Origin of the sequence: Rhodococcus sp. KB6 (assembly GCF_001445685.1) — a bacterium.
Lineage (GTDB): Bacteria > Actinomycetota > Actinomycetes > Mycobacteriales > Mycobacteriaceae > Rhodococcus_F > Rhodococcus_F qingshengii.
This window is the reverse complement of sequence record NZ_LNAK01000102.1, coordinates 115,344-173,014: the sequence shown is the minus strand read 5'-3', so window position 1 is coordinate 173,014 and position 57,671 is coordinate 115,344. Positions and strand designations below refer to the sequence as shown.

Here is a 57,671-nt window from a genome sequence, read left to right as displayed (position 1 = left end):
GCCTGTACGAACTGAGTTCCCAGCACTGCAATCAGTCCGAAGAAGATGAACACGGCGATCTCGCCGAACCCGCTGTATCCGTAAGGCTTCTTGCCGCCGGTGTAGAACCAGGCACCGATGATGCAGAACACGCCGACCGCAACCAGCCACCAGGCTGTGGTCGCCGCCAGAACGAACCCGGCTACCGCGGCAACGGTGAAGCAGCTGATCGCCGCGGCCTTCACAGCTCCGGGACTGACCAACTTCGATCCGACCAAGCGCAGTGGCCCGACGCGGTCGTCGTCCGTTCCGCGGATTCCGTCGGAGTAGTCGTTCGCGAAATTCACCCCGACGATCAAGGCCAAGGAGACGATCAGTGCCAGGAGCGCCTTCCACCACACTGCGAGGTCCAGGGACGCCGCGGCTCCGGTGCCGACCAGCACGGGCGCAATCGCGTTCGGGAGTGTGCGCGGCCTCGCGCCTTCGATCCATTGAGCAGCTGTTGCCATACAACGATCTTTGCACTGTGCAATACGATCGAACGCGGTGGATCAGCACATGACTCGAGACGTGAGTGAGCGCGCCAGGTACGCGCAGTCGGGCGAAGACCTGGCAGACATTGCCTTGCTCGGACCCGTTTCGACCAAAGTGGGCGATCGTCTGGTTCCGTTGCCGGGTCCGCGAGCTCGAACTCTGCTGGTTGCGCTGGCTCGCAATCCGGGTGAGCCACGTACCGCGCAGAGCCTGATCGACGACGTCTGGGGGCTGGAGCCGCCGCGCTCACCGATGAACGCCCTCCACACTCAGGTCTCGCGCCTGCGATCTGCACTCCCGGACGGGGCCCTCGAAGTCACGGCGGCCGGATACCGGCTCACTCTCGCTCGGGAGCGTGTCGACCTGGCCAGGGCTGCGGACGCCGCCCGTGGTCTGCGCACCGTCGGCGCCGACGCGTCCGAAGCGCTCGCCGTCACGACCGCGTCATTGCGCCTGTGGCGCGGTACCCCCGGGAGTGACGTCGTCGGCGACGTTGCAGATCGTCTGGCGCTCGACGCAGGCCGGGTGTACGACGAACTGGAGACGGCGCAGATCGACGCGTTGCTCACATTGGGGGAGTACGCGGCAGCCATTCCCCTGGTGCGCGGACGCCATCTGGCGAGCCCATTCGACGACACAGCGGCCGAGGCGTTGATGCGTGCGCTCGCCGGAGCAGGCCGAGTCAACGAGGCACTCGAAGTGTTCGCGGAGTTCCGCAACCACCTCGCCAATCGCCTGGGCGCTGATCCGTCACCCGCACTGGTGACCCTCAATGCTGAACTTCTCGGGGCACCTGCGGCTACACCGCGGGCCGCGCGTGCGATCGGTCTCCGCGCTGCCCCCAACACCTTGCTCGGTCGCGACAACGACATCGACCAGATCGAATCCTTGCTCGCCCGCTCGCGCGTCGTCACCATTCTCGGACCTGGTGGCGCCGGAAAGACCCGTCTCGCACACGAATTGGGCTTGCGCGGATCCGTGAACCAGCCGGGCGTCTCGGTGGTCCTCGTGGAGTTGGCGTCGTTGCGCAGCAGCGAAGATGTCATCGCGGCCATCGGAGGCACCCTCGGAATCAGCGAATCCGATCTGGCGCCAGGCAAATTGACCGTCGGCCGAACGCATTCGGCGAGAGAGCGACTCAAAGAGGCGCTGTCCGCCGGTCCGATGTTGCTCATCCTCGACAATTGTGAGCACGTGATCGGCGCGTGTTCGGAGATCGTGGCCGAGATGATCGCGGCCGGTCGTCAGCTGACGGTACTGACCACCAGTCGTTCTCCGCTCATGATCAGTGCCGAGGCGGTGTACCCGTTGCCGCCGTTGGCGATCGAAGACGGAACCGGCTCGGCAGTCGAACTCTTCTCGGCGAGAGCCCGTGCGGTGCGGCCGTCTGTTCATCTGGACGTCGACGCGGTCGTCAAGCTGTGTACGACGCTCGACGGACTCCCGCTGGCGATCGAGCTCGCTGCCGCGCGGGTCCGCACCATGAGCGTCGACGAAATCGGTTCGAGACTGCGAGACAGGTTCGCGTTGTTGCGCTCCGATGATCCGACGTCTCCGGATCGGCATCGCACCCTGCACGCGGTGATCGACTGGAGCTGGAATCTGTTGGGCAGCGGGGATCAGATTGCGTTGCGTCGATTGTGCCGATTCCCGGCCGGCTTCACCCTTTCTTCGGCGCAGGCCGTTGCCGGGTGGGGCGAGTTGACCGATGTGGCAAGTGCCGTCGAAGCGCTGGTGAATCAGTCACTTCTTTCCGTCAGCGACGGGCAGGGAGATCTTCGGTACTACATGCTCGAGACTGTCCGTGAATACGGCGAGGAGCAACTCGCCGCGTCCGGGGAGGGACCGGAAGTGATTCGGCGCCTCGACGACTGGGCGATTGCGATCGCCGAGGATGCCGTCGTGCGTGCACGGACGGATCAGCTCCGTCTGATTGCCGACCTCGACGCCGAGCACGACAACCTTCTGGCTGTACTTCGCTGGGCCGTGGAACGCGGCGACGCGGTGACCGTAGCCAACGTCTTCCCCGTCCTTGCGATTCTGTGGGCCGTACGAGGATCGAACTCGGAAATTTCGAACTGGGCGTCGAAGATCGTCGGGGCGACCGCGGACAACGATCTGCGCGACGTGAATGCAGAACTGGTGGGCGCTACGTTCATCCTGGTGGCGATGCATCTCTTCTTCGGAGAGGCCGATCGAAACCATGCCCGTGCGCGGATCCGACTTCGAAAGCTGTTGCGTGAGCGCGATGATCTCGGTCCGTTGTTCGCATTTCTGATCAAGCTGACCACGAGTGGGATCGCCAACCACAAACTTGCGCGGTTGGTGGCCGAAGGCGTTCGCAGTTCCGATCCCGAGACCCGAATGGCGGCGCTGTCCGCGCGTTCGAACATGCGGGAGAACATCGGAGATCTGCGCGGTGCGTTGCTGGACGGGGAGACTCTGTTCGACTACGCCACCAGCATCGGTGACGAGTGGGGTCTGGCGATGGCGGCCCAACATGTCGGGTCGGTTCACAGCCAATCCGCCCGCTATGGCGAGGCCATCGAGTTCTACGCGATCGCGGCGGCGTCGATGGAACGCCTCGGTGCGCGTGACGAGGCGATGCAGCTCATCTGCTTTCAAGCCGGAGCAATGATCGCGGCCGGTGACACCGCTGGTGGTCGGGTGCTTCTCGATCGTGCACGTCCGGCATTGGCGCATTCGGGTGGGACCGGGGCCATCGAAACCGATCAACGGCGCGCGGCGCTCACAGCGAGTATCGCCGAGGCGGATCTCGCGGACGGCCGTATCGACGAGGGCTTGGCTCGGTATCGAGAAGCGCTGGAGCTGTTGGGTTCTGCGATCGAGAACATCTTCGGTGATCCCTTCGTCGTTCTGCTCGGTGCCGCGGCTGTGTGCGCTCACGCAGTTCACGGCCGGCACGAACTGGTGGCGGGCCGCGTTCTGCAGATGAAGGAGTCGAGTGCTCTCAAGCTCGATCCCAACGGTTACGCGGACCTGCCGCTCGCGGGTTCGTTGGCGTCGGCGATCGGGTCGTTCGATCTTGTCACGGGCAACATCGAACGCGGAGTCGAACTGATGGCTTTGTCGTTGAAAATGCCGGGGAGACAAGACTTCGTCTCGCTCCATCACGCGCGCCTCTCCGACTTCGCGGTTGGTCTGGTCGGAGCCGACAGGTGGTCTGTGGAAACCGAGAAGGTATCGGGTTACTCACGCAGAGCGGTCCGCGAAGCAGTGTTGGCTGCGCTTCGCGGACCGGTGCTGGACTAGGTCTGGACGATGGTGCGGGACTTATGTCTTGCGCATGTACATCCGCACGGTCAAAGGTGCCATGACGGCAACGATCACCGCGGCGCCCACCAGCGACCACACGACGTGGATACCGAAGTGGCCGTCGTTGGCCAGCTCGCGAACCGCGGTCACCAGGTGTGAGACCGGATTGACGTTCACGAACTTCTGAAGCCAACTCGGCATGGTGGCAGGATCGACGAACGCATTCGACAGGAACGTCAGCGGGAACAGCACGAGCATCGAAACACCCTGCACCGTGGACGCTTTGTTCATCAGCACGCCCATGAGAGCGAAGATCCAGCTGATGGAGAACGCGCACACCATGACCAGGATCGCGGCAGACAGAATGCCGACCACGCCGCCTGCGGGGCGGTAACCCATCGCGAAACCGACGATGAACGTGATGGTCGTGGCGATGCCGTAGCGCACGACGTCGGCGAGCAATGCACCGGACAGCGGGGCGATACGAGCGATGGGAAGGGACTTGAAGCGGTCGAACACGCCCTTGTCCATGTCCTCACGAAGCTGAGTGCCCGTGACGATGGAACCGGTGATGACGGTCTGGACGAGGATGCCGGGGATGATCGTCGGCAGATATGCCGTCACGTCACCGGCGATCGCGCCGCCGAAGATGTAGGTGAACATCAACGTGAAGATGATCGGCTGGATGACGACGTCGAACAGTTGCTCGGGGTTGTGCTTGATCTTGAGAATTCCGCGGTACGCCATCGTGAACGTGTTCGCGAAGCTCTGCTGCAGGCTGATGCGGCGGGGTGCGGCATCCGGCTGGGCTATCGGCGACCGGGGTTTGGTGAGAGTGGTTGTCATGCGACGCTCCGATCGGAGTCGTTGTCGGACTGGGCGTCGTTGCGACCACCGTCTTCGGGCTGGTGCCCGGTGATGGTCAGGAACACTTCGTCCAGGCTGGGTTTCTGTACGTTGATTTCGTCGACGGCGATACCTTGCTCACGCAGACGGATCAACAGGTCCGCCGTGATCGACGGGTCGCTCAGCGGGGCGGTGATCCGCCCGACCTCGGGAGTGACACCCACCTCGACGCTCAGCGCAGCGGCGATGAGCGAGCGAGCCTCCTCGGTGCGATCACGATCGACCAGCTTGAGTTGGAGCGAGGAGATCCCGACCGAAGCCTTGAGTTCGTCGGCGGTGCCGTTGGCGATCACGCGGCCGCGGTCGATCACCGCGATGCGATCGGCCAGTTGATCGGCTTCGTCGAGGTACTGCGTGGTGAGCAACACCGTCGAACCCTCGGCGACGAGTCGCCGGATGGTCACCCACATCTGGGCGCGGGTGCGCGGATCGAGGCCGGTGGTGGGCTCGTCGAGAAACAGCAGCGGCGGGCGCGCGATCAGGCTTGCCGCCAGATCCAGGCGTCGACGCATGCCACCGGAGAAGTTCTTCAGCGGTTTGGTCGCGGCCTCGACCAGATCGAACTCCTCGAGGAGTTCGAGGGACTTGGTGCGCGCATCGCGGCGGCTCAGGCCGAGCAGCCGCGAGAAGATCACGAGGTTCTCGGTCGCCGTCAGATCCTCGTCGACGGAGGCGTACTGACCGGTGACGCCGATCAGGGATCGGACCGCGGTGGGTTCACGGCTGACGTCGTGGCCGAAGATGCGCGCCTCACCGCCGTCGGGGCGAAGGAGAGTGGCGAGCATGCGGACGGTGGTGGTCTTGCCGGCGCCGTTCGGCCCGAGGACGCCGAACACCGAGCCGGTGGGGACGGTGAGGCTGACGCCGTCGACCGCGCGGTGCTCGCCGAACTTCTTGACGAGTCCGTCGGCCTCGATGGCAAGAGGCGAAGCTGTGTGGTTCATGGGATGAAGCTTGGCAGACCGATCTTGCATGGACCTTGCGTGGAACTTGCGGTTACTTGCACAGTGCGCGAGGTCGGTGCTCCACAACCGGCAAACAATCCCCAGACGGATCTTGCTTGTCGGTGTGCGGGCGCGGCGGCATCACGCTCGCTGCATGGAGATTCTTACGCGGGCACAGGCTCACCGGGACGGCACCAGCGACGCGCAGTTGCAGCGAGCGGTCAGGCGCGGCGAGCTGCACCGAATCGCAGCGGGGATCTACATGCGCGCCGATCACTTCCGCGAACTCGATGCGAGAGCACGCCACCGCTGCGCTGTCATGGTAGCCACCGAAAGCTGTGGACCAGGCGCAATCGTGAGCCACGCTTCGGCAGCGGTCATGCACGGATTGGATTGCGGCGGATTGCGATTGGACACCGTGCACATGACGCGTAACCGGTGCTCGGGTGGGCGGAAGAGTCAAACCTTGCATCTTCATCCGGCAGTGGTCCCGGCCGAGGAGGTCGTGCTGATCGACGGCGTCGCAACCACGTCGCTTGCGCGAACGTTCGTCGACCTCGCACGGACGACGCCGTTCGAGACCGCCGTGGTGATCGGTGATTGCGCCCTGCGACGTGGGATGAGGCGTGAGAACGTCGACGCTTCGCTCGATCATGCGCGCGGACGGCTGGGAATGAGTCGCGCTCGAGTGGCGGCGACGTTCATCGAACCAGGTGCCGAGAGTCCGGGGGAGTCCATCAGCCGGGTACGCATGCGCGACGACGGTTGGCCGATGCCGACCCTGCAGCACGAGATCCGTCACGGTGGCCGGTTCATCGGGAGAGTCGATTTCTTCTGGAAAGAGCACGGTGTGGTGGGCGAGTTCGACGGGATGGTCAAGTATCGCGGCGACAATCCAGGGAGGGCGGTAGAGCGCGAGAAACTGCGGGAGGACGCGATCCGGGACGCGGGGTTCGAGGTGTTCCGGTGGGTATGGGCGGATCTTCGCGACTTCGAACGTGTCCGCGAAAGGTTCGAGCGGGCTTGCCTCCGCGGAGCCGCGCGCTGATTGTGCAGCCGCGGCGCTGATCAGGCCTGCGGCTGAACAATCGGGCTGCGGCTGCTAGCTGAACCGAGCCACCAGGGCGGCGCGGTCGAGCTTGCCCGGTCCGCGCAGGGGGAGCGCGTCCAGGACGAAGAGTTCCCGCGGCGCTGCGGTGACGTCGAGTGTCCGCTGAGCATGTGCGCGTAGTTCGTCGAGCGTCGGAGCTTCGCCCTCGGGTACGACGACGGCCACCACCCGCTGCCCCAGCCGCGGGTCCTCGATGCCGATCACCGCGCACTCGCGAACGGCGGGGTGATCGGCCAGCGCGGCCTCGACCACCTGCGGTACGACGGTCAGCCCGCCGGTGGAGATTGCCTCGTCCAACCGGCCGCTGATGCGAAGGACCCCGTCGACCACAGCTCCGGCGTCGTCGGTCCGGAACCACCCGGGCTCGGCGAAAGCGGGGTGGTCGGGAAGCCCGCGGTACCCGGACGCGAGCATCGGTCCGCCCAGCAGTACTCGCCCGTCGTCGATACGAATCTGTGCTCCGGACAACGGGATTCCGTCGTAGACGCAACCGCCGGACGTTTCGCTCATCCCGTAGGTGCGGACGACGGTGATGCCCGCTTCGGTGGCCTGCGCGAGTACCGGTGCGGGAGTAGCAGCGCCGCCGAGCAGAACCGCGTCGAGCGAAGCCAGAGCCTCGACCGCGGCGCGATCACCGAGTGCCTTGACCAACTGCGTCGGCACCAACGAGGTGTAGCGGCGCGGTCCGCTCATCGCGGCGACAGCGCCCGGCAATGCGGCAGGGTCGAAACCCGCACTGACGTCGACGATCACCGGTTGTGTTCCGGCGAGGACACTGCGCAACAGAACTTGCATCCCGGCGATGTGGTGCGGGGGGAGAACCAGCAACCAGGATCCGGTGCCGCCGAGGCGTTCATTGGTCGCGTCGCCGCTGGCTCGCAGTGCGCTCGCGGCGAGCATCGCGCCCTTCGGGGTTCCGGTGGTCCCCGACGTGGCGACCACCAGCGAGATGCCGTCGTCGATTGGCTGATCGGGGTGCAGAGCGTCGCTCAGTCGGGCCGTCTCGCGTGCGTCGGCCGCCGGGACGGGAAGCACGGCGTCGTGCACGCCGTCCAGGATCTGCGCGATGGCAGGCAGTACCTCGAAGACCGCCTCACCCTGTGGAACGGCCAGTGTGCGAAGAACGTTCACCGGACGTCCGGCCCGGCCAGCGGCCAACCACCGGCAGCCAGATGGCTTCGTACGCGGTCGACGTCGGTTTCGAGTGGCATCTCGTTGGTGATCTTCGTGATGAGGACCTGGATGTCGGTCTTCTCGATGGGCAGATCGCCGTCCTCGATCAACGCGTCGGCGACGGCGTCGACCTCGGTTTCGGAGAGTCTGCGAGTGAGGAGCGCGAAAAGTGGGATGTAGTCCTGCTCGGGGACGCCATTGGGATAGCCGGCCCGCAACCAGCCGACTATCGACGTGAGGAAGGGCGGAAGGGCCATGACGTCAGCTCACGTCTCGAACTTCGTTGTCGGTGTCCACGTCTTCGATGACCGGCCACCCACCTGCGCGCAGCCTTTCGGTGACACGATCGACGTCGTCCTCGGACGGCTCCTCGTTGAGGATTCCCTCGATGATGGCGCGGATGGTGTCGTAGTCGACGTGGCGGTCCGGCACTTCGTGTGCCGACTCGATGGACATCGAAACGACCTGCTCGATCTCCTCGTCGGTCAGACGACGACGGAGAACGGCGAGCAGCGCAAAATGATCCTTGTCCGGGATGCCCTCGGGATACCCGGCACGCAGCCAGTCGAGCACGCTGCGCAATGAATACTTGCTCAAATCCTCGGCCTCATTTTCGTTTCGGTGGTTTCAGTGGTGCGCCGCGACGACCACTCAGAAGACGTGGATTCCGAACGTGCTGGCCAAGAAGTTCTTCATCAACAACAGAATTCCGGCGAAGATCGTGACGAGCACGACCGCAAAACAGAGGTACGCACCCATTTTACCCAGGGTGGACGGTCCTTCGGTGCCGTCGGCGTTCGGCAGACTCAGCGACTTGAGGCCGAAGGCGAAGATCGCCGGCAGTCCGGCTCCGAAGAGCAGTCCGACTGCCACTACCTGCCAGAGCGAATCGAGGGTATCGGTGAGTAGATGCATTCTCTTGCGCCCCTTTCAGGAGTTGCGAGTGGGTTCGGTGGACGGAGTGGGATCAGCAGTCGGAATCTCGCGAGCCGTCGCATCCGGATTCTCGTCCCATTCGGCGGTCACGTTGGCGGCGTCTACGGGTTCCTTACGCGAACGCAGGTACATGAAGATCGCGAACGCGATGAGGGCAGCGAAGACGACGAGCACGCCGGCCAGGCCGCCGATCAGATGCGCGAGTGCCCAGCAGATGGCGCCGACCACTGCGGCCGACGGCAAGGTGATCAACCAGGCGGCGGCCATCCGGCCTGCGACGCCCCAGCGGACCTCGGCGCCCTTGCGCCCGATGCCGGTACCGAGGATCGATCCGGTGGCGACGTGGGTGGTCGAGAGGGGGAGTCCGAGGTGGCTCGACGTGAGAATGATGGCGGCGGACGACGCTTCGGCTGCCAGACCCTGCGGCGCGGCGATCTCGACAAGGCCCTTGCCCAGGGTGCGGATGATGCGCCAACCGCCCAGGTAGGTGCCGAGAGCGATCGCGACGGCACAGGTGAACTTCACCCAGAACGGCATCTCGGTCTCGGCGGTGATGGTGCCGTGAGCGACCAGGGCCAAAAAGATGACGCCCATAGTCTTCTGGGCGTCATTGGTGCCGTGCGCAAGTGAGATCAGCGAGGCGGTGCCGATCTGGCCGAAACGGAAACCGCGCTCACGCTCGTCTTCCTTGACGGATGCGGTGATTCGGTACACGAGCTTGGTACCGACGCCTGCGACCAGGGCCGCGACGACCGGCGCGAGGATCGCGGGGACGACGACCTTGGTCAGAACTCCACCCCACTCGACGCCGCCCATACCGATGGAGGCGATTGCGGCGCCGATCAATCCGCCGAACAGTGCGTGTGAGGAGCTCGACGGCAATCCGAGCAGCCAGGTCGCCAGATTCCAGATGATTCCGCCGACGAGACCGGCGAAGACGATCAGCAGCAGATCCTGCCCACTGACCGCACCGAGGTTGACGACGCCTTTGGCCACGGTCGCAGCGACCTCGACGGACAGGAACGCACCGACCAGGTTCAGGATCGCGGAAAGGGTGACCGCAACTTTGGGCTTGAGTGCTCCGGTCGCGATGGAGGTGGCCATTGCGTTACCGGTGTCGTGAAAACCATTCGTGAAATCGAACGCGAGGGCGGTGACAACTACCACCAGGAGGATTACGAGCTCTGCGGTCACAACGTGAATTGTGCGTATCGAACGCGTAAAAGTACAGCGAACGGGATGCGAACAGGGGCTCCGCGGAGTACGTCCCCGCGCGTGGGCTGCGGCGCTGCCGTTCGCGATGTGTTCAGCGCCACGAAATCGGAACCCTGTGTGGGACCTCACTTTTTGGTCTCACTCACCGGGAAGGCACATTCGGACCGTTTTAAACGCTGATTACCTACGGGCACCGAGCGCACCGGAACAGGGGTTTCACCCCTGTTTCTCGGTGTCTGTCAGTGAGAAGGAGAGCTCCGACCGTGAAGCCCAACAAGTCCACGAAGCTGATCGTGGCACTCGCCGCGACCGCCGTTCTGGCGTCAGCCTGCGCATCGAATCGTGGTGACGATCCCTACGCCGTCGCTGTCGGCGGACCCGGCGTCAGCGCAGACCTTGCGTCGAGCACATCCGACGCGAAGTTCGGCACCCTCGATTCGCCCTGTGGTGAAGGCGACGCCACCGGCGCAACCGATCAAGGCGTCAGCGACACCGAGATCAAGATCGGGTTCGGTGACGACCGCGGTTATGTGAAGTCTCCTGGGCTGAACAAGGAAATGAGCGATGCGGTGAACGCGCTCATCTCTTGGTGCAACGATCAGGGTGGCATCAACGGCCGCAAGGTTGTCGGTACCGACTACGACGCCGCGATGACGCAGGCCAACTCGGTCATGCAGGAAGCGTGCGCGAGCCAGTTCATGATGGTCGGCTACGGCTTCGCGATGGATCAGACCGCCGAGCAGACGCGTGTCGCGTGCAACCTGGTGTCCGTGCCAGGCTTCACCGTGTCACCCGACGCAGCCAACGGACCGATGACATTCCAGGGTGTCCCGTTCCCGGTCGACTACGCGAACGGTTCGCAGTGGTTCCAGATGGCCGAGATGCACCCCGATCTGGTAAACGACTTCGACGTCGTCAACAGCACGATGCCCACGATCATCAGCTCCACCACGAAGATTCGCTCGATCGCCGAGGCTGCGGGTTTCAAGCTCAAGGATTGCGGCGTCACCCTCAACTACGAGGGGGAATCGAGCTATGTGCCGTTCGCCGAGAAGTACAAGGAGTGCGGCGCGAAGGGGATCTGGACGTCACGATCGGCGAGCCCGTCGGAGCTGAACTTCGTGAAGGCGCTCGATCAGGTCGGGATCGATCCCATCTTCTTCGGTGAAGCCACCTGGTACGGCGCGACCGTCTCCGATTGGAACAAGGACACCGGACTGCTCGACAACCTCAACGCGGGCATGACCTTCCAGATGCTCGAGAACGCGGACAAGGTCCCCGCAGTGAAGAAGTACGTCGATCTTGTCTCCGAGCAAGGTGGCAAGACCGCGCTCCTCGGTATGCAGGCGGCGTCGTCGTTCCTGCTGTGGGCGGCCGCCGCGGACGAGTGCGGTAGCGATCTGACGCGTCAGTGCATGGTGAACGAACTCTCGAACATTCACGAGTGGGACGGCGGCGGATTGCACGCCGTCACCGATCCCGGCAAGAACATGCCGGCCACCTGCGGACTCATGACCTCTCTGAAGGGCAGTACCTACGCGCAGGCGTTCCCGTCCACCGCGGGCGAATTCAAGTGCGACCCCAAGTACCTCGTCGCGACCGACAAGAGCACCTGGGGAACCGAACTCGGCGCTGACCGCGTGTCGACGAAGTACCAGAACGCCAACGTCATCAAGCCGCAGTCCTGATTCTTCCGACTCGGGCGGCGAGCGCCAACCGCCGCCCGAGTCCCTAACGAGGGTTCAGCCATGAACACTTTTGTCACTTTCACGATCCTGGGCCTGGTCCTGGGGTCCGTGTACGCGATCGCCGCCTCCGGGCTGGTACTCACGTACAACACGTCAGGCATCTTCAACTTCGCGCACGGTGCACAGGCAATGCTCGGTGCGTTCATCTACTGGCAGTTGCGCTACGGCTGGGAACTTCCCACCGTCGTCGCCTTGCTGATTTCACTCGTCCTGGTCGGGCCACTGATGGGCCTCGGCCTCTACGTCCTGATCATGAAGGGTCTGCGCGATACCGCCGAGGTCACCAAAATCGTTGTGACGGTCTCGATCCTGCTCGGAATGCTCTCGATCTCGCACTGGTTCTGGCACCCCGAGACCGCTCGGACGATGCAGATGTTCTTCGGCGACCAGTCCAAGATCACGGTGTTCGGCGCGAGCATCCGCTACCACGAGTTGATCTGCATCCTCGTTGCGATCGCCATCGCCGTGGGCCTGCGCATCCTGTTCACGCGCACCCGCGCCGGTGTCGCGATGCGCGGCGTCGTCGACGATCCGGAACTGTTGCGCCTCAACGGCCACAATCCGGAGCGTCTTGCGGCCCTGTCCTGGGCGATGGGTTCGACGCTCGCAGTCCTGGCCGGCATCCTGATCACCCCGATCAGTGGCGGCACACTCGAGGCGAACATGTTGACACTCTTGGTGATCGACGCGTTTGCCGCGGCCATGTTCGGCCGGTTGCGCAGCATTCCGCGCACGTTCGTCGGCGCCGTGGTCCTCGGGCTTGCCGGTACGTACGTATTGGCGTACTTCCCGACGAGTTGGAGTTGGACGTCGAATTTCCGTGTCTCCCTGCCGATGATCGCGCTGTTCGTGGTGCTGATCGTGCTCCCACAGGACCGGTTGCGTGGAGCGGTCACCCGTACTCGCGAGCGTTACCACGTGCCGAGCGTGCGCAAGGCCGTCGTCTGGGGCTTGGCACTGATCGTCATCGTCTACCTGATCCGTCTGCTGATGGTGACGTCCGCCGTCACCACACTGACCATCGGAATGACTTTCGCGATCATCGCGCTCTCGCTCACACTCCTCACCGGTTACGCGGGTGAATTGAACTTGGCGCCGGTGTCTTTCGGCGCTATCGCTACCATCGTGGCCTTCCACTTCGGGATCTCCGGTTCCGGGTTGGCTGCGCACCTCAACCTGTGGGGCATCGTCGTCGGAGTCCTCGTCACCGCCGTGATCGGTGGCCTCGTCGCCCTACCGGCGCTGCGGCTGAGAGGGCTGTATCTCGCGCTGGCAACCATGGCCTTCGGAGTGTTCCTCTCCAACATGGTTCTTCGTGACACCACCGAACACGAGATGTTCGGCATGAAGTACTCGCTGTTCAAGGACGGGAACATCGCCCTCCCGCCGCTGAAGATCGGTCCGCTCGATCTGAGCAACGAGACGGTGTTCCTGATGACCGTGACCGCGCTGTTCTCGATACTCGGCGTCGGCGTCATCGCGTTGCGTAACAGCGGCTACGGGCGCCGACTCGCGGCGATGAAGGACAGCCCGGCCGGTTCGGCCATGCTCGGACAGAGCCTGGTTCGGCTCAAGCTGAGCGTCTTCATGATCTCTTCGGGGATCGCCGGTCTCGGCGGCATTCTGATGTCGAGCGCCATGGGGTCCGTCTCGGGCGAGAGCTTTGCCATCATGGTCAGCCTCTCGCTGCTCATGCTGACCGTCGTCGCGGGTATCGGATACGTCACCGGCGCCCTGTTCGGTGGACTGATGGCCGGAATCGGGTTTGCGGTCATCATGGTCTCGTTCACCAATCTGGCTTCGGCGCAACCGGAGTTGGAGGGAATGTGGCTGCTCTTCGGCAACATCGCGGCAGTCAGCCCGGCACTGATCGGCATCGGCGTCGGCGCGAACCCCAGCGGAACGGTCCACAGCGTGATCGAGGGCTACCGACGGCTCGCCGGTGCCAAGCCTGTTCTGATCGGCGGCGCCGCAGTCGTTCTGCTGACCTACGTCCTTGCTCTGACCGGTGTACTCGGCAACTGGTGGTTCGCGTCCATCACGATCGCGGTGGTGTTCATGCTGCCGGTGATCGGTGAGATGGTCATGCCCAGCGCGGTTCTCACTCCGGAGGAACTGGCCGCCAAAGCGACAGTCGTTCCCGAGGACATCGGGATCGATGTCCCTTACAGCCCCGAGATCCGTGACGAGATCGACCGCGAACTGGGGATTCCTCAGGACCAGGGTGGCTCGCCGAAGGAGTTGACCGTCCATGTCTGATACACCACTTCTCGAAACGCGCGGTGTGAGCGTTCGTTTCGGTGGACACGTCGCGGTCAAGGACGTTTCGCTCACCGTGCAACCCGGAACGGTGACGGGACTCATCGGACCGAATGGTGCGGGCAAGACGACGCTCTTCAACACCATCACCGGGCTGCAGAAACCCACGTCCGGTCAGGTGTTCCTCGGCGGCGTCGACGTGACGAAGCTACCGCCGCACAAGCGGGCAGGTCGCGGGCTTGCACGTACCTTCCAGCGGCTCGAACTGTTCGTCTCGCTGTCGGTGCGTGACAACCTGCGCGTCGCCGGAGACATCCACAAGGCGAACGGCCGCAACAAGATCGACGTGGACAGCGAGACGGATCGTCTGCTGGAGCTGACCGGGCTGACGGATGTCGCGGACAAGGACGTCGCGGACATCCCCACCGGACGCGCCCGCGTCGTCGAAGTTGCACGGGCGCTCATGACCGATCCGCGAGTGCTGCTGCTCGACGAACCGGCCTCGGGTCAGACGGAGCAGGAAACCGAGGTCTTTGCCGAGATGCTCACCGAACTTGCTGCGGGTGGACTCGGAATCTGTCTGGTGGAGCACGACATTCCGCTGGTGATGAAAGTGTGCTCGACCATCCACGTGCTCGACTACGGCGCAGTCCTCGCCTCGGGTGATCCGGAGAAGATCCGGACGGATCCGGAAGTGATCGCGGCCTACATCGGGACCGAGGAGGAGGCGGTATGACGTCAGCGAAAATTGGCGAGGCGAAAATCGACGAGGGTATACGCAGCCCCGACCGCGCCGAACCGTTGCTCGAACTGTCCGGTGTCCGCGCCGGTTACGGATCCATCGAAGTTCTGCACGGGGTGGATCTGGTACTCGAACCGGGCGCCGTGGTGGCGCTACTCGGACCCAACGGCGGCGGCAAGACGTCGACGCTCAAGATCTGCTCGGGCGTCCTTCCGGTCACCCGCGGCGAGTTCCGGCTCGCGGGCCAGGTCGTGAACGGAGTCGAGCCTTCGGAGTTGGCTCGGCTGGGGGTCTGCTCCATCCCCGAAGGACGCGGGATCTTCGCCAACCTCACTGTGCGGGAAAACCTGTGGATCGCCACCGGAACGGGCGTCGGGCTGGCCGAACTCGAAGAGGTTGCGTACGGCAGGTTCCCGATCCTGGGGGAGCGGCGCGGACAGTTGGCCGGATCGATGTCCGGTGGTGAGCAGCAGATGCTGGCGCTGTCACGGGCACTCGGCACTCACCCGACGGTGCTCCTGCTCGACGAGCTGTCGATGGGTCTCGCACCTCGAATCGTCTCGCAGATGTACGACGTCGTCGGCTCGCTTGCAGCCGAAGGCATTTCCATTCTCGTCGCCGAGCAGTTCGCACGAGCGGTGCTGCCCATCGCGACCTCGGCCGCACTGATGTTGCAGGGACGCGTCGTCAAGACCGGCGATCCACACGACATCGAAAACGAACTTTCTACCAGTTATCTAGGAGGATGACGATGACTACTCTCGCCGAAGATCGCCGTGAGGAATTCAAGAAGAACATCGCAGAGTTGAAGCTGGACAAGAAGCAGGCAGGCGGCGACGCGGCGACGCGCATCGCGGGCCTGGTGCTCATGGTCGTCGGAGTGGTCGGCGCCTTCGTCGTCTACATCTCTTCGCTGACGCTCTCGGACCTGCGGGATCTGGTGTCGTACCAGATCCTCACCGTGGTTTTCCTCGCCCTGACAGTGGTCGGTGCCGCACTCTTCCTGGCCGCATCGGTGGCAAAGGTGCTGCGGCTGTGGTTGGTTCGCCAACTGCTCGAGGGCCAGGCACAGACAGATCAGATCTCTCAGGCGCTGAGCACGCGCAACTGATCTCTGCGAAGAACCGACAGATGCCCGCCACGAAAGTCGTGGCGGGCATCTGTCACTGCTCGGCTACAGCTGTGTCTCGACTACGCGGACGGTGGCCGGGAATCGCGTCGGATGGGATGGTCCTCCGGGATCTGCACCATCACGATCGGTGTCCCGTCCGGGTCGGCGATCCACATCTCGTGTAGACCCCACGGTTCCTGTCTTGCCTCGCGCGCGATCTTGACCCCGGCGAGAACCAGTTCGGTCTGAACGGCAGTGAGGTCCCGGACCTGCAGCCAGATCGCGCCGCGAAAGCCGCCCTCGCCGGTGCCGCCGTGCGCAGCGACTTCGATCAGCCCTTGGCCGGCGAAGAAGACTGTGCCGCCGGGATATTCACGAGCGATCGCCAGACCGAGGGTGTCTCGGTAGAAGCTCAGCGTTCGTTCGTACTCGCTCGGGCGCAATATCGTCCGACTGCTCAGAATCTCCACGTCCGACCTCCCTCTCGCACCTACTGTGTCAGAAATACCAGGGATATGGTGACCAGTCGGGATCACGCTTTTCGAGGAACGAGTCACGACCCTCGACGGCCTCGTCGGTCATGTACGCCAAACGTGTTGCCTCACCGGCGAACAGCTGCTGGCCGACCAACCCGTCGTCCTGCAGGTTGAACGCGTACTTGAGCATCCGCTGTGCCTGCGGCGACTTGCCGTTGATCTTGCCGGCCCAGTCGATCGCGACGTTTTCGAGTTCCGCGTGGTCGACAACCTTGTTGACCGCGCCCATCTGATGCATTTCCTCGGCGGTGTACGTCTCACCCAGGAAGAAGATCTCGCGAGCGAACTTCTGGCCCACCATCTTTGCCAGATAGGCGCTGCCGTAGCCGCCGTCGAAGCTTCCGACGTCGGCGTCGGTCTGCTTGAACCGTGCGTGCTCGCGGCTGGCGAGCGTCAGGTCGCACACCACGTGCAGGCTGTGGCCGCCGCCCGCAGCCCAGCCGTTGACCAGGCAGATCACGACCTTCGGCATGAAGCGGATCAAGCGCTGGACCTCGAGGATGTGCAGGCGCCCGGCGCGTGCTTTGTCGACGGTGTCCGCCGTTTCACCTTCGGCGTACTGGTAGCCGCTGCGGCCACGGATGCGCTGGTCTCCGCCCGAGCAGAACGCCCAACCGCCGTCCTTCTCGCTCGGTCCGTTGCCGGTCAGGAGCACCGCTCCCACGTCGGAGGTCATCCGGGCGTGATCGAGTGCGCGGTACAACTCGTCGACGGTGTGCGGGCGGAACGCATTACGTACTTCCGGTCGGTCGAAGGCGACGCGAACGGTGCCTTGGCTGACATGCCGGTGGTAGGTGATGTCGGTGAGGTTCTCGAATCCGGGGACAGGGCGCCAGAGCTGCGGGTTGAAGGTCACCTGAGCCACGATAGAGGCACGGCTCGCGCGTCTAACGGATACCTGAGGTAGAACACGTTCCCGGGCGCGCTAACGTGCAGGTCATGAGCGAACAAACCGCAGACGGCACGGAGATCGTCACAGACGGTGAGAAGCGGGGCGGATTTCCACGGTTCCGGCACACTCCCGCAGGTCCGGACTTCGGCCGCTTCGTCGAAGCGATGCGCAGTTTGCAGGACCTTGCCGTCTCGACCAATGTTCCCGACGACGTACTCGCAGACATCGCTACGCAAGCCGAGGAGCTTGCCGATCGGTTGACTCCGTACGAGGTCCCGGAAGGCAAGTCGCCCGCAGGCTCGAACATCCAACTGCCCGGACGCGGCAGCCTCCTCATGCTCCCGTGGATGGTCGAGAAGTTCGACACCGAAGGAGTCCGCAGTACCGGCGTCTTCCGTCGCTACCACCTGGGCGGCAACGGCGCCGCTCACGGCGGTGTCCTGCCCTTGCTGTTCGACGACGTCTTCGGGATGACGGTCCACGCGGGTGGCCGTCCGATCTCCCGCACCGGCTACCTCCACATCAATTACCGCGCGATCACTCCGCTCAATCAACAACTGGTGATCGAGGGGCAGGTGGATCGGGTCGAGGGTCGCAAGACTTTTGTCAGCGCGCGCCTGACCGATCTCGACGGCAAGCTCCTCGCCGACGGTGAGGCGCTCATGATCGAACTGCTTCCGGGACAGCCCTGACATGTTCCCCTCGTTCGACGATCTGATCGCGGACGCCGTGGTTCTCGCGCTGCCGATGCGAGTTCGCTTTCGCGGCATCACGACTCGTGAGGCCCTGCTCGTTCGCGGCCCGGCCGGGTGGGGAGAATTCGCCCCGTTCGTCGAGTACGACGACGAAGAGGCGTCGCAGTGGCTGCTCGCGGGTATCGAAGCGGCGTGGCTGGGTCCGCCGCCTGCGCTTCGTGACGCAGTTCCCGTCAACGCGACCGTGCCGTCGATCGACGCGTCTGCCGTTCCGGAATTGCTGGAGCGCTTCCCCGGGGCCCGGACCGCCAAGGTCAAGGTCGCCGAGAAGGGACAGTCGCTGGCGCAGGACGTCGCCCGGGTGAACGAGGTGCGTCGGCACATCCCGAACGTGCGCGTCGACGCCAACGGCGGGTGGAGCGTGGACGAGGCGATCACGGCCTTGCGAGCGATCACCGATGACGGTGAACTCGAATACGCCGAGCAGCCTTGTGCAAGCGTCGAGGAACTGGTCAGGGTCCGCGCCGCGGGGACCGGTGTGCGGATCGCTGCCGACGAGAGCATTCGCCGTGCCGAGGACCCGCTGCGCGTCGTACGAGCGGGGGGAGCGGACGTCGCCGTCGTGAAGGTGCCGCCGCTGGGCGGAATGCGTGCTGTGGTGGCGCTGTCGGCGCAGCTGGCGGACTACGGGGTGCCGGTGGTGGTCTCGAGCGCTCTGGACACGGCTGTGGGGATGTCCGCGGGACTGGCGGCCGCGGCAGCCTTGCCCACCCTTCCGTTTGCCTGCGGACTCGGTACCGGCGGCCTGTTCGTCCGGGATGTCGCGGTCACCGGGGCAGCTGTCGACGGTGCTTTGTCGGTGGGTGCCGTCGAGCCTGATCCGGTTCTGCTCGAGACGCTGGCCGCGCCCGCGGACCGGCGCGACTGGTGGTTGGAGAGGGCTCGGCGCTGCCATCGGATACTCGGCAGTAGGGACCAGCCGAATTTCGTATAGTCTCGGGCGCGACCTGATGAACATCAGTGAAGAATGAAGGGATCGAAAGTGGTTGCAGCTCTGAACGAAACCCTGCTCGAGGAATCACGGGTTCCCGCGGTCGTCGCGGACGTGCAGACCTTGATCGACGCAGAGGTTTCGGATAAGTCGGGGGCCTCAGGGCTGGCTCTCAAGGGTGGCTACGGCGCGGTCAAGAAGGTGAGCCCGTCCATCGTGCCGGACGCCGTCACCGCGCTTCTGCCGGCTTTCGTGGCAAAGCTCGAGCCGTACTGGCAGGAATTCTCGGCTTCCGGCGAAGGCAGCTTCGCCGATTTCATCAGCGCCCGCGGTGACGCGGTTGCCGATTCCCTCCTCGAGGTGACGGACGAGCGTATCGAGGGCAGCGACAAGGCCGTCGTCAAGTCGATGTACTCGAAGCTGCGCGGTTCGGCGAAGAAGCATGTGACTGCAGCTCTGCCGCGTCTGGGCGATGTGATCCAGAAGCACGCTGCATAAGCGAACGTAAAACGACGAGTGGCCCGGGAGTTTCTCTCGGGCCACTCGTCGTTTTCGGTGCGTTTGTCAGTGAGCCGAATGTCCGTGGCGCCAGAAGCCGGTGAAGGTGATGTCGGTTTTGGCGAACTTCCGGTCGTTCACGAGGTGCCGACGCAGCCCGGTGGTGAGTGCCTGTTCGCCGGCGACAAAGGTGTACGACGGCCCCTCGGGCAGTTCGGCGGCGCGGACGGTCTCGAGGGTCAGAACACCCGGCGTCGCGTGTTCGTCCTCGCGAACGAGCCAATGCACGTTGACGTTCGCCAACTCCGGAATGTCTTGCTTGTCTTCGATGTTCGGAATCTCGACGAAGACCTCGGCACGCAGGTCTGCGGGCGCGGATTCCAGAATGCCGATGATCGCGGGAAGTGCACTCTCGTCGCCGACGAGCAGTTGCCACTTGGCCTCGGGTGTGGGGTTGTAGATGCAGCCTTCGTCCAAGAGAGCGACCTCGTCGCCGGCCGACGCGGTGTCCGCCCACGCGGATGCCGGGCCGATGTCGCCGTGATAAGCGAAGTCGATGTCGATCTCCGTGGTCTCGCCGAAGAGACCGGATCCGGCGGCACGGTAGGCGCGAATCGTGTAGTTGCGCACGACGGGTCGCGTGTCCTTGGACATCAACAGGTACTGCGCATACCAGAGATTGCTGGCCGCGCTCGGCAACCGGAGTTCACTCTGGCCGACCTGCGGGATGAACATGCGGAACCACTGATCGGCACCCATCGGAGCGATGGTGGACAGCTCTTCGCCGGCAATGGTCACCCGGATGAAGCTGGGGCTGATTCGTTTGTTCGCCACGACCTGCGCCGACACGATGCTGCGTGAGGCCGGTTTCACGAACTTGGCGCGCTTGGCCATGACTGGTTGCTCCCTGATTATCTGTTACTCGTACCTAATCAGGTAACCCTAACCTGATTTACGGTCGCTGTGGAGTGGTGGGTCTGTCCTTTTCGACGACTTCGGGAGGAAGACCCCACTGCGCTCGGCCAAGTCGGCTCATCGGTGCGATTGCCGCGAAGTCCGGTAGGCCGTCGTCGGCGACAGCCTCGGGACGTACTGCGACCGCCACCACATTTCCCATCACGACAAATGAATTGCCGACCTCGATGACCTGGTGGAGCGTGCATTCGATGGCGATCGGGGAGTCGGCGACCCGGACGGGGCGAACCCGCTCGCTCGGCTCGCTACGGATGTTCAACTCGAGAAACTCGTCGGCCTCGGCGTCGTAGAAGGCGGAACTCTGGTTCACCACGTCGGCAAGCCTGGCAGTCGCCAGGTTGATCACGAATTCGCCGGTCGCTTCGATGTTGCGCAGACTGTCCTTGCGTCCGACCGACGTGAACTGCACGATCGGCGGCGCCGAACTTGCCACGGTGAAAAAGCTGTACGGAGCCAGATTGCCGACGCCGTCCGCCGACAGGGTGGACACCCAGGCAATCGGCCGGGGGACCACCGAAGCGGTGAGTAAGTGATAGAACCGGCGGGGTTCGAGCTCGGCTGGATCGAAGAGTGTGCGCACCCACACATAATGCCGCTGTCCCCGCCCCTGGGCATGCTTGCGCCCGAACATCTGACACTCTTGAAGGCGTGAATCCGTCCACTGCACAAGCCACAGCCGTCGTCGACGAACTGGTTCGTGGTGGCGTGCGTGAAGTCGTGCTGTGTCCAGGCTCTCGCAACGCGCCCCTCGCATTCGCCCTCCAGGCCGCCGACCTCGACGGCCGGTTGCGTCTGCACATGCGGATCGACGAGCGGACAGCAGGCTTTCTGGCACTCGGACTGGCAATCGCCGGGAAACGACCGGTCCCCATCGTGATGACTTCCGGGACCGCCGTCGCGAATCTCGGACCTGCTGTCCTCGAGGCCAACTACGCGCGAGTGCCGCTGGTGGTCCTGAGCGCCAACCGGCCGTACGAGATGCTCGGCACCGGCGCCAACCAGACCGTCGAGCAACTCGGGCTCTTCGGCAGTCAAGTCCGCGCAACCATCAGCCTGGGCCTGGCGGAGGACGATTCGACGCAGAACAGCCAGTGGCGCTCGGCGGTATGCCGGGTCCTCGCCGCTGCCCGCGGAACCCGATCCGGAAATGCGGGTCCGGTGCATTTCGACATTCCACTTCGTGAGCCGCTGGTGCCGGACGTGCACGTGCAGGGACCGGTCCCGGAGGGCCGTCCCGGCGGTGCGGCCTGGACCACCACCCAGAATGCGACGCTCGACGTTCCCGTCGATCTGGATCTCACCGCAGATACGGTGGTCATTTCCGGACACGGCAGCGCACTTCGGCCTGAGCTGGCCGGCCTGCCGACCGTGGCCGAGCCGACGGCTCCGATGCACGGGATCGCACTGCATCCACTCGCGCTATCGCAACTCAAGCCCAAGCAGGCGATCATCACCGGCCGCCCGACGTTGCATCGTCAGGTCTCGAAGGTGCTGGCCGACCCGGGCGTCGACGTCTACGCGCTGACTACCGGGCCGCGCTGGCCGGACGTATCCGGCAACGTACTCGCCACCGGAACCAGAGCAGTGGTCACCGGGACTCCCGATCCCGCCTGGATCGCTCGATGCGCCGCGCTGACCGAACACGCCGAAACTGCCGTCCGCAAGCAACTCGACGCCCACCCCAAGGCCACCGGCCTGCACGTGGCCGCTGCTGTGATGGATGCTCTCGCGGACGGCGACCAGCTTCTGCTCGGCGCATCCAACCCTGTTCGCGACGCGGCACTCGTGAGCTACCCCAAGCCCGCCGTGCGGGTGCTGTCGAATCGTGGCGTCGCAGGTATCGACGGCACCGTCTCGGCGGCGGTCGGTGCTGCGTTGGCGTACGACGGTGGCCGGACCGTCGCTCTCATGGGCGACCTGACCTTCCTGCACGACGCTTCCGGGCTGCTGATCGGGACCGGTGAGCCGAGGCCGAGCGACCTCACCATCGTCGTCGCCAACGACGACGGCGGCGGTATCTTCGAGCTCCTCGAACAAGGCGACCCGCAGTACGCCGGCGTCTTCGAGCGAGTGTTCGGAACACCACACGGCATGGACCTCGCTGCGCTGTGCGCGGCCTACCGCGTGCCGCACGCAGCGGTCACCGTCGACGCCCTGGCAACGACGCTGGCGCAACCGGCCAACGGCATTCGTGTGCTCGAGGTCGCGACGGATCGCAGTGGGCTGCGCGAACTCCACGCTTCCGTGCGGGCACAGCTGTGACGCAAACGGTTCTGCGTCGTCTCCGCATCGGCGTACTGGTGGTTGCGGTCGGCATTTCCGTGCTCGCGGTGATCCTGGTTCTCGGTGCCTGGCGCAACGATCGGACCATCGAATCGAACATGGGGACCGCAACTGCCGAGGTGCTCTCGGCAGGCTCGCTACGTTCGGCGATCAGCTTCGTGACACCGGACGGCGCCAACCACAACCCTGAACTCGGCGTGCTCTACCCCACCAATCTGACTGTGGGACAACGCATCGAGGTGGAGTACTCCAAAGCCGACCCTGATTTGGTCCGGGTAGCGGGACGCAACGCGACGGTGGCGCTGATCCCGGCAGGATCGGTGATCGTCGTGACGTGGCTCCTGGCTGGACCGTCGATCTGGTACCTGCGTAAGCGGGAAGCGCAGGCGGCAAGTTCGGCGCCGGTCGCCTCGAGTTAGTTCGCGCTTCGCCCGAACTTCACACGAACATGACGTGGACTTTTCCTGGCCCTGTCACCGTTCTCGGTGTGAGAGTAGCCATCGTTGCGGAGTCATTCCTGCCCAACATGAACGGCGTCACCAACTCGGTACTACGCGTGCTCGAACACCTCGATCGCACTGGCCACGACGCCATGGTCATTGCGCCGGACACTGTCGGATCCGACACCTCTGCCGCCACCGAACACGAAGGCGTTCAGGTGGTTCGGGTGCCAGCCGTCATGGTGCCCAAAGTCAGTTCACTTCCCGTCGGCCTGCCGCAACCACGATTGACCACGGCCGTGCGGACCTTCGCGCCCGACGTCGTCCATCTGGCGTCACCGTTCCTGCTCGGCGCCGGGGGAGTGGCCGTCGCGAAGCGGCTCGGGATCCCGACCGTCGCGGTCTACCAGACCGACGTCGCCGGATTTGCCGAAAGCTACGGTCTCGGCGTCACCAGTCGCGCCGCATGGGCGTGGACCCGTCGAATCCACAAGAGCTGCAACAGGACACTCGCGCCCTCCACGTCGGCAGTCGACGCCCTCGAAGAGCACGGCATTCCGCGCGTGCACCGATGGGCCCGCGGCGTCGACGCGCAACGATTCGCGCCTTCGCGTCGTAGCTCGGTGTTGCGGCGGTCCTGGATCGGTGACAGCGACCGGTTGGTGGTCGGCTTCGTCGGTCGCCTCGCGCCCGAAAAGCACGTCGAGCGACTGGCCGTGCTGGCGGCCGATCCCAGCGTGCAGATCGTGATCGTCGGAGACGGCCCGGATCGCGAGAACCTACGACGACTGATGCCGGACGCGATCTTCACCGGACAACTGGGCGGTACCGAGCTGGCCGACGCCTATGCGAGCCTGGACGTATTCGTTCACCCCGGCGAGCACGAGACCTTCTGCCAGGCGGTCCAGGAAGCCCTCGCGAGCGGTGTGCCTGTCGTCGGACCGGACGCCGGCGGACCACGTGACCTGATCTCGCATTGCCGCAACGGCTACCTCCTGCCGACGGACAGGTTCACCGAACTCCTGCCAAGCGCCGTGGACGCACTTCGTCAGCGTGATCTGCGGGTGCAGTTCGGCTCCGCGGCGAGGCGCTCGGTGCTGCACCGGACCTGGCCGGCAATCTGCGAAGAGTTGCTCCGTCACTACGAGGACGTGCAGGGCCTCGGGCGGCGAACGGGTGCCAGAGCAGCCTGAACGCCCTCCCTGCTCGAGGGTTGGTAGCGTTTCGGGTGTGGCCACTACACACGGAACCCGAGCAACTCTCGAGAAGCAACCGCACGAAGTAGCGTCGATGTTCGACGACGTCGCGGAGCGATACGACCTCACCAACACCGTGCTGTCCTTCGGCCAGGACAAGGGTTGGCGCAAGGCCACCCGCGAAGCCCTCGATCTGAAGCCGGGCGAGAAGGTGCTCGACCTCGCCGCCGGAACCGGAGTCTCGACCGTCGAACTGGGGCGCTCCGGTGCCTGGTGCGTCGCCACCGACTTCTCCAAGGGAATGCTCAAGGCTGGAATCTCGCGCAAGGTCCCGATGGTCGCTGGTGACGCGATGTACCTGCCCTACGCCGACAACGTGTTCGACGCCGCGACGATTTCCTTCGGTCTGCGCAACGTCTCCGACTTCGAAGCCGGACTGCGTGAGATCGCCCGCGTCACCAAGCCGGGCGGACGTCTCGTCGTCAGCGAGTTCTCGACGCCCGTTTTCGGACCCTTCCGCACGGTCTACATGGAATACCTCATGAAGGCGCTCCCGCAGGTCGCACGCAGCGTCAGCAGCAACCCCGACGCCTACGTCTACCTCGCCGAATCGATCCGCGCCTGGCCGACCCAGGAAGAGTTGGCCCGCAAGATCGAGGCTGCCGGGTGGAAGAACGTCAAGTGGCGCAACCTCACCGGCGGCATCGTGGCGCTGCATTACGCCACTGCCTGAACTGCTGTGCGCCTTTATCAACCCCCGGCGGTTATTAAAGGCGCACAGCACTTGCTCAACCGAACAACGGTCGGGAGTCGATCTTTCTCGACGCGGCCCCCGACGCCCGCCAGGCCCTCGCCGTCAGGTCGACGTCGGCGTAGGTGACGAGGTTCCCCATCACCCGAACGGCGACCGTCATCAGTGCCCGTGAGCGCATCGCGATCGGACCCGACGCGGGCAGGAACTGCGGAACCGTCAGCAGGCCGGCGAGCCGGCGCGCGACCGAGAACGCCTGCCCGTAATGCTCCCGAAGCACGGTCGGCCACAGCTCCGTCAGATCGTCGGTGCCGAGCTGTTCGACCACCAGACGTCCGCCTTCGAGTCCGTAGTCGATTCCCTCACCGTTGAGCGGGTTCACGCACGCTGCGGCGTCGCCGATCACGGCCCAGTTGCGTCCGGCGATGTTGGAAACGGCTCCACCCATGGGTAGCAAAGCCGAAGCGACGGAATGTATTTCGCTGCTCCACTGCCACTCGCTTCGGCGCTGATCGGTGTAGAGGTCCAGCAAGGGTCGCAGGGCACCTGGTGCCGGGCGCTTGGACGTCGCCAGTGTCCCGACGCCGATGTTCACCTCGCCGGTACCGAGCGGGAAGATCCAGCCGTACCCCGCCTGCAACGTGCCCTCCGCGTCCCGCAGTTCCAGATGCGAGGTGATCCACGGGTCGGCGCTGCGCGGCGTCGCGACATACGCGCGTGCCGCGACGCCGTACGCGGTGTCCCGGTGCCACTGCCGTCCCAGCTTCTTGCCGAGCGTCGAGCGAACGCCGTCGGCGATGATCAGCGTCTGACAACGAAGGGTGCTTCGTCCCGAGGGGCCGGCGAGTACGACGGCGGCTACTCGATCACCGTCGAGTTCGACGTCGACGGCCTTGGTGCCCTCGACCATGACCGCGCCCGATTCGACGGCGCACCGGCGAATGGCGTCGTCGAGTTCGGTGCGGGGGATCGCACTGCCGATCGGCGGGAACGACGTCCCCGGCCACTCGAGTTCGAGTTCTTGTCCGAAGCCGGACAACCGTAGTCCCTTGTTCGTCGTGTGTGACCGAACCCACTCGCCGAGGCCGAGGAGATCCAGTTCGGCCACGGCGCGCGGAGTGAGTCCATCACCACAAGTCTTGTCTCGCGGGAAGACGGCAGCGTCCACCAGCACGACGTCTCGGCCGCTGCGGGCGGCCCACGCCGCGGCCGAAGAACCCGCGGGACCTGCGCCGATGACCACAATGTCGGTTTCGTTCGGAAGCGAATCGACGACGGGGGACTGCTCTTCTACGGACACACTCACATCTTCCCAGGCTCGCGATCGCCACCGTGGCGAGGCCGTCCCGAGTGCGAACCGCTAGGTTCACTACCGTGGGAACCGAGCCGTCACTGACGACAGGAATGGGTACTGACATCGTGAGCACCGAAAAGACTGCTGCCGACGCAACCGCATCGAGCACCGTCGTTGCAGGCATCGACCTGGGCGACGAACAGCTCGCCGCAGTAGTGCGTGGTGGACTCTCCGATGTCGAAGAGTTGTTGGTCAGCGAGCTGTCCGACGGAGAAGACTTCCTCACCGAGGCTGCGCTGCATCTCGCGCGAGCTGGTGGAAAGCGCTTCCGTCCGTTGTTCACGATCCTGACCGCGCAACTCGGACCGGTGCCGAACGATCCGTCGATCATCACCGCAGCGACTGTCACCGAACTCGTTCACCTGGCGACGCTCTATCACGACGACGTCATGGACGAGGCGTCCATGCGGCGCGGAGCACCCAGCGCCAACGCCCGCTGGGGAAACAGCGTCGCGATCCTGGCCGGCGACTATCTGTTCGCGCACGCATCACGACTGGTGTCGACGCTCGGACCCGAGGCCGTTCGGATCATCGCCGAAACATTCGCCGAACTGGTCACCGGCCAGATGCGCGAGACGATCGGTGTCAAGAAGGAGCAGGATCCGGTCGAGCACTACCTCAAGGTCGTGTGGGAGAAGACCGGTTCGCTGATCGCTGCTTCGGGACGCTTCGGCGGCACCTTCTCCGGCGCCGACGCAGCTCACATCGAGCGCCTCGAGCGCCTGGGTGACGCCGTCGGCACCGCGTTCCAGATCTCCGACGACATCATCGACATCTCGTCCGTCTCGGCGCAGTCCGGCAAGACGCCCGGCACCGACCTGCGCGAGGGAGTCCACACCCTGCCCGTCCTGTACGCGTTCCGCGAAGAAGGGGCCGACGCAGATCGCCTGCGGGAGCTTCTCGCGGGCCCGGTTACCGAAGATGCCCTGGTGGAAGAAGCTCTCGAACTGCTCGAGCGTTCGCCGGGCATGGTCAAGGCGAAGGCAAAGCTCGGCGAGTATGCCGTCGCGGCGAAAGCTCAGTTGGCTGAGCTCCCGCAGGGACCGGCCAACGAAGCGCTCGTGCGTCTCGTCGATTACACGATCGAACGAGTCGGCTGACACCTCGGCGAATCGGGGCTACCGGGTGGAAACCCCGACAGTCACTGGGTGGGAACCCTGATGCCCCTGTCCTTCGTTGACTGAACAGAACCGGTGCATACACCGGGGAGTTCGGGTGAGCCTTCGGCTCCAGCGAGGCAAGAGGTGAGCGGTTTGCACGGCTACGCGAACGGTGCGAAGACATTCGGCTTGTTGGTGGGGATGTCGGCGCTGATCGTCTTCATCGGCTCGCTGTTCAACAGCCCGTTCCTTCTGTGGGGATCCGTTCTGTTTGCCGTCGGCATGAATGCCTACGTGTACTTCAACAGCGACAAGCTGGCGCTTCGATCGATGCGCGCCCAGCCCATCACCGAGGTCGAGGCACCGGCGATCTACCGGATCGTGCGCGAACTCGCCACGACGGCGCACCAACCGATGCCCAGGCTGTACGTCAGCCCCACGAACGCCCCGAACGCGTTTGCCACCGGTCGTAGCCCTCGGCATGCCGCGGTGTGCGTGACCAGCGGCATCATGCAGATCCTGAACGAACGCGAACTGCGTGCCGTGCTCGGGCACGAACTCTCCCACGTCTACAACCGGGACATTTTGATCTCGTCCGTGGCCGGCGCGATGGCCAGCGTCATCTCTGGCCTGGCCAACTTCGCGATGTACGCGAGCATCTTCGGCGGCCGAGGGAACGGGCAGGGAAGCAATCCGATCGCGCTGCTGCTCGTCTCCCTGCTGGGACCGATCGCGGCAACCGTGGTCAAGCTGGCCGTTTCGCGCTCTCGCGAGTACCAGGCGGATCAATCGGGAGCCGAGCTCACCGGTGACCCGCTGGCGTTGGCGTCGGCGCTGCGCAAGCTCGAGTCGGGCGTCGCAGCCGCGCCGTTGCCGCCTGAGCCCAAGCTCGCGGCGCAGTCCCACCTGATGATCGCCAACCCCTTCAGGGCGGGGGACAAGGTCAGCAAGCTGTTCTCGACGCATCCGCCCATGGCGGACCGGATCGAGCGTTTGGAGAAGATGGCGGGGATGTAGGGGCCTTCGGCCCCTGTGAGCCTTTCTGGTCGTCGGAACTACCAAAAAGGCGCACAGGGGCGCAGCCCCTACTACCGGTAGTTCACGAACTGCAGGGCGATCCCGAAGTCCTCACCCTTGAGCAGGGAGATGACGCCCTGGAGGTCGTCGCGCTTCTTGCTGCTCACACGAAGTTCCTCACCCTGGATCTGCGCCTTGACGCCCTTGGGGCCCTCGTCGCGAATCTTCTTGGTGATCTTCTTCGCGTTCTCGCTGCTGATGCCCTGGACCAAGGTTCCGGACAGCTTGTAGATCTTTCCGGACTGCGCCGGCTCGCCGGCATCGAATGCCTTCAGCGAGATGTCACGACGGATCAACTTCTCCTTGAACACGTCGAGGGCGGCCAGCAGTCGCTCCTCGGTGTCGGCGTTCAACGTGATCGTCTCTTCACCAGACCACTCGATCGACGCTCCCGTGTTTCGGAAGTCGAAACGCGTGGTCAACTCCTTGGCAGCCTGATGCAGGGCGTTGTCCACCTCTTGACGGTCAACCTTGCTCACCACGTCGAAGGACGAATCAGCCACTTCACACTCCCGCTTTCCGGTAGTTCACGAACATCGAGTTCCGCCCACCTTCCATACCGGTGGACACCTCGACGTTATCGGGTCGGCACCGCCCGTTACCACCCGGTTTGCAAAATGGGGGTGTGTTCGTTGTATTCTTCTCACCGCACCGAGGAAGCCGTTTTCGGCCGCCGCACGTCGCGATATACTTGCGAATGCGCCGGATCGAAGCCTGGTGCAAGCACGGCAGATTGCCCGAGCGGCCAATGGGAGCGGACTGTAAATCCGTCGGCTTATGCCTACGTAGGTTCGAATCCTACATCTGCCACACCAAGTCAGCCCCGATTCTCTTCGCGAGAGTCGGGGCTGACTTTTTTGTGCGTGTACCGAGGTCGAGCGCGCGTTGGCGACGCAGGCGCCGGCTTCGGCTCAGGGGTGTCGGGGGCTCAGGGGCCTCGGGATGGGCACCGGGGGATGGTTTCAGGGGGAGTGCAGGGTCGAGCTGGTTCCCGCAAAGCCCTCGCCAGCGGCCCCGATCGGTGCAACAATGGGCTCCGGCACCATTTTTGCCCCGATGACCAGCGGATTTGGTGCTGGCGCTCGTTCGTGTGTAATCTTTCGGAGGCTTCAAGAGAGCGGCAACGCACTCCTGAGCCACGCCCCCTTAGCTCAGTCGGTAGAGCGTTTCCATGGTAAGGAAAAGGTCAACGGTTCGATTCCGTTAGGGGGCTCGCTGGATTGTGGTGCCGTGCTTTCCGCGCGACACTCGACACCGAGGCGGTGTAGCTCAGTTGGTAGAGCAAACGACTCATAATCGTTGCGTCGCCGGTTCAAGTCCGGTCACCGCTACACAATATGCATGATCCACCCTGATTGCTCGTAATCAGATACACCCGAAAGAAGGCATCCCGTGGCCTCCTCGACCGACGTTCGGCCCAAGATCACCTTGGCCTGCGAGGTATGCAAGCACCGCAACTACATCACCAAGAAGAATCGGCGCAACGACCCCGATCGCCTGGAGCTCAAGAAGTTCTGCCCCAACTGCGGAACCCACCAGTCGCATCGCGAGTCGAAGTAGTAAGTCCTTAACAGGACGACGATTTTCGCGGAAGACCCTCTCTGGGCCTGCGTCTTCGGGTCCTAGCAAGAAGAGAGTCTCACCGCGTGACAGATTTGCAAGAGAACCAGGCAGCGGCCGAGGTCCCTACGGACCCGGCCGCTCATGCCGTCCAGATGGTCGGTCACCACTATCGTGTCGAAGACTTCTACGAGGTCGGACGCGAGAAGGTGCGCGAGTTCGCTCGCGCCGTCCAGGACGCCCATCCCGCGCACTACGACGAGTCGGCAGCAAAGGGCCTCGGATACGACGGCCTGATCGCTCCCATCACGTTCGTCGCCATCGTGGGTGCCATCGCTCAGCGACGTCTGTTCGAAGAGATCGTCACAGGCTACGACCTGAGTCAGATTCTTCAGACCGATCAGCGCTTGGTGCTGCACAAGCCCATGCAGGTCGGTGACCGACTCTTCTGCGACGTCTTCCTGGATTCGTTCAGGCAGGCCGCAGGTAGCGACATCATCGTGACCAAGAACATCATCACCGATCAGAACGACGAAGCCGTCGTCACCACGTGGACGACGCTTGTTGCTCGAACGGGTGGGGAAGTGGACGAGAACATCGCCCACGCAGTCAAGGACGTGATGATGCATGTCGCTTCGTAAATTTTCCGACGTGAGTGTCGGCGAACTTCTCCCTGAGAAGTCCGTCACCCTGACGCGTGGAAACCTCGCCAACTACGCGGGTGTTTCGGGAGATCCCAATCCGATTCACTTCAGTGACGAGGTCGCACGACTTGCCGGCTTGCCGGACGTCGTCGCGCACGGCATGCTCTCCATGGGCATCGGTGCCGGCTACGTCACCGAATGGCTGGGAGATCCGGGCGCAGTGACCGAGTACAACGTACGGTTCACGAGCCCGGTGATCGTGGCAGCCGACAAGGCTGCCGAGATCGAGTTCACCGCCAAGGTGAAGTCGATCGACGAAGAAAGCAAGACCGCAGTACTGGCAATTGTGGCCAAGTCCGAAGGTAAGAAGATCTTCGGTCGTGCCACTGCCACGGTCCGTCTAGCCTGATCGCAGGGCGGATTGTGTTTGTTCCGGGGCTTTGAAGTACACTGAGATTTCTGGGATTCCTCAGCGCTGCGCGCTGCCCTGAATGTTGCAAGACATTCACCTCGGGTAGCGCGTATGTTGTGTGATCGCAGAACGGTTGATTCAGGCAGGGTCTACCTGTCGAGGTCAACCAAAGGGGCGTAGCTCAACTGGCAGAGCAGCGGTCTCCAAAACCGCAGGTTGCAGGTTCAAGTCCTGTCGCCCCTGCCCCCGGATGCCAGCGACTGAGAGGAACGACGTGAGCGAGGAGCGCGCCAAGCGCGACGCCGACACTTCGGATGCGGAGACTTCACCGTCTGCCGATTCGACCGGTGTCGACGACACTGCAGCTGACGCGACTACGCGTTCCGATCTTTCGTTGGACAAGGACGGTGCCGAAAAGGCTCCCTCCGCATCCAGTGGGGTTTCCAACAAGCCGACCGGCAAGCGCGCTGCACGCGGCGCCTCGGTCAGCGCGTCCACCGTGAAGACTCCGGCCCGGACGGCATCCCGGACATCTTCGGCCAAGCCGACTGCAACGAACCCCGGCAAGAAGCCCAAGGCGAAGAAGGACAACATCTTCAAGCGCCTGCGCAAATTCTTCCGCGAGGTCATCGCAGAACTCCGTAAGGTCATCTGGCCGAACCGCAAGCAGATGATCACCTACACCAGCGTCGTGCTGACGTTCGTGGTCTTCATGGTCGCTTTCATCAGCGGCGTCGATATCGCTGTGATCAAGGGTGTCACCTGGCTGTTCGGCTGATCGCCGTAGCAGTCGGGCGTCTTTGCCTGCGAGCGCGACAAGACCCGACCCGGGTCCGAGTAACGAGAGGAAGCGAGTGCCCCAGTGAGCACCCCCGAGAACGACACGAATGAGGCTTTGGCCGAAGAGCGTGTTTCTGCCGAGGCGGCAGCCGAAGTAGACGTCGTGGTTGCCGAAGGCACCGATGCAGACGTTGCCGAAGGCACTGATGCAGACGCTGCAGCGACCGAGGACGTCATCTCCGACGATGCCGAGAACTCCGACGAGGCCGCTCCCGCCGCCGAGCTCGAGGTCGAGGATCCCGTTGCCGAACTCAAGGCTGCGCTGCGCCGCGCCCCGGGTGACTGGTACGTCATCCACTCGTACGCCGGTTACGAGAACAAGGTCAAGACCAACCTCGAGACTCGCGTTCAGAACCTCGATGTCGGCGACTACATCTTCCAGGTGGAAGTTCCCACCGAAGAGGTCACCGAGATCAAGAACGGCCAGCGCAAGCAGGTCAACCGCAAGGTTCTGCCCGGATACATCCTCGTTCGCATGGAGCTCAACGACGAGTCGTGGGGCGCCGTGCGCAACACGCCTGGTGTCACCGGTTTTGTCGGTGCCACGTCGCGTCCCTCGCCGCTGACCCTCAACGAGGTCGTCAAGTTCCTGCTCCCGCAGCAGGAGCAGAAGAAGCAGCAGGCTGCAGCGGCCGCCGTCGCAGCAGGCGAGGCACCGTCCGAGTCCTTCGGCAAGCCCCTCATCGAGGTCGACTTCGAGGTCGGCGAGTCGGTCACCGTCATGGACGGCCCGTTCGCAACCCTTCCGGCCAGCATCAGCGAGGTCAACGGCGAGCAGCAGAAGCTCAAGGTTCTCGTGTCGATCTTCGGTCGTGAAACCCCGGTTGAGCTCAACTTCAACCAGGTCGCGAAGATCTGACCACCCCAAAACTTGCAATTTGTTCGACGCAAGACACACACCCAAGCTAGAAACTAGGAACTAGAGATGCCCCCAAAGAAGAAGAAGCTCGCCGGGCTCATCAAGCTGCAGATCCAGGCAGGTCAGGCTAACCCTGCACCTCCCGTGGGTCCCGCGCTCGGTCAGCACGGCGTGAACATCATGGAGTTCTGCAAGGCCTACAACGCGGCGACTGAGTCCCAGCGCGGCAACGTTGTGCCGGTCGAGATCTCGGTCTACGAAGACCGGACCTTCGATTTCAAGCTGAAGACCCCTCCCGCCGCCAAGCTGCTCCTCAAGGCAGCCGGCGTCGCCAAGGGCTCCGGCGAACCGCACAAGACCAAGGTTGCCTCGGTGACCATGGATCAGGTGCGCGAAATCGCGAAGACCAAGGCTGAAGACCTCAATGCCAATGACATCGAGCAGGCCGCGAAGATCATCGCCGGCACCGCTCGTTCCATGGGCATCACGGTCCAGGGCTGATAGTCCGCTCCACAGCATTACGTGGGAGGGCCGGCCAGGCCCCGACCACAACTGAACCATTCACCACTGCACAGGTAATTCGCTGCAGTGACAAGTAAGGACAGAACAAATGGCAAAGCGCAGCAAGGCGTACCTCGCCGCCGCTGAGAAGATCGACGCAGACAAGCTCTACAGCCCGCTTCAGGCTGCAAAGCTCGCCAAGGAGACGTCGTCCACCAAGATGGATGCAACCGTTGAGGTTGCAGTTCGTCTGGGCGTCGACCCCCGTAAGGCTGACCAGATGGTCCGCGGAACGGTCAACCTGCCCCACGGCACCGGTAAGACCGCTCGCGTCATCGTGTTCGCTGTTGGCGAGAAGGCAGCAGAAGCCGAGGCTGCAGGCGCTGACGTAGTCGGTGCAGAAGACCTGATCGAGCGCATCCAGGGTGGATGGGTCGATTTCGACGCCGCAATCGCGACTCCTGATCAGATGGCCAAGGTCGGCCGCATCGCCCGTGTCCTCGGACCGCGTGGCCTGATGCCGAACCCGAAGACGGGCACCGTCACGGCGGATGTCACCAAGGCTGTCAACGACATCAAGGGCGGAAAGATCAACTTCCGCGTCGACAAGCAGGCCAACCTGCACTTCGTCATCGGCAAGGCATCGTTCGACGATGAGAAGCTGGTGGAGAACTACGGCGCAGCCCTGGACGAGATCCTGCGTGCGAAGCCCTCGTCGGCCAAGGGTCGCTACGTGAAGAAGATCACGGTCTCGACCACCACCGGTCCGGGCATCCCGGTGGATCCGAACCGTACTCGCAACCTCCTCGAGGATGCTGCAGACGCGTAAGCAGTCCGCATACGAACAAGAAGGCCGGCAGGGATCACTCCCTGCCGGCCTTCTTGCCGTTTCGGGAGAGTGTGATCCCTGCCGGTGGTATCGGTCCAACGGTGGTATCGGTCCAACGGTGGTATCGATCTAACGGTGGCATCATCGGGGTATGCACGAAGCGTTCCAGTTCCTCGGAAACTTTTGGTGGCTGATCTTCGTTTTCGGCGGCACCATCGGTGGGGCGCTGAAAGGTGTCGCGGTTGCCAACGAAAGGCGGATCGAGCGCCGGCAAGAGCGCTTCCGGCTCAAGCAGTAGACCAAGGTCGCCATCGCGCAGGCCAACGCACAACATCACGCCGACGAAGAAACACAGCGCCGAGAGCTGGCCAAGGCAATCGAGCAGCACGATGCGGTCGACGCCCGATGGTTCTCGTACGAGCTCGATCCGGTCACACTGCTCGACACTCCGATGATGACGGACATGCGTGAGCCTTTGACGGCCGATTTTCATCGAGCCAAATATCGTGCCGATCTGCTTCGCCCAGGCAATCCGGAGACGATGATCGGCAACCAGCAGGCACAAACCGAGTACCGCGAGGAGGTGCACGCTTACTCGATCGCCTTCGAAATCGCGGAAGCTGAGGCGAAGCGCCGCCGACGGAGCGGATTCACCCTCGACGAACAAGAACGCCTGGTACGGGCGCAACGTCTGCTGCGACTGGCCATGGACGAGGGCGCGACGCCACAGGAACGTCAGAGTGCGTATCGGAAGGCCCACAAGGAACTCGATGGACTGCTGGTGTTGCCGGACCGAGCTCGGGCAGCAATCGAACACAAGATCGCCAGGGCTATCGGTGCTTGAAGAAACCGGGTGCGTGACGAACCCGATTTGGTTGTGCAGCGAGCAGTCAGGTAGTCTTCGACGCGGAGTTCAGTGCTGGATATGAACTTCACCCCAAAATCATGTTCTACCCAAGACCGTTGGTGATTGCACTCAGTGATGGGTGTGGTTGAAAGTCCGGGGGTGCCCGGCGGCCCACGTAGGTGAACGAGGTAGGGGGATAGCTTGATGTAGTGGTTCTACAGTTTGCTGGTTATGCACTGCCTCGCTTTGCATCGTTACGCTGATTCGTAAGCCTCTTCTTCATGTTTCCTCTGTACGCCCCGTGCGCTTGCGCCGGGGCGTTTTGCATGTCGCGGACTGTGTCTTCTCGGGTTCACCCCGATGAGGTGCAGCGGTTCCTGAGTGGGACAACGACTGTCACGAGAGGAGGCGAAGTATGGCAAAGCCTGAGAAGGTTTCCGCAGTTGCGGAAATCACCGAGCAGTTCAAGGGTTCGACCGCCGCTGTGGTCACGGAATACCGTGGCCTTTCGGTTGGCAACATCACGACACTGCGACGCGCTCTCGGAGAAGGTGCCACCTACTCCGTCGCCAAGAACACCCTGGTCAAGCGTGCCGCCGCAGAGGCTGGCATCGAGGGCCTTGATGACCTGTTCGTTGGTCCGACCGCCATTGCATTCATCAAGGGCGAACCGGTCGACGCTGCGAAGGCTCTGAAGAACTTCGCTAAGGACAACAAGGCGCTCATCATCAAGGGCGGCTACATGGACGGCGCTGCGCTGTCCGTGGAAGAGGTCAACAAGATCGCGGATCTCGAATCCCGCGAAATCCTGTTGGCAAAGCTTGCCGGCGCGATGAAGGGCAACTTGGCAAAGGCCGCAGGCCTGTTCAATGCTCCCGCTTCGCAGATGGCCCGTCTGGCCGCTGCCCTGCAGGAGAAGAAGGCTGCAGAAGGCGGAGCCGCAGAGGCCCCCGCAGAGGCTGCCACCGAGGCTCCGGCCGAGGCCGAAGCCGAAAGCTGATCCGCACCCGCGCATCACTGCTATAACCCCGCCCGGTCGCGGATCAGCGACATGGGACTTACAGGAAGGACCGCCACAATGGCGAAGCTCAGCACCGAAGAGTTGTTGGACCAGTTCAAGGAGCTCACCCTCCTCGAGCTCTCGGAGTTCGTTAAGGCATTCGAGGAGACCTTCGAGGTCACCGCTGCTGCTCCCGTCGCCGTCGCCGCTGCAGGCGCACCGGCTGCCGGCGCAGAAGCTGCTGAAGAGCAGGACGAGTTCGACGTCGTCCTCGAGTCGGCTGGCGACAAGAAGATCCAGGTCATCAAGGTCGTCCGTGAGGTCGTTTCCGGCCTCGGCCTGAAGGAAGCCAAGGACCTCGTCGAGAGCGCTCCGAAGGCCATCCTCGAGAAGGTTGCCAAGGACGCCGCAGAGGCTGCCAAGGAAAAGCTCGAAGCTGCCGGCGCAAAGATCGTCATCAAGTAAGACGGTTTTCCCGCTGCTCTTCGCGAGTAGTAACGAAGAGGGCCACTCCCCACGGGGAGTGGCCCTCTTTTTTTGAACTTTTTTCGCGGGTGATATGCCGGAATTCATGCAGGTGGGAGGGGTGTCCGAACTAGGCTGTGATCTGAATTATGCTTCTTCCCTACTCGTTAGTAGTATTCGCAGTCACGGGTACCACTCCCATGCGATAGAGTGACCCAACCCACACGGGTGCATGCATGCAACGGACGTCGCGGAGGTAATGGTGGGAGTCGAGGTAGCGGTACAAGGACTGACAAAGTCTTTCGGGTCGCAGAGGATTTGGCAGGACGTGTCGTTGACACTTCCCGCGGGTGAGGTCAGCGCACTGCTCGGGCCTTCGGGTACCGGTAAGTCGGTGTTCCTGAAGTCCCTGATCGGACTGCTCCGCCCTGAACAAGGCTCCATCGTCATCGACGGCACGGACATCCTGCAGTGCTCCTCCAAGGAGCTCTACGAGATCCGCAAGCTGTTCGGCGTTCTCTTCCAGGACGGCGCACTGTTCGGCTCGATGAACTTGTACGACAACATCGCCTTCCCGCTTCGTGAGCACACCAAGAAGTCGGAATCCGATATCCGCAAGATCGTGATGGAGAAGTTGGACCTCACGGGTCTGGTCGGCGCCGAGGACAAGCTTCCCGGTGAGATCTCCGGCGGTATGCGCAAGCGTGCCGGTCTGGCGCGTGCACTCGTTCTCGATCCCGAGATCATCCTCGTCGACGAGCCCGACTCCGGTCTGGATCCGGTGCGTACGACGTACATCAGCCAAACGCTGATCGACATCAACGCCCAGTCGGACGCGACGATTCTGATCGTCTCGCACAACATCAACCTCGCACGCACGGTGCCGGACAACATCGGCATGCTCTTCCGTCGTCAGTTGGTGATGTTCGGTCCTCGCGAGGTGCTGCTCACCTCGGACGAGCCCGTCGTCAAGCAGTTCCTCAACGGAACGATGATCGGTCCGATCGGTATGTCGGAGGAGAAGGACGAGGCTCAGATGGCGCACGAGCAGGCGCTCGTCGACGCCGGTCACCACGCCGGTGGTGTCGACGACGTCGAGGGCATCGTGCCGCAGATGAAGGCCACCCCCGGAAACCCGGAGCGTCAGGCTGTTCGTCGTCGCCAGGAGCGCGTCCGTCAGATCATGCACACCCTCCCAGCTAACGCTCAGGCGGCAATTCAGGACAGCCTTGACGAGGTTGACGGAACTGGGCAGTACGCTCCCCAGTACGCCGACGCGAGCGGCTATCAGGGGGAGTGGAACGACAACTCGCAAGACACGCAGGTCATTCCTGCATACGAGGGCGATCCCTACGGAAACACGACACACGGGCAAGGGTAGGCATATCGGATGGGGGTTACCCGCAACTCGGTTCTGAGTCCGGTCAACGGAGCATTAACTCAGGCCGGAAACATCGTCGAACTGTTTGTCGACGTCGTCAGGAATACGTTCCGGCGTCCATTTCAGTTCCGTGAGTTCATCGAGCAGGCCTGGTTCATCGCCAGCGTGACAATTTTGCCGACGGCATTGGTAGCCATTCCTTTCGGCGCCGTCGTCTCACTGCAGACCGGTTCGCTGATCAAGCAGTTGGGCGCAGAATCGTTCACCGGCGCTGCCAGCGTCCTGGCGGTGATCCAGCAGGGTAGCCCTCTGGTGACAGCATTGTTGGTCGCCGGTGCGGCCGGATCGGCCGTGACGGCCGACCTCGGTTCTCGAACCATTCGCGAAGAGATCGACGCGATGGAAGTCCTCGGAATCAATCCGATTCAGCGCCTGGTGGTTCCGCGTGTACTCGCGATGGTGCTGATCGCTGTTCTGCTCAACGGACTGGTGTCCGTCGTCGGTATCGCGGGTGGTTACTTCTTCAACGTGATCCTGCAGGGCGGTAACCCCGGTGCCTATATCTCGTCGTTCTCAGCTTTTGCGCAGCTACCGGACATTTGGAGCGGTGAGATCAAAGCCGCGGTGTTCGGTGTCATCGCTGGTGTGATCTCCGCGTACAAGGGACTCCACCCGTCCGGTGGCCCGAAGGGCGTCGGTGAGGCGGTGAACCAGGCCGTCGTCATCACGTTCCTGCTGTTGTTCTTCGCCAATCTGATTCTGACGATGGTGTACCTCCAGATCGTGCCGGCGAAGGGATCTTGACCTAAATGACCATCGCACGAGGCCGCGGCGATCAGTTCCTGCTGAAGAGTCGCAAAGTAGCCAGAATTCCAGTGAACGCGTTGGACCGCGCGGGCGAGCAGATGTCGTTCTACGCGCGCGCCATCGCGTGGACCCCTCGCACGCTGCATCGGTACCGGAAGGAGACGCTTCGACTACTCGCCGAAGTGACCTTCGGTAGCGGTGCGCTCGCGGTGATCGGCGGAACCATCGGCGTCATCGCGATGATGTCCGGATTCACGGGTGTCGTCGTCGGCCTCCAGGGCTTCGCCGCTCTGGAGCAGTTGGGTAGCTCGGTCCTGACCGGCTTCCTCTCCGCATACGTCAACACCCGTGAGATCGCTCCGATCGTTGCGGCTCTTGCGCTCTCGGCCACGGTGGGTTGTGGCTTCACCGCCCAACTCGGTGCCATGCGAATCTCCGAAGAGATCGACGCGCTCGAGGTCATGGCAGTTCCGTCGGTGCCGTTCCTGGTCACGACGCGCATGATCGCCGGCTTCGTCGCCGTCATCCCGCTGTACATCGTGGGTCTACTCGCGGCGTACCTCGCCTCGAGAGTGATCAGCACGGTCTTCAACGGGCAGTCGACGGGCTCGTACGACCACTACTTCAACCTGTTCCTGCCACCGCAGGACGTGCTGTATTCGTTTGCGAAAGTCCTGGTATTCGCCTTCGTGCTGATCCTGATCCACTGCTACTACGGGTTCCATGCCTCAGGTGGTCCCGCAGGTGTCGGTGTGGCCGTCGGCCGCGCTGTTCGCGCCGCAATCGTGACGATCGCCGTTCTCGACTTCTTCCTCAGCCTCGCAATCTGGGGCACCACGACGACAGTGAGGGTGGCCGGATGATCGAGGCTCCGTCAGTCCTGCGCCGCCGTGTGCTCGGACTCGTGTTCTTCGTGGTGTTGGCATTGTTCCTGGCCTTCACCATCGGAACCTTCAACAAGACGTTCAAGGACGTCGTGAAGATCGACCTCGTGACCGACACAGTCGGAAATGCGTTGCCACCCAACGCGGACGTCAAGGTCCGTGGGCTGCTGGTCGGCGAGGTGCGATCCGCGTCGACGAAAGACGGCCAGGTCACCTCGGTCCTCGCGATCGAGCCGGACAAGGCTGATCTGATTCCGTCCAACGTCACGGCGCGTCTGCTCCCGAAGACGCTTTTCGGTGAGCGCTACGTCTCCCTGATCATTCCGGAGGGAACCACCGCGACCCCGATTTCCGCGGGAACGGTGATCCACCAGGACAAGAGCGGCAATGCTGTCGAGGTCGGCGACGTTCTGGACGGACTGCTCCCACTTCTGCAGGCGATTCCGCCGCAGGATCTGGCGAACACTCTCGGTTCTCTCGCGCAGGGTCTGACGGGACGCGGCGCCGAGCTCGGTCTGACGGTCGATCGTCTCGAGGAGATCTTCCGCGGCGTCAATACCGAACTGCCCGCGGTGCAAGAGGATCTGCGCAAGTTCGCGGACTTCTCCCAGACGTACTCGGACGCTGCGCCCGATCTGATCAACGCTCTCGACAATCTGCGGACCACGGGTAACACGGTGGTGCAGAAGCAGGACCAGTTGCGGACACTGCTGGCGTCGCTCACCGTGACATCGTCGGACACCGCAGCCTTCCTCGAAGCGAACTCGTCCTCGATCATCACGCTCGCTGCGGATTCGAAGGAAGCTCTCCAGCTTCTGGCCCAGTACTCTCCGACCTTCGGGTGCACGTTCAAGGGCTTCTCGGACACCGCTCCGGAAGCTGCCAAGATCCTGTCCACCGACGCGCCCAATCCTGGTGTGCGTGCGAGTATTCAGATCGTGAACCCCAAGGGTCGCTACCTGCCCAACCAGGACGAGCCACGGCTCGTCGACAACCGCGGCCCGGTTTGCTACGACAACGTCACCGAGCCCGGTCGTCCGTTCCCGCAGTACCCCGGCGGTTCGTACGGTGACGGTTCCTACCAGGTTCCTTCCCGCAATCCAGGTCCCGCCACCATGGAATTCCTGCCTGCACCCGAGGGCTCCGGACCTCAGTTGTTCTCGACCAACAACAGCGGTCCGGCTCAGCAGGCCGGCTACGCGGGCTCGAAACTCGAAGAGGATACGTTGAAGGTGATCTACGGACAGGCCAACGGTGTTGCGCCGGACGATGTTCCGGCGTGGACCACGATGGTCAGCGCTCCGGCATTCGCAGGTGCGGAGGTGAGCGTCCAATGAGAGGACTCGCAGCTCCGCTGACAAAGCTCATCATCTTCGTTGTGGTGACGGTCCTGGCGACAGGACTGCTGGCAGCCAGTATCGCCAACCTCGGCGGCGGTGGCGGCACCAAGTTCAACGCCGTCTTCTCCGACGTCACTTCGTTGAACGAGGGCGACGAGGTTCGCATTGCCGGTGTTCGTGTCGGCCAGGTCGAGAAGATTGCCATCGTCAACGACAACCAGGCCGAGGTCCAGTTCTCGGTATCCGACCGTGATTGGTTGCCGGCCAGTTCCATCGCCACCATCCGGTTCCGCAACCTGGTGGGGCAGCGGTACATCTCGCTCTCGCAGGGTGAAGGCAGCCAAGGCAAGAAGATCACCGGCGGCGATACCCTGCCGCTGTCTCAGACGCGCCCGGCAGTCAACCTCACGACACTCTTCAACGGCTTCAAGCCGCTGTTCACCACCCTGAGCGCGGACGACGTCAACAAGCTGTCGTACCAGATCATCCAGGTCTTCCAAGGCGAATCGGGCACCATCAGTGAGCTCGTGCGCAACACCGCGAGCCTGACCAACACCGTCGCGGACAAGGACGCGGTCATCGGCGCGGTGATCAAGAACCTCAACGACGTTCTCGACACCGTCAACGCGAACGACAAGAACCTCGATTCACTGATCGTCAACACCCAGCAACTCGTCACCGGGTTGGCCAACGAGCGTGGGGTGGTCGGTTCGGCCGTCACCTCACTCGCCGGCCTGACCGACGCGACGGCAGACCTGCTCGAGCCGACGCGGCCGTCGATTCAGGGCTCGATCACGGCACTCAACACGCTGGCGACCACACTCAATCGTCGGAGTGACGACGTCAACGCGGTGCTCGAGACCTTGCCGGTCAAGCTCGAGAAGCTCGCACGCGTAGCGAGCTACGGTTCCTGGTTCCAGTTCTATCTGTGCGGAATCGACATCGTTGCCGGTCCAGGACAGTCTGCCTCGCTGAATCTGCCCACCGGCCTGCCGACGGTCAATCAGCCGATTTACACCAATGCGGCCACGCGATGCACTCAAGACGGTATGAGGGAGTTGCAAGGTCGATGAGTAAACGTCGCAGTCCGGCAATGGCCGGAGCCATCGGTATCTTCGTGGTGCTGCTGGCCACTTTGTCCGCGTTCTTCCTTGATTCGCTTCCGTTCGTGGGAGCAGGCTCGTCCTACTCCGCCGAGTTCTCCGAAGCCGCGGGTCTCAAGCCTGGTAACGAGGTTCGTATCGCCGGCGTGAAGGTCGGCAAGGTCACTTCCGTCGATCTCGACGGTGACCGTGTTCTCGTCGACTTCAAGGTCAGTGACGCGTGGGTGGGAGATCAAACCTCTGCGTCCATTCAGATCAAGACCATTCTGGGACAGAAGTACCTCGCACTAGATCCGCGCGGAACCGACAACCTCGATCCCAAGGATCGGATTCCGCTCGAGCGCACCACCTCTCCGTACGACGTCGTTCAGGCCTTCTCGGCCGCGGCGGACACCGTCGGCGACATCGACACCGACCAGTTGGCGAAGAGCATGGAGACGTTGTCCCAGGCATTCTCCGAGACACCTGGCGATGTCCGCGCTTCGCTCGACGGTGTCAGTCGGCTGTCGCAGACGATCGCGAGCCGCGATCAGGACTTGCAGAAGCTCTTCGCCGCCACCGGGAAGACGTCGCAGATTCTTGCTGACCGCAACAAGGAATTCACCCAGCTGATCCGAGACGGTGGACTACTGGTGCAGGAGCTCAACAATCGCCAGCAAGCGATTTCGCAGCTGCTCACCGGAACCCAGCGCGTCTCTCAGCAGCTCACCGGTCTCGTTCGTGACAACGAGGCGGCAATCGGGCCGGCGCTGACGCAGCTCAACGGCGTCATCGACATCCTGAAGGCAAACAACGAGAACTTGGACAAGGCACTGAAGCTCTACGAACCCTTCATTCGCTTGTACGCCAACGTGGTCGGCAACGGCCGTTGGTTCGACCAGGTCGTCGTGAACCTCCTTCCGCCGGGTCTGCCGGACATTCCGGGCTACCGTGACCCCGTTCGCACGTTGGGAGGCAACTGATGGCTGATACTGCCGAAGCCGGAAGCGGCTCCAAGAAGCGCTCGGTCGCGATCATCGCCGCTGTTCTGATCGGGTTACTCGTAATCGGTGGTGCGCTGTGGTGGGTGTTCACTCGCGCCGGAACCACCAAGATCACCGCCTACTTCGACAAGTCGGTGGGTATCTACGACGGCTCCGACGTTCGTGTTCTCGGTGTCAAGGTCGGCACCGTCGAATCCGTCGAACCCCAGGGAGATCAGGTCAAGGTCGAGCTGCGTGTCGATCGTGGGATCGACATTCCCGCGGGTGCCAGTGCCGCTCAGATCACGCCGTCGGTGGTTGCCGACCGCTACATCCAGCTGACACCGGTCTTCACCGGCGGCGACAAGATGGCCAGCGGTGCAGTCATTCCGATCGAGAAGACGGCGACGCCCGTCGAGGTCGACCAGTTGTACTCCAGCATCGACGAACTCGCGTCGGCTCTCGGTCCTGAAGGTGCCAACAAGAACGGAGCACTGTCCGATTTCGTCGAGACAGGTGCGGCCAACCTCGAGGGCAACGGTGAAGCGTTGGGAGACAGCATCACCAACCTCTCGGATGCCGCACGGACGCTCAACGATTCGCGTGACAACATCTCGCTCACCATCAAGAACCTGGATACTTTTGTGGGCGCTCTCGCGGCCAACGATCAGCAGGTGCGCCAGTTCAACACGCAGTTGTCGGACCTGACCGGATTCCTGGCAGGTGAGCGCGACGATCTCGGTGCCGCTCTGAACCAGCTCTCGATTGCGCTCGGCGACGTCGCGAAGTTCGTGGCCGACAACCGCGATCAACTGGTCCAGACAACCGAAGGTCTCGTCGAACCGACACAGACATTGGCGAACAACAAGGAAGCCCTGGCCAACACGCTCACCATGCTTCCGTTGGCGATCTCCAACCTGGTCAACTCGTACGACGCCGAATCAGGTGTGCTGGCTTCACGTCTGGCGTTCCCTGATCTTCAGAACCCGGCCGGAGTTCTCTGCAAGTTGATGGACCTCGGCAAACTGTTGCCCGGTGATCCGCGGTTCGAGGCGTTGGGACGGCAGATGCAACCGGCCATCGACCAGTGCGCAAACGTCGCAGCGATGACCGACGCAGCCAATCAGGCTGCAGGCCTGAACCTTCCCTTCGGCATCCTTGCCGGTTCCGAACGACAGATGCAGGTAGTTCCGGGCACTGTGCCCGGCGTCGTGTCACCGCGACTGACCAGTGGAAACGGGGAGGGCGAGTGAAGCGTTCGTTGATAGTCGGCGCCGGATTGTGCGCCGTCCTGATCTCGGCAACCGCCTGCTCGTCCGAGGGGATCTACGCTGTCCCGCTTCCCGGCGGTCCTGATGTGGGTTCCGATCCGATGCACTTGACCATTCAGTTCGACGACGTGCTCGACTTGGTTCCGCAGTCCGCTGTGAAGGTCGACGGCGTTCCCGTCGGTCGAGTCGACGACGTGTCGGTCGGACCGGACGGATGGACCGCGGACGTCGGAATCATCCTCGACTCGTCGGTTGATCTGCCCGCCAACGCAATTGCCGCGGTCGAGCAGACCAACCTGCTCGGCGAGAAGTTCATCCAGCTGTCGGCCCCGCCGTCCGGACCGGACTCTACGAAGCTGGCCGACGGTGACCTCATTCCGCTGGATCGCACTCGCCACGCCACGGAGATCGAGCAGGTTCTCGGCGCATTGTCGCTGCTGCTCAACGGCGGCGGTGTGGGCCAGTTGCAGCCCATCGTCGAAGAACTCGGTGCCGCGTTCGACGGTCGCGAAGGCAAGACGAGAAGTCTTCTGGAGCAGGCGAACACACTCATCGGTGGACTCAACGAGCAGCGTGACGACATCACACGCGCCCTCGACGGCCTGGATGTGCTCTCGACTCGCGTCAACGATCAGAACGAGAAGATCGGGAAGATTCTCGAGGAACTCCCCGTTGCGACACAGGTTCTCAACGAGCAGCGTCCGCAGCTGACGCAGATGCTCGCTCAGGTGGATCGACTCGGAACAGTGGGAACCGACGTCCTCACACAGTCCAAGGACGATCTGATCGCTGATCTTCAGGCTCTGCGTCCGACGCTGCAGGCGCTCGCAGACTCCGGTGACGACTTCGTGGGGGCACTTCCGTTCCTTCCGACGTTCCCGTTCCCGGACGGTGTCGAGAAGATTGCACAGGGTGGTTCCGTCAACCTCTTCCTGAGTGTCGACCTGCAGATCGGCAATACACTCTCGGGTCTCGGTGTCGGGCAGGGAGAACCGGAATACCGCCAGCCCAAGTTCGGCAATCCCAAGCCGGTGGTCGACCCCTCCAACCCGTACTACAACGGCAACGGGCCGCGACCGGGGTGGCCGACAGTGTCACTGCTGCCGATCGCTCCGATCCTGCCGCAGGTTCCCGTTGTCGCCGGCCTTCCCGCCACAACAGCGGGTGACCCGGCAACGCCGGCGCCCGCGGCGAACCCACTCAACCCCATCCAGGGAATGCTGGAACAGTTCGGAATCGGCGGTGATGGACAGTGAGATCAGCTCTGGTCAGATGGCAGCTCGTCGGCTTTGTCGTGGTTGCGCTCCTGGGTCTCATCTACGTCGGCGCCAAGTACGTGCGCCTGGACAACCTCATGGGGTTCGGTCAGTACACGGTCAAGACCGAATTGGCCACGTCCGGTGGAATTTTCACCAACGCCGAGGTGACGTATCGCGGCGTGCCGGTCGGGCGAGTGGGCGACATGTCGTTGACCGAGGACGGAATTCAGGTCGACCTGAAGATCGACAACAGTGCTCCGGAGATTCCCGCGTCGGCCCGTGCCGTCGTGGCCAACCGCTCCGCCATCGGTGAGCAGTACGTCGACCTTCAGCCCGATACCGACCAGGGACCGTTTCTCGAGGACGGCTCGGTGATCGCGGTGGGGGACACCACAACTCCGATCCCGATTGAGGATGTGCTGACCAGTGCCAACGGCTTGGTCAAGTCCGTGCCCGTCGACGCGCTCCACACCGTCGCCGTCGAACTCGGTGCAGCGTTCAACGGCAAGGGCGAGGACATTCAGGTCCTGGCCGATTCGCTGTCCGGCCTCTCGCAGTCCGGGCTCGACACTCTGCCTCAGACGCTCGCGCTGATTCGGAACAGTGAGACGGTATTGACGACGCAGTCGGATCAGTCCTCCGCGATCAAGCAGTTCAGTACCGATCTCGATGCTGTCACGGCGCAGTTGCGGACCAGTGATCCGGACATCCGTCGCTTGATCGACAACGGCATCCCGGCCAGCGATCAGATCGGTGCTCTCATCAACGAGGCGGGCCCGAGCCTGACGACTGACCTGACCAATCTTGCCGCGACCACCAAGACGCTTGCGCCGCGAACGATCGCGCTGCAGCCGTTCCTGATCTTCCTTCCCGGTCTGGCCGCTGCCGCACCGACGGTTGCTCCCGGCGACGGAACGGTCCATCAGGGCTTGGTGCTGGAGACCAACAATCCGCTCTCGTGCACGGTGGGTTACGAAGGCACCATGGCGATCCTGGACGAGATGAAGCGTCAGAATCCCAATTTCGACGACACCCAGCAGGACTTCCCGCTCAACACCGCCGCGTCGTGTGAGACGCCGCTGGGCAGCGAGACGGGCGTCCGCAGTGCCAACCGCGTGGTGTACGCCGATCCCGACACGATCCAGCCTTGGGACTTCAAGCCGAAGGTCGATCCGGACAAGTTGAACCTCAACCCGATCGCGACGCAGTTGGCGCCGTTGCTCGGAGTGACACCGAAGTAGACCGATCCGAATGTGGTCGAGTTTGTGCAGTTCAGGCTACTGAGTTGTGGCAGTTGACGATTCGCGGCCAGAGGCTGGGCAAAACAGGTAAGTAGGGTAGTGAGTGTGATTCAGAGAAACAGTTCCCCGCAGTCCGGCGGGCCCGAGCAAGTGGAATCGGGAGCGCCGACAACCGGTAGACCGAAGGGGCTGACAGCGTCTCTGATTGCGGTCGGTGTCTTGCTTCTGGCGGCCGTGGTTGCGCTCGGTGTGTTCGGCGTCCCGTACGTTCGGGCGCTCACCACCGACCGCACCACCGCCGAGATGCGTGACGACGCGCTTATCGGTGCGCAGCAAGTCGCGATCAACCTCAACAACGCGGATTCGGCCAATCTCGACCAGTCGATCGAGAACATGCGTTCTTCGGTGACCGGTGACGAGATGACGACGTATCTGCAGACCGTTCAGGATTCCATCACAGACGAGTTGCGTAACTCGGGCTCGAAGGCTGACACCGAAGTCGTTCAGTCCGCGCTGACCGAGCTCAATACCGATGACCGGACCGCCACGGCACTGGTCGTCGTTCGAGTCACCACGACCCAGGGCAACCAGTTCGTCAAGAATCAGCTCGGCATGCGGCTGGGCATGGTCGAGGTCGACGGGGTCTGGAAGGCTCAGTCGGCTGATCCGATCGGCTCTCGGCTCGATCTCGGCTCCGGCACCCTGCCGGCCACCGACGGCTCCACGCCTGCTCCTGACGCAACGCCCGCACCCGGTTCGGGGACCGAGGCACCTGCCTCCGGTGCTCCCGCACCGACAACCGAGGGTGGTGATTCCGGTGGCCAGTAGTTCGTCGAACCTGCACACCGACATCCCTCGAAGGAGAAGCGCGTAATGCCACCCAAACGTCGTACCGGCGGACCGTCCTCCCCGCAGAACCGTCGGCCGAAGATCGCCGGAAGCGCTCGCTCGCTCAACGTCCCCGCGGGGACGTCCGATTCGGATCCGGTCGAGCCCACGATCGAACAGCCGGAAGAGGAAACACAGGAGGCTGTGAAGCCGGAGGTTGCGAAGCAGGAGGTTGCGAAGCCGACGCTCACGAAGGCAGAGTCCGGAGACATCGAGCCGCCGAAGACGGAAACCGACGCTCCGGAATCCACACCGGGCCCCGATCTGACCAAACCGGCGAAAACCGTCGCAGACGAGCCCAAGGCCCCTGCTACCCCGGAGACGGGCGCGGGGGAGTCGGCGACAACACCTACACAATCCAAGGCCGGTTGGCGCCTGGTCGCGATCCTGGGGGCCGCAGCGGTCATCGTCGCGATCCTCGCCGGCATCGCCTTCTTCAAAGTCGGCGCGAAGACGGACGACATCGCCTGGGTGGACGAAGGCGCCACGGCTGAAGTTCTTCGTGTGACGCCGTCGGCGTTGGCTGCAGTCTTCACGTTTTCTCCCGACACCTTCGACGCCGATTTCGACAAGGGTGTCCAGGGCCTGAACCAGTCGATGCGCGATCAGCTGACGCAGTACAAGGACACGCAGAAGGCCGGCGTCGAACAAACCCAGACGGCAACGACCGCTGATGTCCCGCTGATCGGGATCACACGGCTCGAGAAGGACCGGGCGCAGTTGCTCGCCCAACTGAACGTCAGCTCGACGCAGAACGGCGTGGCGGCAGACTCTCGCTCCGGAATGGTCATCGTGAGTCTGGAGAAGCAGGACGGAAACTGGCTGATCTCGGAGATTCGCGACCAGTAGCTCGGAGATTCGCGACCAGTAGCACCTGCGCACCAGCGCGAAGATCTGGATCGACGCACGATGTCGGTCCAGATTTTTCGTATGTGACGCCGTTGCTGGCTACACTCCCGGTGGCAGTGTTCGAATGCGCGTCACGAATGTTCGAATGCTGCGACACGCGCTCTCGCCCTTGACGGAGCGGTCCGCAAGGTCCACTCTGATCGGTGAACATGCACGGACGAGTGATCGGCAGTCTCACGTCAGTATCTGAATTCGACCCTCAGTTACACCCGACTCGACATTTCCAGAGTAAGGGTGTACTTTTGGACGTTGCGCTGGCTGCCTCCTGTCCACCCCTCGTCTCAACCGCTGCGAAGTCAAGTACTTCTTGCTTTCTGCGACGGGTTTCGTTCGGGTTGTAACCAGCGAAATTCGAAGCAGATACAGCGGCGGTCGCAACAGCACGGAGCGGCCCGCGTGAGGTGCTGGAAGGACGCATCTTGGCAGTCTCTAGCCAGACCAAGGCAGTTTCCGGAATCCCCGGAGCCCCGAAGAGGGTTTCGTTCGCGAAAGTTCGCGAACCCCTCGAAGTTCCCGGGCTTCTTGACGTACAGACAGATTCGTTCGAGTGGCTGATCGGCGCGCAGAGTTGGCGTGAACGAGCAGCGGCACTCGGCGACAATGCAGTGTCCGGTGGTCTCGAGGACATCCTCGCGGAGCTTTCTCCGATCGAGGATTTCAACGGCACTATGTCGCTGTCCTTCTCCGACCCTCGATTCGACGAGGTCAAGGCCTCGACGGACGAGTGCAAAGACAAGGACATGACCTACGCGGCGCCGTTGTTCGTCACCGCGGAGTTCATCAACAACAACACTGGTGAGATCAAGAGCCAGACGGTCTTCATGGGAGATTTCCCGATGATGACCGACAAGGGCACCTTCATCATCAACGGCACCGAGCGTGTGGTCGTCTCGCAGCTCGTGCGTTCCCCCGGTGTGTACTTCGACATGAGCGTCGACAAGAGCACCGAGAAGGATCTGCACAGCGTCAAGGTGATCCCGGGTCGCGGCGCATGGCTCGAGTTCGACGTCGACAAGCGCGACACCGTTGGTGTCCGTATCGACCGCAAGCGTCGTCAGCCTGTCACCGTCCTGCTCAAGGCACTCGGCTGGACCACCGAGCAGATCACGGAGCGCTTCGGCTTCTCCGAGATCCTCATGGCCACGCTGGAGAAGGACAACACCGCCGGCACCGATGAGGCGTTGCTCGACATCTACCGCAAGCTGCGTCCGGGCGAGCCCCCCACCAAGGAGAGCGCGCAGACCCTGCTGGAGAACCTGTTCTTCAAGGACAAGCGCTACGACCTCGCTCGCGTGGGTCGTTACAAGATCAACAAGAAGCTCGGCCTGAACGCGGGTCAGCCGATCGTTGCATCCACGCTCACCGAAGAAGACATCGTCGCCACCGTCGAGTACCTCGTGCGTCTGCACGCAGGTGACACCTCGATGACGGCTCCGGGCGGCGTCGAGGTTCCCGTCGAGGTCGACGACATCGACCACTTCGGCAACCGTCGTCTGCGTACCGTCGGCGAGCTCATCCAGAACCAGATCCGCGTGGGCCTGTCCCGCATGGAGCGTGTGGTTCGTGAGCGCATGACCACACAGGACGTCGAGGCAATCACGCCTCAGACGCTGATCAACATCCGTCCCGTCGTCGCTGCGATCAGGGAGTTCTTCGGAACCTCCCAGCTGTCGCAGTTCATGGACCAGAACAACCCGCTGTCGGGGCTGACGCACAAGCGTCGTCTGTCCGCCCTCGGCCCGGGTGGTCTGTCCCGTGAGCGCGCCGGCCTCGAGGTACGCGACGTTCACCCGTCGCACTACGGCCGCATGTGCCCGATCGAGACCCCGGAAGGCCCGAACATCGGCCTGATCGGTTCGCTGTCGGTCTACGCCCGCGTCAACCCGTTCGGTTTCATCGAGACCCCGTACCGTCGCGTCGTCGACGGACAGGTGACCGACGAGGTCGACTACCTGACCGCTGACGAAGAAGACCGCCACGTGGTCGCGCAGGCCAACTCGGCCATCGACCGCGAGGGTCGCTTCACCGACTCGAAGATTCTCGTCCGCCGTAAGGGTGGCGAGGTCGAGTTCGTCGCGTCCTCGGATATCGACTACATGGACGTTTCGCCGCGTCAGATGGTGTCCGTCGCAACCGCGATGATTCCGTTCCTCGAGCACGACGATGCAAACCGTGCCCTGATGGGCGCGAACATGCAGCGTCAGGCTGTCCCGCTGGTTCGCAGCGAGGCACCTCTCGTTGGTACCGGCATGGAGCTGCGTGCAGCTGTGGATGCCGGCGACGTCATCATCACCGAGAAGACCGGTGTCGTGGAGGAGATCTCCGCGGACTACGTCACGGTGATGGCTGACGACGGAAGCCGCAAGACGTACCGGATGCGCAAGTTCGCGCGTTCCAACCAGGGCACGTGCGCCAACCAGCGTCCGATCGTGGACGAGGGACAGCGTGTCGAGGCCGGCCAGGTTCTGGCCGACGGCCCTTGCACCGAGAACGGTGAGATGGCGCTGGGCAAGAACTTGCTCGTCGCGATCATGCCGTGGGAAGGCCACAACTACGAGGACGCGATCATTCTGTCGCAGCGTCTCGTGGAAGAGGACGTCCTGACCTCGATTCACATCGAGGAGCACGAGATCGATGCCCGCGACACCAAGCTCGGTGCCGAGGAAATCACTCGCGACATCCCGAACGTCTCCGACGAGGTCCTCGCCGACCTCGACGAGCGCGGCATCATCCGTATCGGTGCCGAGGTTCGTGACGGCGACGTGCTGGTCGGAAAGGTCACGCCGAAGGGCGAGACCGAGCTGACCCCCGAAGAGCGCCTCCTTCGCGCCATCTTCGGTGAGAAGGCTCGCGAGGTTCGTGACACGTCCCTCAAGGTTCCTCACGGTGAGACCGGCAAGGTCATCGGAATCCGCGTGTTCTCGCGTGACGAAGACGACGATCTGCCTCCCGGTGTCAACGAGCTGGTCCGCGTCTACGTGGCACAGAAGCGCAAGATCCAGGACGGCGACAAGCTCGCCGGCCGCCACGGTAACAAGGGCGTCATCGGCAAGATCCTGCCGCAGGAAGACATGCCGTTCCTCTCGGACGGCACGCCTGTCGACATCATCTTGAACACGCACGGCGTCCCGCGTCGTATGAACATCGGTCAGGTCTTGGAGACCCACCTCGGGTGGATCGGCAAGACCGGGTGGAACGTTCAGATCGCGTCCGACGGCTCTCGTCCCGACTGGGCTGCGACCCTGCCGGAAGAGATGCTGTCCGCTCCGGCCGACTCGAACATCGCCACCCCGGTGTTCGACGGTGCGAAGGAAGACGAGCTCACCGGTCTCCTCGGCGCGACGCTGCCGAACCGTGACGGCGAGCAGATGGTCGGACCCGACGGAAAGGCCACCTTGTTCGACGGCCGCTCCGGCGAGCCGTTCCCGTACCCGGTCTCGGTCGGTTACATGTACATCATCAAGCTGCACCACTTGGTCGACGACAAGATCCACGCTCGTTCGACCGGTCCGTACTCGATGATCACGCAGCAGCCTCTCGGTGGTAAGGCCCAGTTCGGTGGCCAGCGCTTCGGTGAGATGGAGTGCTGGGCGATGCAGGCCTACGGCGCGGCTTACACGCTGCAGGAACTGCTGACCATCAAGTCGGACGACGTGGTCGGTCGAGTCAAGGTGTACGAAGCCATCGTCAAGGGCGAGAACATCCCCGAACCCGGCATCCCCGAGTCGTTCAAGGTGCTCCTCAAGGAGCTCCAGTCGCTCTGCCTCAACGTGGAGGTGCTGTCCTCGGACGGCGCGGCCATCACGATGGCGGACGGCGACGACGAGGACTTGGAGCGGGCCGCAGCGAACCTGGGCATCAACCTGTCCAGGAACGAAGCTGCGACGGTCGACGACCTCGCGAACTAGGTTTCGGTCCCCGGGTTGCTCTTGAAAGAGCGGCCCGGGGGCGTAGTTCACATTTGAATTGGCAGTCAGGTTGCCGGGTGACCGGCAACCGTAACCCCAACGGGGAAAGGAAGTTACGTGCTCGACGTCAACTTCTTCGATGAACTCCGCATTGGCTTGGCCAGTGCAGAGGACATCCGCAATTGGTCCTACGGCGAGGTCAAGAAGCCGGAGACCATCAACTACCGCACGCTCAAGCCCGAGAAGGACGGCCTCTTCTGCGAGAAGATCTTCGGCCCCACTCGGGACTGGGAGTGCTACTGCGGTAAGTACAAGCGTGTCCGCTTCAAGGGCATCATCTGTGAGCGCTGTGGCGTCGAGGTCACTCGCGCCAAGGTTCGTCGTGAGCGCATGGGTCACATCGAACTGGCCGCACCGGTCACGCACATCTGGTACTTCAAGGGTGTTCCGAGCCGTCTCGGTTACCTGCTCGACCTGGCTCCGAAGGATCTCGAAAAGATCATCTACTTCGCTGCCTACGTCATCGTCGGTGTCGACGAGGAGCTCCGTCACAACGAGCTGTCCACCCTCGAAGCCGAGATGCAGGTCGAAAAGAAGACCGTCGCAGATCAGCGCGACGCCGATCTCGAGGCACGTGCGCAGAAGCTCGAAGCCGACATCGCCGAGCTCGAGGCAGAGGGCGCGAAGTCCGATGTCCGCCGCAAGGTCAAGGACGGCGGCGAGCGCGAAATGCGTCAGCTCCGTGACCGCGCGCAGCGTGAGCTGGATCGTCTCGACGAGATCTGGACCACCTTCACCAAGCTGAGCGTCAAGCAGCTCATCATCGACGAGCTCCTGTACCGCGAGCTGGTCGACCGTTACGGCGAGTACTTCACGGGTGCGATGGGCGCAGAGTCCATCCAGATCCTGATGCAGAACTTCGACCTCGACGCCGAGGCAGAGTCTCTCCGCGAGACCATCCGCAGCGGCAAGGGCCAGAAGAAGCTGCGTGCACTCAAGCGCCTCAAGGTGGTTGCGGCATTCCAGACCAACGGCAACTCGCCGATGGGCATGGTCCTCAACGCTGTTCCGGTGATCCCGCCGGAGCTTCGCCCGATGGTTCAGCTCGACGGTGGACGTTTCGCGACGTCCGACCTCAACGACCTGTACCGCCGCGTCATCAACCGCAACAACCGCCTCAAGCGACTGATCGACCTCGGTGCTCCCGAGATCATCGTCAACAACGAGAAGCGGATGCTGCAGGAGTCGGTCGACGCCCTGTTCGACAACGGTCGTCGTGGACGTCCGGTCACCGGACCGGGTAACCGCCCGCTGAAGTCCCTGAGCGATCTGCTCAAGGGCAAGCAGGGTCGCTTCCGTCAGAACCTGCTCGGTAAGCGCGTCGACTACTCGGGTCGTTCCGTCATCGTCGTCGGTCCTCAGCTCAAGCTGCACCAGTGTGGTCTGCCCAAGCTGATGGCTCTCGAGCTGTTCAAGCCGTTCGTGATGAAGCGTCTGGTCGATCTGAACCACGCGCAGAACATCAAGTCGGCAAAGCGCATGGTCGAGCGCAAGCGCGTCCAGGTGTGGGACGTCCTCGAAGAGGTCATCGCCGAGCACCCCGTGCTGCTCAACCGTGCACCTACGCTGCACCGTCTGGGTATCCAGGCATTCGAGCCGCAGCTCGTCGAGGGCAAGGCCATTCAGCTCCACCCGCTGGTGTGTGAGGCCTTCAACGCCGACTTCGACGGTGACCAGATGGCTGTTCACCTCCCGCTGTCGGCAGAGGCACAGGCCGAGGCACGCATCCTGATGCTGTCCTCGAACAACATCCTCTCGCCTGCTTCGGGTCGCCCGCTCGCCATGCCGCGTCTGGACATGGTCACGGGTCTGTTCCACCTGACCCGTCTCGACGAGGGTGTCACCGGTGAGCTCGTTGCTCCGACCAACGACGAGGCAGAGCAGGGCGTGTACTCCTCGCCCGCCGAGGCTCAGATGGCAGTCGACCGCGGCGCGCTCTCGGTTCAGGCTCAGATCAAGGTGCGTCTGACGCAGCAGCGTCCGCCGCGCGACCTCGAGAACGAACTGTTCCCCGAGGGCTGGAACTACGGTGACGGCTGGACCGCCACCACGACACTCGGCCGTGTGCTCTTCAACGAGCTGCTTCCGGCGGACTACCCGTTCGTCAACGAGCAGATGCCGAAGAAGCGCCAGGCGACGATCATCAACGATCTCGCCGAGCGGTACCCGATGATCGTGGTTGCTCAGACCGTCGACAAGCTCAAGGACGTCGGGTTCTACTGGGCCACCCGTTCGGGTGTCACGGTCTCGATCTCCGACGTGCTCGTGCCGCCGGAGAAGCCTGCCATCATCGAGGACTTCGAGGCTCAGGCCGACAAGATCGAGAAGCAGTACCAGCGTGGTGCTCTGGACAAGAAGGAGCGCAACAGCGCTCTGGTCACCATTTGGCAGGAAGCGACCGACAAGGTCGGCAAGGCCATGGAGGCTCACTTCCCCGACAGCAACCCGATCCCGATGATCGTGAAGTCCGGCGCAGCCGGCAACATGACTCAGGTTCGCTCGCTCGCCGGTATGAAGGGCCTGGTGACAAACCCGAAGGGTGAGTTCATCCCGCGTCCGATCAAGTCTTCCTTCAAGGAAGGCCTGACCGTTCTCGAGTACTTCATCAACACGCACGGTGCTCGTAAGGGTCTGGCCGATACCGCACTCCGCACCGCCGACTCGGGTTACCTGACCCGTCGTCTGGTGGACGTTTCGCAGGACGTCATCGTCCGCGAGGTCGACTGTGGAACAGAGCGCGGCATCGTCACCACGATCGCCGAGAAGCAGGCCGACGGCACGATGATCCGCGATGCTCACGTGGAGACCAGCACGTACGCCCGTACCTTGGCGGCCGATGCAGTCGACGCGAACGGCACCGTCATCGTCGAGCGTGGCCACGATCTCGGTGACCCCGCGATCGATGCTCTGCTCGAAGCCGGCATCACGACGGTCAAGGTCCGCTCGGTCCTGACCTGCACCACCGGCACCGGCGTTTGCGCCACTTGCTACGGCCGCTCGATGGCCACCGGCAAGCTGGTCGACATCGGTGAGGCTGTCGGTATCGTCGCCGCACAGTCGATCGGTGAGCCCGGTACCCAGCTGACCATGCGTACCTTCCACCAGGGTGGTGTCGCAGGAGATGACATCACCGGCGGTCTGCCGCGTGTCCAGGAGCTGTTCGAGGCACGTGTGCCCAAGGGCAAGGCTCCTATCGCGGACGTCACCGGTCGGGTACAGCTCGAAGACGGCGATCGTTTCTACAAGATCACCATCGTTCCGGACGACGGCGGCGAAGAGGTTGTCTACGACAAGCTCAGCAAGCGTCAGCGTCTGCGTGTCTTCAAGCACGCCGACGGTCGCGAAAGCCTCTTGGCTGACGGTGACCACGTCGAGGTCGGACAGCAGCTCATGGAAGGTGCTGCCGATCCCCACGAGGTCCTGCGAGTCATGGGTCCGCGTCAGGTTCAGATCCACTTGGTCAACGAGGTCCAGGAGGTGTACCGGAGCCAGGGTGTGTCGATCCACGACAAGCACATCGAGGTCATCGTGCGCCAGATGCTTCGTCGCGTGACGATCATCGATTCCGGTGCCACCGAGTTCCTGCCCGGTTCGCTCACCGAGCGCGCCGAGTTCGAGTCGGCAAACCGCCGCGTTGTCGCCGAGGGTGGCGAGCCCGCAGCCGGCCGTCCGGTGCTCATGGGTATCACGAAGGCGTCGCTCGCGACGGATTCGTGGCTGTCCGCGGCATCGTTCCAGGAGACCACTCGTGTCTTGACCGACGCGGCTATCAACTGCCGCTCGGACAAGCTGATCGGTCTGAAGGAAAATGTCATCATCGGCAAGCTGATCCCTGCCGGTACCGGTATCAACCGTTACCGCAACATCCAGGTTCAGCCCACCGAAGAGGCACGCGCCGCTGCTTACGCAGTGCCGTCGTACGACGACCAGTACTACAGCCCGGACGGCTTCGGCCAGAACACCGGTGCTGCAGTTCCGCTGGACGACTACGGCTTCAGCAACGACTACCGCTAAGCGTTAGTTCGTAGAAATCCCCCCACTTCGAAAGAGGTGGGGGGATTTTTCATGTCAGGAGTGGGACGTTTTCAGGAGTTGCTGCCGCTGAGGTCCGGGATGACGATCTCCTGGACGGCCCACTTGTTCCCGTCGGGGTCGGCGAAGTAGATGAACCGCCCCCAGGCCTGGTCGTCGATCGGGCTGATGTCGATGCCGCGGCTCTTGAACTCGCGCTCGGCCTCTTCGATGTCCTTGACCACTACCTGCATGCCGACGACCGAGCCGGGCTCGGCGTCGGTGATTCCCTTGCCGATGCAGATCGAGCAGGCCGAACCGGGAGGGGTCAGCTGGACGAATCGCAGGTCTTCGCTGACCGTGTGATCGTGGTCGGCATTGAATCCGAGGCGGACGTAGAAGTCCTTGGCGCGGTCGATGTCGGTGACGGGAATGGCGACCAGTTCGAGCTTGATGTCCATGACGTGCCCTTCATGTGATGGTGAATTCCGGCGACAGGTCCAGTGTTGCGGGTATTGCGGTCAGAAACGGTCCTCGTTCGGCGTCCGGATGAAACTTTCCGAATTCCTTGTTGCTCCGAGGGTGCTTCTCTCACTGCTCGACCGATCCCGAACCAGGAGCGGATACCCCGACTCCGCAGCTCTGACGCATTCCGTCGAACGTGCCGCGCACGCCGACGCTCTCGGCTACCACCGGTTCTGGGTCGCCGAGCATCACGCGGTGCCCGGGATCGGGAGCGGGTCGCCGGCAGTACTGCTTGCCGCGATCGGCGCGCATACGCGCGATATCAGACTCGGCAGCGGTGGAGTCATGCTGCCGAATCACCAACCGCTGATCGTCGCCGAGCAGTTCCTGATGCTGGAGGCTCTCTACCCGGGGCGAATCGATCTCGGCCTCGGCCGATCGCTGGGATTCACGGAGCCTGTTCGTCAGGCACTACGACGTGGCAAGGACGCTCCGGACACGTT

Annotated in this window: 54 protein-coding genes, 4 tRNA genes and 1 pseudogene (2 of these 59 cut by a window edge); 44 read left to right on the top strand and 15 right to left on the bottom strand. The window is 63.2% G+C overall.

The window, feature by feature from the left end:
• On the bottom strand, window positions 1-488 hold the 5' portion of the coding sequence (locus tag ASU23_RS14440; protein WP_007728497.1) for a 1,4-dihydroxy-2-naphthoate polyprenyltransferase. The gene continues 382 nt to the left of window position 1, outside the view; only the first 488 of its 870 coding nucleotides appear in the window; the start codon lies at window positions 486-488; the stop codon falls past the left edge of the window.
• A 49-nt stretch (window positions 489-537) separates the two neighbouring features.
• Here ASU23_RS14440 and ASU23_RS14435 point away from each other — a divergent pair, with 49 nt between their 5' ends.
• A complete protein-coding gene (locus ASU23_RS14435; RefSeq protein WP_051649750.1) occupies window positions 538-3,786 on the top strand; it encodes a BTAD domain-containing putative transcriptional regulator in 3,249 nt (1,082 codons plus the stop codon).
• A 21-nt stretch (window positions 3,787-3,807) separates the two neighbouring features.
• Here ASU23_RS14435 and ASU23_RS14430 read toward each other — a convergent pair whose 3' ends face one another.
• Both ASU23_RS14430 and ASU23_RS14425 read right to left on the bottom strand, forming a co-directional pair.
• Complete coding sequence (locus ASU23_RS14430; protein WP_003941848.1) at window positions 3,808-4,635, bottom strand: ABC transporter permease; 828 nt, start codon at window positions 4,633-4,635, stop codon at window positions 3,808-3,810.
• Window positions 4,632-5,639, bottom strand: coding sequence for a daunorubicin resistance protein DrrA family ABC transporter ATP-binding protein (locus ASU23_RS14425; protein ID WP_003941960.1), 1,008 nt, complete (start codon window positions 5,637-5,639; stop codon window positions 4,632-4,634). Before ASU23_RS14425 ends, ASU23_RS14430 begins: the two co-directional genes overlap by 4 nt.
• A 154-nt stretch (window positions 5,640-5,793) precedes the next feature.
• Between ASU23_RS14425 and ASU23_RS14420 the strand changes: the two genes are divergently transcribed.
• Window positions 5,794-6,687, top strand: a complete 894-nt coding sequence (locus ASU23_RS14420) for a type IV toxin-antitoxin system AbiEi family antitoxin domain-containing protein (RefSeq protein ID WP_050768582.1) — start codon at window positions 5,794-5,796, stop codon at window positions 6,685-6,687.
• Window positions 6,688-6,741: 54 nt separating this feature from the next.
• Here ASU23_RS14420 and menE read toward each other — a convergent pair whose 3' ends face one another.
• From menE to ASU23_RS14395, 5 genes are read right to left on the bottom strand one after another with little or no spacing between them, the layout of a single operon-like run.
• Window positions 6,742-7,881 carry an o-succinylbenzoate--CoA ligase gene (menE, locus tag ASU23_RS14415; RefSeq protein ID WP_058038181.1) on the bottom strand — a complete coding sequence of 380 codons (1,140 nt, stop codon included), beginning with the start codon at window positions 7,879-7,881 and terminating at the stop codon, window positions 6,742-6,744.
• Complete coding sequence (locus ASU23_RS14410) at window positions 7,878-8,180, bottom strand: DUF3349 domain-containing protein (protein ID WP_003941976.1); 303 nt, start codon at window positions 8,178-8,180, stop codon at window positions 7,878-7,880. The genes menE and ASU23_RS14410 overlap by 4 nt, the downstream gene beginning before the upstream one ends.
• 4 nt (window positions 8,181-8,184) lie before the next feature.
• On the bottom strand, window positions 8,185-8,520 hold the full coding sequence (locus tag ASU23_RS14405) for a DUF3349 domain-containing protein (protein WP_003941853.1): 336 nt from the start codon (window positions 8,518-8,520) through the stop codon (window positions 8,185-8,187).
• Between the two features lie 54 nt (window positions 8,521-8,574).
• Window positions 8,575-8,838 (bottom strand): hypothetical protein, encoded by a 264-nt coding sequence (locus tag ASU23_RS14400; protein ID WP_003942079.1) that lies wholly within the window; start codon window positions 8,836-8,838, stop codon window positions 8,575-8,577.
• Between the two features lie 15 nt (window positions 8,839-8,853).
• Window positions 8,854-10,053 carry an inorganic phosphate transporter gene (locus tag ASU23_RS14395; RefSeq protein ID WP_007728486.1) on the bottom strand — a complete coding sequence of 400 codons (1,200 nt, stop codon included), beginning with the start codon at window positions 10,051-10,053 and terminating at the stop codon, window positions 8,854-8,856.
• Between the two features lie 284 nt (window positions 10,054-10,337).
• Here ASU23_RS14395 and ASU23_RS14390 point away from each other — a divergent pair, with 284 nt between their 5' ends.
• Genes ASU23_RS14390 through ASU23_RS14370 form a run of 5 tightly spaced genes read left to right on the top strand, consistent with a single transcriptional unit; the run spans window position 10,338 to window position 15,934 of the window.
• Window positions 10,338-11,762 carry an ABC transporter substrate-binding protein gene (locus ASU23_RS14390; protein WP_003942040.1) on the top strand — a complete coding sequence of 475 codons (1,425 nt, stop codon included), beginning with the start codon at window positions 10,338-10,340 and terminating at the stop codon, window positions 11,760-11,762.
• 60 nt (window positions 11,763-11,822) lie between these two features.
• Window positions 11,823-14,081, top strand: a complete 2,259-nt coding sequence (locus tag ASU23_RS14385) for an ABC transporter permease (RefSeq protein WP_058038144.1) — start codon at window positions 11,823-11,825, stop codon at window positions 14,079-14,081.
• A complete protein-coding gene (locus ASU23_RS14380; RefSeq protein WP_007728482.1) occupies window positions 14,074-14,817 on the top strand; it encodes an ABC transporter ATP-binding protein in 744 nt (247 codons plus the stop codon). Before ASU23_RS14385 ends, ASU23_RS14380 begins: the two co-directional genes overlap by 8 nt.
• Window positions 14,814-15,572 carry an ABC transporter ATP-binding protein gene (locus ASU23_RS14375; protein WP_054187821.1) on the top strand — a complete coding sequence of 253 codons (759 nt, stop codon included), beginning with the start codon at window positions 14,814-14,816 and terminating at the stop codon, window positions 15,570-15,572. Before ASU23_RS14380 ends, ASU23_RS14375 begins: the two co-directional genes overlap by 4 nt.
• A 2-nt stretch (window positions 15,573-15,574) precedes the next feature.
• Window positions 15,575-15,934, top strand: coding sequence for a hypothetical protein (locus ASU23_RS14370; RefSeq protein WP_003942018.1), 360 nt, complete (start codon window positions 15,575-15,577; stop codon window positions 15,932-15,934).
• Between the two features lie 80 nt (window positions 15,935-16,014).
• Here the strand turns inward: ASU23_RS14370 and ASU23_RS14365 are convergent, their stop codons facing one another.
• A complete protein-coding gene (locus ASU23_RS14365; protein ID WP_003941917.1) occupies window positions 16,015-16,404 on the bottom strand; it encodes a VOC family protein in 390 nt (129 codons plus the stop codon).
• 28 nt (window positions 16,405-16,432) lie between these two features.
• Window positions 16,433-17,326, bottom strand: a complete 894-nt coding sequence (locus tag ASU23_RS14360; protein WP_024487301.1) for a 1,4-dihydroxy-2-naphthoyl-CoA synthase — start codon at window positions 17,324-17,326, stop codon at window positions 16,433-16,435.
• An 83-nt stretch (window positions 17,327-17,409) separates the two neighbouring features.
• Between ASU23_RS14360 and ASU23_RS14355 the strand changes: the two genes are divergently transcribed.
• The 3 genes from ASU23_RS14355 to ASU23_RS14345 are packed head-to-tail and all read left to right on the top strand — an operon-like array spanning window position 17,410 to window position 19,546.
• Complete coding sequence (locus tag ASU23_RS14355; RefSeq protein WP_058038180.1) at window positions 17,410-18,054, top strand: PaaI family thioesterase; 645 nt, start codon at window positions 17,410-17,412, stop codon at window positions 18,052-18,054.
• A gap of 1 nt (window position 18,055) precedes the next feature.
• Window positions 18,056-19,051: an o-succinylbenzoate synthase gene (locus tag ASU23_RS14350; RefSeq protein ID WP_058038143.1), complete on the top strand. Its 996-nt coding sequence runs from the start codon at window positions 18,056-18,058 to the stop codon at window positions 19,049-19,051.
• A gap of 48 nt (window positions 19,052-19,099) precedes the next feature.
• Entirely contained in the window at window positions 19,100-19,546 is a 447-nt protein-coding gene (locus tag ASU23_RS14345) for a hypothetical protein (protein WP_003941973.1), read from the top strand.
• A 66-nt stretch (window positions 19,547-19,612) separates the two neighbouring features.
• Here the strand turns inward: ASU23_RS14345 and ASU23_RS14340 are convergent, their stop codons facing one another.
• Complete coding sequence (locus tag ASU23_RS14340; protein WP_042453072.1) at window positions 19,613-20,440, bottom strand: siderophore-interacting protein; 828 nt, start codon at window positions 20,438-20,440, stop codon at window positions 19,613-19,615.
• 58 nt (window positions 20,441-20,498) lie between these two features.
• Window positions 20,499-21,101: a flavin reductase family protein gene (locus ASU23_RS14335; protein ID WP_058038179.1), complete on the bottom strand. Its 603-nt coding sequence runs from the start codon at window positions 21,099-21,101 to the stop codon at window positions 20,499-20,501.
• A gap of 68 nt (window positions 21,102-21,169) precedes the next feature.
• On the opposite strand from ASU23_RS14335, the gene menD reads away from it, so the two are divergent.
• From menD to ASU23_RS14315, 4 genes are all read left to right on the top strand, one after another.
• Window positions 21,170-22,783, top strand: a complete 1,614-nt coding sequence (gene menD / locus ASU23_RS14330; RefSeq protein ID WP_058038142.1) for a 2-succinyl-5-enolpyruvyl-6-hydroxy-3-cyclohexene-1-carboxylic-acid synthase — start codon at window positions 21,170-21,172, stop codon at window positions 22,781-22,783.
• Window positions 22,780-23,223 carry a DUF3592 domain-containing protein gene (locus tag ASU23_RS14325; RefSeq protein WP_007728471.1) on the top strand — a complete coding sequence of 148 codons (444 nt, stop codon included), beginning with the start codon at window positions 22,780-22,782 and terminating at the stop codon, window positions 23,221-23,223. The genes menD and ASU23_RS14325 overlap by 4 nt, the downstream gene beginning before the upstream one ends.
• A gap of 68 nt (window positions 23,224-23,291) precedes the next feature.
• A complete protein-coding gene (locus ASU23_RS14320; RefSeq protein ID WP_216637125.1) occupies window positions 23,292-24,437 on the top strand; it encodes a glycosyltransferase family 1 protein in 1,146 nt (381 codons plus the stop codon).
• A gap of 37 nt (window positions 24,438-24,474) precedes the next feature.
• The gene (locus ASU23_RS14315; protein WP_047268903.1) at window positions 24,475-25,173 is read left to right on the top strand and encodes a demethylmenaquinone methyltransferase; all 699 of its coding nucleotides are present in this window, start codon (window positions 24,475-24,477) and stop codon (window positions 25,171-25,173) included.
• A gap of 55 nt (window positions 25,174-25,228) precedes the next feature.
• Here the strand turns inward: ASU23_RS14315 and ASU23_RS14310 are convergent, their stop codons facing one another.
• A complete protein-coding gene (locus tag ASU23_RS14310) occupies window positions 25,229-26,497 on the bottom strand; it encodes a geranylgeranyl reductase family protein (protein ID WP_058038141.1) in 1,269 nt (422 codons plus the stop codon).
• A 98-nt stretch (window positions 26,498-26,595) separates the two neighbouring features.
• Between ASU23_RS14310 and ASU23_RS14305 the strand changes: the two genes are divergently transcribed.
• Entirely contained in the window at window positions 26,596-27,645 is a 1,050-nt protein-coding gene (locus ASU23_RS14305) for a polyprenyl synthetase family protein (protein WP_037129929.1), read from the top strand.
• A gap of 153 nt (window positions 27,646-27,798) precedes the next feature.
• On the top strand, window positions 27,799-28,662 hold the full coding sequence (gene htpX / locus ASU23_RS14300; protein ID WP_007728460.1) for a zinc metalloprotease HtpX: 864 nt from the start codon (window positions 27,799-27,801) through the stop codon (window positions 28,660-28,662).
• 71 nt (window positions 28,663-28,733) lie between these two features.
• On the opposite strand, the gene ASU23_RS14295 is transcribed toward htpX, so the two are convergent.
• Window positions 28,734-29,225, bottom strand: coding sequence for a YajQ family cyclic di-GMP-binding protein (locus tag ASU23_RS14295; RefSeq protein WP_003941854.1), 492 nt, complete (start codon window positions 29,223-29,225; stop codon window positions 28,734-28,736).
• 224 nt (window positions 29,226-29,449) lie between these two features.
• Here ASU23_RS14295 and ASU23_RS14290 point away from each other — a divergent pair.
• From ASU23_RS14290 to ASU23_RS14160, 27 genes and pseudogenes are all read left to right on the top strand, one after another.
• Window positions 29,450-29,532: transfer RNA gene (locus tag ASU23_RS14290), tRNA-Tyr, on the top strand.
• A 330-nt stretch (window positions 29,533-29,862) separates the two neighbouring features.
• Window positions 29,863-29,935 (top strand) — tRNA-Thr (locus ASU23_RS14285).
• Between the two features lie 45 nt (window positions 29,936-29,980).
• Window positions 29,981-30,053, top strand: a tRNA-Met gene (locus ASU23_RS14280).
• A 61-nt stretch (window positions 30,054-30,114) separates the two neighbouring features.
• Window positions 30,115-30,282, top strand: coding sequence for a 50S ribosomal protein L33 (gene rpmG, locus ASU23_RS14275; protein ID WP_003941903.1), 168 nt, complete (start codon window positions 30,115-30,117; stop codon window positions 30,280-30,282).
• 86 nt (window positions 30,283-30,368) lie between these two features.
• Window positions 30,369-30,923 (top strand): (3R)-hydroxyacyl-ACP dehydratase subunit HadA, encoded by a 555-nt coding sequence (gene hadA / locus ASU23_RS14270; RefSeq protein WP_019744315.1) that lies wholly within the window; start codon window positions 30,369-30,371, stop codon window positions 30,921-30,923.
• Window positions 30,910-31,335: a (3R)-hydroxyacyl-ACP dehydratase subunit HadB gene (gene hadB, locus ASU23_RS14265; protein WP_003941909.1), complete on the top strand. Its 426-nt coding sequence runs from the start codon at window positions 30,910-30,912 to the stop codon at window positions 31,333-31,335. Before hadA ends, hadB begins: the two co-directional genes overlap by 14 nt.
• Window positions 31,336-31,508: 173 nt before the next feature.
• Window positions 31,509-31,581: transfer RNA gene (locus tag ASU23_RS14260), tRNA-Trp, on the top strand.
• A 31-nt stretch (window positions 31,582-31,612) separates the two neighbouring features.
• The gene (gene secE / locus ASU23_RS14255; protein ID WP_003942030.1) at window positions 31,613-32,116 is read left to right on the top strand and encodes a preprotein translocase subunit SecE; all 504 of its coding nucleotides are present in this window, start codon (window positions 31,613-31,615) and stop codon (window positions 32,114-32,116) included.
• Between the two features lie 84 nt (window positions 32,117-32,200).
• Complete coding sequence (gene nusG, locus ASU23_RS14250) at window positions 32,201-33,037, top strand: transcription termination/antitermination protein NusG (RefSeq protein WP_003942049.1); 837 nt, start codon at window positions 32,201-32,203, stop codon at window positions 33,035-33,037.
• A gap of 66 nt (window positions 33,038-33,103) precedes the next feature.
• The gene (gene rplK, locus ASU23_RS14245) at window positions 33,104-33,538 is read left to right on the top strand and encodes a 50S ribosomal protein L11 (RefSeq protein WP_003941896.1); all 435 of its coding nucleotides are present in this window, start codon (window positions 33,104-33,106) and stop codon (window positions 33,536-33,538) included.
• Window positions 33,539-33,647: 109 nt separating this feature from the next.
• Window positions 33,648-34,367: a 50S ribosomal protein L1 gene (gene rplA, locus ASU23_RS14240; protein WP_003941982.1), complete on the top strand. Its 720-nt coding sequence runs from the start codon at window positions 33,648-33,650 to the stop codon at window positions 34,365-34,367.
• 151 nt (window positions 34,368-34,518) lie between these two features.
• A pseudogene (locus ASU23_RS14235) lies at window positions 34,519-35,211 on the top strand (hypothetical protein).
• 418 nt (window positions 35,212-35,629) lie between these two features.
• A complete protein-coding gene (rplJ, locus tag ASU23_RS14230; protein WP_003942074.1) occupies window positions 35,630-36,214 on the top strand; it encodes a 50S ribosomal protein L10 in 585 nt (194 codons plus the stop codon).
• Window positions 36,215-36,292: 78 nt separating this feature from the next.
• Window positions 36,293-36,679, top strand: coding sequence for a 50S ribosomal protein L7/L12 (gene rplL, locus ASU23_RS14225; protein WP_003941857.1), 387 nt, complete (start codon window positions 36,293-36,295; stop codon window positions 36,677-36,679).
• Between the two features lie 259 nt (window positions 36,680-36,938).
• On the top strand, window positions 36,939-38,060 hold the full coding sequence (locus ASU23_RS14220; protein ID WP_024487305.1) for an ABC transporter ATP-binding protein: 1,122 nt from the start codon (window positions 36,939-36,941) through the stop codon (window positions 38,058-38,060).
• 9 nt (window positions 38,061-38,069) lie between these two features.
• The gene (locus tag ASU23_RS14215) at window positions 38,070-38,864 is read left to right on the top strand and encodes an ABC transporter permease (protein ID WP_003942038.1); all 795 of its coding nucleotides are present in this window, start codon (window positions 38,070-38,072) and stop codon (window positions 38,862-38,864) included.
• 5 nt (window positions 38,865-38,869) lie between these two features.
• Window positions 38,870-39,730 (top strand): ABC transporter permease, encoded by an 861-nt coding sequence (locus ASU23_RS14210; RefSeq protein WP_003941894.1) that lies wholly within the window; start codon window positions 38,870-38,872, stop codon window positions 39,728-39,730.
• Window positions 39,727-41,088, top strand: a complete 1,362-nt coding sequence (locus tag ASU23_RS14205; protein ID WP_003942007.1) for an MCE family protein — start codon at window positions 39,727-39,729, stop codon at window positions 41,086-41,088. The genes ASU23_RS14210 and ASU23_RS14205 overlap by 4 nt, the downstream gene beginning before the upstream one ends.
• The gene (locus tag ASU23_RS14200) at window positions 41,085-42,164 is read left to right on the top strand and encodes an MCE family protein (protein ID WP_003941932.1); all 1,080 of its coding nucleotides are present in this window, start codon (window positions 41,085-41,087) and stop codon (window positions 42,162-42,164) included. The genes ASU23_RS14205 and ASU23_RS14200 overlap by 4 nt, the downstream gene beginning before the upstream one ends.
• Window positions 42,161-43,156, top strand: a complete 996-nt coding sequence (locus ASU23_RS14195; protein ID WP_003942053.1) for an MCE family protein — start codon at window positions 42,161-42,163, stop codon at window positions 43,154-43,156. Before ASU23_RS14200 ends, ASU23_RS14195 begins: the two co-directional genes overlap by 4 nt.
• Window positions 43,156-44,409, top strand: coding sequence for an MCE family protein (locus ASU23_RS14190; RefSeq protein ID WP_003941941.1), 1,254 nt, complete (start codon window positions 43,156-43,158; stop codon window positions 44,407-44,409). Before ASU23_RS14195 ends, ASU23_RS14190 begins: the two co-directional genes overlap by 1 nt.
• Window positions 44,406-45,683, top strand: coding sequence for an MCE family protein (locus ASU23_RS14185; RefSeq protein ID WP_042453094.1), 1,278 nt, complete (start codon window positions 44,406-44,408; stop codon window positions 45,681-45,683). The genes ASU23_RS14190 and ASU23_RS14185 overlap by 4 nt, the downstream gene beginning before the upstream one ends.
• Window positions 45,680-46,927, top strand: a complete 1,248-nt coding sequence (locus tag ASU23_RS14180) for an MCE family protein (RefSeq protein WP_003942085.1) — start codon at window positions 45,680-45,682, stop codon at window positions 46,925-46,927. The genes ASU23_RS14185 and ASU23_RS14180 overlap by 4 nt, the downstream gene beginning before the upstream one ends.
• A 105-nt stretch (window positions 46,928-47,032) precedes the next feature.
• Window positions 47,033-47,755 (top strand): hypothetical protein, encoded by a 723-nt coding sequence (locus ASU23_RS14175; RefSeq protein ID WP_228232522.1) that lies wholly within the window; start codon window positions 47,033-47,035, stop codon window positions 47,753-47,755.
• 45 nt (window positions 47,756-47,800) lie between these two features.
• Window positions 47,801-48,664 carry a hypothetical protein gene (locus ASU23_RS14170; protein WP_058038140.1) on the top strand — a complete coding sequence of 288 codons (864 nt, stop codon included), beginning with the start codon at window positions 47,801-47,803 and terminating at the stop codon, window positions 48,662-48,664.
• 461 nt (window positions 48,665-49,125) lie between these two features.
• A complete protein-coding gene (rpoB, locus tag ASU23_RS14165; protein ID WP_003942068.1) occupies window positions 49,126-52,632 on the top strand; it encodes a DNA-directed RNA polymerase subunit beta in 3,507 nt (1,168 codons plus the stop codon).
• Between the two features lie 117 nt (window positions 52,633-52,749).
• On the top strand, window positions 52,750-56,706 hold the full coding sequence (locus ASU23_RS14160) for a DNA-directed RNA polymerase subunit beta' (RefSeq protein WP_003941914.1): 3,957 nt from the start codon (window positions 52,750-52,752) through the stop codon (window positions 56,704-56,706).
• A gap of 71 nt (window positions 56,707-56,777) precedes the next feature.
• Here the strand turns inward: ASU23_RS14160 and ASU23_RS14155 are convergent, their stop codons facing one another.
• Window positions 56,778-57,164, bottom strand: a complete 387-nt coding sequence (locus tag ASU23_RS14155; protein WP_003942070.1) for a glyoxalase superfamily protein — start codon at window positions 57,162-57,164, stop codon at window positions 56,778-56,780.
• A gap of 88 nt (window positions 57,165-57,252) precedes the next feature.
• Between ASU23_RS14155 and ASU23_RS14150 the strand changes: the two genes are divergently transcribed.
• Window positions 57,253-57,671 carry the start of an LLM class flavin-dependent oxidoreductase gene (locus ASU23_RS14150; protein WP_058038139.1) on the top strand. 589 nt of this gene lie beyond the right edge of the window, so the window shows 419 of its 1,008 coding nt (coding positions 1-419); the start codon lies at window positions 57,253-57,255; the stop codon falls past the right edge of the window.

Coding starts and splice junctions, on each gene's coding strand:
- ASU23_RS14435 (WP_051649750.1), top strand. CDS start 538: ATGACTCGAGACGTGAGTGAGCGCGCCAGGTACGCGCAGTCGGGCGAA.
- ASU23_RS14430 (WP_003941848.1), bottom strand. CDS start 4,635: ATGACAACCACTCTCACCAAACCCCGGTCGCCGATAGCCCAGCCGGAT.
- ASU23_RS14425 (WP_003941960.1), bottom strand. CDS start 5,639: ATGAACCACACAGCTTCGCCTCTTGCCATCGAGGCCGACGGACTCGTC.
- ASU23_RS14420 (WP_050768582.1), top strand. CDS start 5,794: ATGGAGATTCTTACGCGGGCACAGGCTCACCGGGACGGCACCAGCGAC.
- ASU23_RS14410 (WP_003941976.1), bottom strand. CDS start 8,180: ATGGCCCTTCCGCCCTTCCTCACGTCGATAGTCGGCTGGTTGCGGGCC.
- ASU23_RS14400 (WP_003942079.1), bottom strand. CDS start 8,838: ATGCATCTACTCACCGATACCCTCGATTCGCTCTGGCAGGTAGTGGCA.
- ASU23_RS14385 (WP_058038144.1), top strand. CDS start 11,823: ATGAACACTTTTGTCACTTTCACGATCCTGGGCCTGGTCCTGGGGTCC.
- ASU23_RS14380 (WP_007728482.1), top strand. CDS start 14,074: ATGTCTGATACACCACTTCTCGAAACGCGCGGTGTGAGCGTTCGTTTC.
- ASU23_RS14375 (WP_054187821.1), top strand. CDS start 14,814: ATGACGTCAGCGAAAATTGGCGAGGCGAAAATCGACGAGGGTATACGC.
- ASU23_RS14370 (WP_003942018.1), top strand. CDS start 15,575: ATGACTACTCTCGCCGAAGATCGCCGTGAGGAATTCAAGAAGAACATC.
- ASU23_RS14355 (WP_058038180.1), top strand. CDS start 17,410: ATGAGCGAACAAACCGCAGACGGCACGGAGATCGTCACAGACGGTGAG.
- ASU23_RS14350 (WP_058038143.1), top strand. CDS start 18,056: ATGTTCCCCTCGTTCGACGATCTGATCGCGGACGCCGTGGTTCTCGCG.
- ASU23_RS14340 (WP_042453072.1), bottom strand. CDS start 20,440: ATGGCCAAGCGCGCCAAGTTCGTGAAACCGGCCTCACGCAGCATCGTG.
- ASU23_RS14305 (WP_037129929.1), top strand. CDS start 26,596: ATGGGTACTGACATCGTGAGCACCGAAAAGACTGCTGCCGACGCAACC.
- hadB (WP_003941909.1), top strand. CDS start 30,910: ATGTCGCTTCGTAAATTTTCCGACGTGAGTGTCGGCGAACTTCTCCCT.
- rplK (WP_003941896.1), top strand. CDS start 33,104: ATGCCCCCAAAGAAGAAGAAGCTCGCCGGGCTCATCAAGCTGCAGATC.
- rplA (WP_003941982.1), top strand. CDS start 33,648: ATGGCAAAGCGCAGCAAGGCGTACCTCGCCGCCGCTGAGAAGATCGAC.
- rplJ (WP_003942074.1), top strand. CDS start 35,630: ATGGCAAAGCCTGAGAAGGTTTCCGCAGTTGCGGAAATCACCGAGCAG.
- rplL (WP_003941857.1), top strand. CDS start 36,293: ATGGCGAAGCTCAGCACCGAAGAGTTGTTGGACCAGTTCAAGGAGCTC.
- ASU23_RS14220 (WP_024487305.1), top strand. CDS start 36,939: ATGGTGGGAGTCGAGGTAGCGGTACAAGGACTGACAAAGTCTTTCGGG.
- ASU23_RS14215 (WP_003942038.1), top strand. CDS start 38,070: ATGGGGGTTACCCGCAACTCGGTTCTGAGTCCGGTCAACGGAGCATTA.
- ASU23_RS14210 (WP_003941894.1), top strand. CDS start 38,870: ATGACCATCGCACGAGGCCGCGGCGATCAGTTCCTGCTGAAGAGTCGC.
- ASU23_RS14205 (WP_003942007.1), top strand. CDS start 39,727: ATGATCGAGGCTCCGTCAGTCCTGCGCCGCCGTGTGCTCGGACTCGTG.
- ASU23_RS14200 (WP_003941932.1), top strand. CDS start 41,085: ATGAGAGGACTCGCAGCTCCGCTGACAAAGCTCATCATCTTCGTTGTG.
- ASU23_RS14195 (WP_003942053.1), top strand. CDS start 42,161: ATGAGTAAACGTCGCAGTCCGGCAATGGCCGGAGCCATCGGTATCTTC.
- ASU23_RS14190 (WP_003941941.1), top strand. CDS start 43,156: ATGGCTGATACTGCCGAAGCCGGAAGCGGCTCCAAGAAGCGCTCGGTC.
- ASU23_RS14170 (WP_058038140.1), top strand. CDS start 47,801: ATGCCACCCAAACGTCGTACCGGCGGACCGTCCTCCCCGCAGAACCGT.
- ASU23_RS14155 (WP_003942070.1), bottom strand. CDS start 57,164: ATGGACATCAAGCTCGAACTGGTCGCCATTCCCGTCACCGACATCGAC.